The sequence below is a fragment of the Tangfeifania diversioriginum genome, assembly GCF_900141875.1.
GTDB lineage: Bacteria > Bacteroidota > Bacteroidia > Bacteroidales > Prolixibacteraceae > Tangfeifania > Tangfeifania diversioriginum.
Genome location: NZ_FQZE01000003.1, coordinates 115,343 through 173,013, shown reverse-complemented (window position 1 = coordinate 173,013; position 57,671 = coordinate 115,343). Strand labels below are relative to the sequence as shown.

The window sequence follows — 57,671 nt, the reverse complement described above, 5'->3', positions numbered from 1 at the left end:
CCTTTGGTAACAAAGTCGGTAGCTTTATATTGATCGCCAAACGCATGACGTCCGATGCAGATGGGTTTTTTCCAGCCGGGAACAAGGCGAGGGATGTTTTTGATCAGAATCGGCTCGCGGAAAACAGTTCCTCCTATTATATTCCGGATAGTTCCGTTGGGCGATTTCCACATGTATTTCAGTTTGAATTCATCTACACGGGCTTCGTCCGGCGTAATGGTGGCACATTTTACGCCCACGCCATATTTTTTTATGGCATGTGCTGCGTCCACTGTAACCTGGTCGCCGGTGGCATCGCGGTTTTCCATGCCCAGGTCGTAATATTTCAAATCAATATCGAGGTAGGGGAGAATCAGTTTTTGTTTAATAAAATCCCATATAACCCGCGTCATCTCATCGCCATCGAGTTCCACAACGGGATTTTGAACTTTAATTTTTTGCATGAATATCTTTTTTAATTTTTGTTTTGTTTTCTGATTAAATTTAATGCTGAGCCTGCTTTAAACCACTTGATTTGTTGTTCATTGTAAGTGTGATTTACCTTTACTGAATCCTTCGAGCCATCTGCGTGGACTACTTCCACGGAAAGTTGTTTGCCTGGTGCAAATTCATTCAAATCAACAAAGTTAAATGTATCGTCTTCCTGAATCAGGCCGTAATCGTTTTCGTTATCGAAAGTAAGTGCCAGCATTCCCTGTTTTTTCAGGTTGGTTTCGTGAATGCGTGCAAACGATTTTACAATTACAGCCCTCACTCCCAGGTGGCGGGGCTCCATGGCAGCATGTTCGCGCGATGAGCCTTCGCCATAGTTGTGGTCGCCAACAATAACCGTTGGAATATTTTTTTCTTTATAGTCACGTTGTACATCCGGAACTTTTCCGTATTCACCTGTCAACTGGTTTTTTACGTTGTTTGATTCATTGTTGTATGCATTTTCGGCACCTATCAGCAGGTTATTCGAAATATTATCGAGATGACCACGGAAACGCAGCCACGGACCAGCCATTGAAATATGGTCGGTGGTACATTTGCCTAATGCTTTAATGAGCAATTTTGCTCCGGTGATGTTTTTTCCGTCCCACGGATCGAAAGGTTCGAGCAGTTGCAACCGGTCGGAATCCGGAGCCACACTTACTTCCACTTTTGAGCCGTCTTCGGCCGGGTTTTGGTAGCCGGCATCTTTAACGTCGAATCCTTTCACCGGGAGTTCAAATCCGGTTGGGGCATCCAATTTCACTTCTTCGCCTTTTTCGTTGGTGAGGGTATCATTAATTGGATCAAAATCGAGCCGGCCGGAAATGGCTATTGCTGTAACCAACTCAGGTGATGTAACAAATGCGTGGGTGTTGGGGTTTCCGTCGTTTCGTTTCGAGAAGTTGCGGTTAAACGAATGGACGATGGTATTCTTTTCATTTTTATCGGCACCCGGGCGTGCCCACTGTCCGATGCACGGGCCACAGGCATTGGCAAAAACTTTTCCGCCCATCTGTTCAAAGATGCCGATGTATCCGTCGCGCTCAATGGTGTAGCGAACCTGTTCAGAACCCGGTGTAATTGTGAATTCCGATTTTGCTTTCAGTCCTTTGTCAACCGCCTGTTTGGCAATTGATGCTGCACGCGAAATATCTTCGTAAGACGAGTTGGTGCAGCTGCCAATTAACCCTACTGAAACATCGAGCGGCCAGCCATTTTCTTTTGCTGTTTCTTTCATTTTTGAAACAGGAGTGGCCAGGTCGGGGGTAAACGGCCCGTTAAGGTGTGGCTCGAGTTCAGAAAGATTGATTTCAATAAGCTGGTCGTAATATTTTTCGGGATTTTCGTAGATTTCCGGATCCGGCGAAAGTATATCTTTCATTTTGCCGGCCATTTCAGCCACTTTTTCTCTTCCGGTAGCTTTCAGGTAGCGTTGCATGCTTTCGTCGAACGCAAAAATACTGGTAGTTGCACCCACTTCTGCCCCCATGTTACAAATGGTCCCTTTCCCTGTGGCAGAAAGCGATTCGGCTCCTTCGCCAAAATATTCGATGATAGCGCCTGTTCCGCCTTTCACGGATAAAATTCCGGCTACTTTAAGAATGATATCCTTGGGAGCTGTCCATCCATTTAGTTTTCCGGTAAGTTTAACACCAATCAGTTTCGGCATTTTTAGCTCCCAGGGCATTCCGGCCATCACATCTACTGCATCAGCTCCTCCAACACCAATGGCTATCATACCAAGACCGCCGGCATTGGGCGTGTGCGAGTCGGTCCCGATCATCATTCCACCAGGGAAAGCATAATTTTCAAGCACTACCTGGTGGATGATGCCTGCTCCGGGTTTCCAGAAACCAATTCCGTACTTATTGGAAACTGATTCCAGAAAATCGAAAACTTCTTTGTTGGCATTTCGTGAGACACTGAGATCGGTTTTTCCTTCAACCTGCGCCTGAATGAGGTGATCGCAGTGCACAGTAGAAGGCACTGCTGTGGTATCTTTTCCCGAGTTCATAAATTGCAGCAATGCCATTTGCGCTGTGGCATCCTGCATGGCCACGCGGTCGGGTGCAAAATCCACATAATCGCCACCCCGCTTAAAAGTTTCAAGCGGTTGTGTTTCGTATAAATGCGAGTAAAGTATTTTTTCGGCGTAGGTGAGCGGGCGGTTGAGTTTTTGACGGGCTTTTTTTACCCTTTCGGACATTTGTCCATACACTTTTTCAATCAGGTCTGAATCAAACATATCTTTGTCTTTTAATTATTACAAATTAGTCACCAAAATGAACAATAAAATTCACGAAAAGTTGCGAAATTTTAAAGTATTTTCCTAAACGCGGTGCTAAATATATAGATAATTATATATGTTAAAAATTTCATTAACTAATTTAGAATCATTAAAAAAAAGCAATGATTTTTTTTAATCTTTTGTGCAATCAGGTAATATAGTTTCACATTCATTTTTTTGTAACTAATCAGTTCAAATTTATGTTGATTGTTGAAAATATAGAAAAAACAGAAAAGGTAAGCTGTTGACTGTTGACTTGAGATTTTTGAAAAACTTGTAAATTAAAAATACAAGTTTTTCAAAAATCTCAATCCTCTTCCGTATCATATTAATACCCCAACCTGAAGGTCGGGGCTGTTTTTTTGTTGCTTTTTCAAACCATCACCAGAAAAACAAAAACCAGACTGATTAGTTACATTTTTTTTAATGATTACCGGTTGAAAAATTATTTAATACGTTACATTTTAATTGTGAGTATTGTGTCGTAGTTTTCCTGTTTTTCTTTCGGAATGTTTAGCAAAATGCCATAATCGGTTTCCGAGTAATTAACCTTTTCGCCTCCCGTAAAATAGGTTGCCGAATTAATTTTTTCAGGAAGTGACGGGATTAACAGGTTTTCATCTTTTAATTCGAGCAGATGAATGTAAACGGTTCCGTCTTTTGCAATGGTTGTAGCTCCCCAGTCTTGTGGTGCGATGGGGCCTTTGCGGGTTTCGTAAATTGTTTCCCCGTATTTTTCGAGCCATTTTCCCATTTTTATTAGGGTATCCACATTTTCGGGCTGAATTTCGCCATTGGGCATTGGACCGGTGTTGAGCAAAAAATTGGCACCGTAGCCGGAAGCCTTTACCATGGTTTGGATGAGTCGTTTTACCGATTTGTAATTTTGATCCTGAAGGTTGAACCCCCATGTTCCGTTCATGGTTTCGCACATTTCCAGCGGCAAAGCCGAAATGGTATTGGTTTGATTGAACCCCATGGTGTTTTCGCCCGGCAAATCGCGTTCAAACATCTGAAAATCTTCTCCGGGGTAAGGTTTTACGTGATGGTTGCTGCCAATCATTGCCCCGGGTTGCAGTTCGTGAATAAGGGAGTAGGTTTCCGCAAGGCGCCAGTCGGCATTTTTTTTATCCCACATGCCATCGAACCAAATTCCGCCAATTTCGCCGTAGTTGGTCAGCAGTTCGGTTAACTGGGCATTCATGTAGTCGATGTAGTTGTCCCAGTTGCCGTTTTGCGGCCTGCCTGTGAAACCACTTCCTGTTCCTCCGCGTGGAAAATAGTCGGGGTGGTGCCAATCCAGTTGCGAATGGTAGAAAAACAGTTTGATTCCCTGTTTGTCGCACTCATCTTTCAGCATTTTTATAACATCTTTTCCGTAGGGTGTTTTGTCCACAATGTCGTATTCGCTCACATCGGAATCGAACATGGCAAACCCGTCGTGGTGCTTGCTGGTGATGGTGATGTATTTCATCCCGGCTTTTTTTACCATCGATACCCATTCGGCCGCATCAAAATCAATGGGATTGAAAAAGGAGGGCAGCCGCTCGTATTGTTTGACGGGAATTTTTTGGTTGTTCATTACCCATTCGCCATCGCCCAAAATGCTGTAAACACCCCAGTGGATGAATAATCCGTACTTGGCATCCTGAAACCATTCGCGGCTTTCAAGGTTTTCTTTTGAAGGTTGATAATTTTCCTGCGCAAAAATTAAACTTGAGACTGCAAAAAGTGAAATTGCTAACAGAATTACTCGTTTCATTTTTAATATATTTTATTGGTTATCAAATTATTCATTTGTCAGTTCTGTGATTTTACCTGCAATTTCTTTTAAATCGAGAATAAAGTGCGGATGGCTGATTTTTACAGCGGTTTCGGGCATGGTTTTGGCAAAAGCGGTTTCCGGGTTTTCCACAATGGTAGTGCCGCCGAGCTCCCTGATTGTTTTCAGTCCGTTGGCTCCGTCGTTATTTGAGCCAGTGAGCAATACCCCAATGAGTTCATTATGTAAACTCCACGCTGCCGTTTCAAAAAGCACATCGATTGAAGGGCGCGAGAAATTAACTTTTTCATCGGTTGAAAGACTGATTGTAAAATTGTCTTCAATCAGCACATGATAATTGGGCGGTGCAAAGTAGAAATTTCCGGGTTTGATTGATTCTTTTTCTTCGGCTTCTTTTACATTATAGTGGCTGTTTTTGTTCAGCATTGAAAGATAGGTGTCAATTGTATTGTTGCCAATATGTAAAACAGCAACAATAGGAATTGTGCACTGGGCAGGAAGCATGAAAAGCAGGTTCTTAATGGCTTCCATTCCGCCAAACGAAGCTCCTAATACTATGGCTTTAGTCATTTTGTTTCCGGTAATTTTTTATAAATTTTCATTTTGCTATCGATAACCGAATATTTATTGTCGAAATCGGTAAAACGGAGACTCTCTTTTGTTCCCAGACAAAGAACCCCCCTTTTGGTAAGGCTTTCGGAAAACAGGCGCAAAACTTTATTTTGCAGTTTCTTGTCGAAATATATTAATACGTTGCGGCAGAAAACAAGATTGACTTCAGCAAATACGCCGTCGGTTACCAGGTTGTGGTCGGCAAAAACTATATTTTTCGACAACGATTTATCGAACAAAACCGAACCGTATTTCGATGTGTAATAGTTTGAAAGTTTATGTTTGCCTCCGGCATGTTTGTAGTTTTGGTCGTAAAGGTCAATTTCTTTTTTGCTGTAAATTCCTTGTTTGGCAACCTCAAGCGCATTTTTATTGAAATCGGTGGCATAAATTTGCGTTTTTTCCAGCAGGTTTTCCTCTTTCAATAGTATGGCCAGCGAATAGACTTCCTCTCCGGTGGAGCAGCCGGCATGCCACACTTTAATGTGGGCGTAGGTCCGCAAGTCAGGAATTACTTTTTCGCGAAATGCGGCATAAAAATCCGGGTCGCGAAACATTTCGGTGACGTTAATGGAAAGGTCTTTCAGGAAAATTTTGTAAAAATCAGTATCCCAGAGAATTAATTTTTGCATCTCTGTAATTGTTTTTAATCCGCTCAGTTTTAACCTTTGGAGTATCCTCCTTTTCAGGTGGGCCTTGCTGTAGTTTCTGAAATCGTAGCCATATTTCATGTAAATGGCCTGTAGCAGCAGGTTGAGTTCAATGTCTTGTATTTCAGTTTTGTGGAGGCTCATCAATTGGTTTTATTTGTTTATTGGTTGCTGCGTTTTTGATTATTCTTTTCAGTTCTGCCTCCTTAAATGGTTTGCTGATAAAATCGTTCATGCCTGCATTGAAACATTTTTGTTTGTCTTCAGAAAAAGTGTTTGCCGTAACCGCCACAATAAAAACCGGATTTTCAACTCCGTTGTTTTGTTCGATTTTCCGGATCTGTTTTGCCGACTCAATGCCGTCAACTTCGGGCATCTGCATGTCCATTAAAATTAAGTCGAACGGGTTGGTTTTGTACATTTCAATGGCTTCCTGCCCGTTGCTTGCAATTTCGCATTCGATACCAATTTTTTGCAGTAAAAGTTGAGTAACGCGCTGATTTACCGGATTGTCTTCAGCGTATAAAATTTTAATGTCGGCAGGGATATTAATATCTTCTGTGGGCATATCTTTTTGTGTTTGTTGTTTGTAGCCAAATTTTAAACTGAACCAAAACTCAGAACCATTGCCCTCGGTACTTGTAACCCCAATTTCTCCGCCCATCAGCGAAGTGAGGTTACTGCAAATGGCCAGCCCCAGACCGGTGCCGCCGTATTTTCTGGATGTGGAACTTTCGGTTTGCGAAAACTCTTTGAAAAGTTTTTTCTGACCGTCTTCTGAAATTCCAATCCCGGTGTCGATTACTTTAAAAAGAAGCTCTGTTTCTTTTTCGTCTGTATTGACTGGTTCAACCCGTATTTCAATACTCCCTTTTTGGGTAAACTTAATGGCATTGTTTACCAGGTTGGTGAGGATTTGATTCAGCCTGTGGGGATCGCCGGTTAGTGTGTCCGGAACATTTTCATTGATTTTTACCGACAGGGTATTCCCTTTTTTGTCGGCATTTAGTTTCATTAATTTTACAATATTTTCAACAATTTTATTCAGGCTGAAATCAATTTTTTCCAGTTTAATTTGGCCCGAGTCAATTTTCGAGAAGTCGAGAATGTCATTTACAATATTGAGCAGGTTTTCGCCCGAGGTGGTAATTATTTCGGTCAACTCTTTCTGTTCCGGATCGAGTTTCGATTCTTCCAGAATTTTTGAAATTCCGATTATGCCGTTGAGGGGTGTGCGAATTTCATGCGACATATTGGCCAGGAACATGGATTTTTCCTGTGTGGCTTCTTCTGCTTTTTCTTTCTGTATTTCAAGCTCTTTGTTCTTTTCTTCCAACTTTTGCAGCAGGCTTTTCAACTCCTGTTGCTGCGAGAACAAATCGAGAAAATTTTTTACTTTCCCCACCAAAATTTCAGGTATTATGGGTTTGGGAATAAAATCGACAGCCCCGGTTTCAATACCTTTTATAATGTGCAAATCGCTTTGGTGAATGGCCGAAACAAATATTACAGGCAGAAACTTTGTACGTTGCCTTTTTCGCATCAACGATAAAGTTTCGTACCCGTCCATCCCGGGCATTTGAACGTCGAGAATGGCAAGTGCAAAATCGTCGTTAATGGTTTTGCGCAAGGCTTCTGGCCCCGATGTAGCTTTAATAAAAGAGACATCAAATCCTTTCAGGATCATTTCAAGACTTACCAGGTTTTCCTCCAGGTCGTCAACGAGTAATATTTTTGGCTTTTCCATTGTTCTATTTAAATAACCATATTTTTAACAACGACAACAACTTATCTACATCTACAGGTTTCGATATATAATCGTTTGCTCCACTGAAAATAGCTTTTTGGTAATCTTCTTTCATGGCTTTTGCCGTGAGTGTAATTATAGGTATTTTTTTAATAACCGGAGTTTTTCTGATTGCTTCCATGGCTTCGTAACCATCCATAACCGGCATCATTATGTCCATTAGCACCAGGTCAGTGTCCGGGTTTTCTTTTAAAACGTCAATGGCCACTTTCCCGTTCTCGGCTTCTATTACTTCCATTTCGCGTTCTTCCAGAATTTGTGCCAGGGCGAATACATTCCGGATATCGTCGTCAACTACCAGTATTTTTTTCCCCTTAAAACCAGCGTTGGTTGTTTCGTCAGCTGAAACTGTATGTTTTTTTGGCGAGGTGTTTTCAACCTGGTGTAAAAACAGGGTGACTTCATCCATTAATCTTTCTTCGGATTTCACTCCTTTAATAACTACTGAATCGGAATATTTGTGCAGCTCGCGCAATTCTTTTTGATCCAAATCGCGCGCTGTGTGAATAATTACGTTGGGTATTTCAATGTTTTCGGCTTTTAGTTTATTTAACAGTTCTTTTCCAGAATAATCGGGCAGGCCCAGGTCGAGAATAACACAGTCGAACGATTTGGCAGCAATTAAATCGTAAGCTTGCTGTGCTGTTTTCGCTTCGTGAATAATTATGTCTTTATCCTCGAAAAGCAGGTGTATCGATTCGCGGGTAATCTCGTCGTCTTCAACCACCAGCACTTGATTGAATTTTTTGCTGAACCGGCTTTCAATTCTGTTTGAGCTATTGCTGAAATGCCCCGACTCGGGCGTTTTTAGCTCTTCGATATTTTCCAGGACCGAGTCTTCAATTCTTGAAACGAAATGCACAGGGAGTTTTTTCGTAACGGGGTTGTTTTTTAAGTTTTCGAATTCTTTGGTTTCGTTAAGTTCAGCAGAAATGATAATGGCCTGCGGCGAATAGATTTCAGAAAGCTTAATTCCGTCGGAAATATTTTTGGCGGCAATAACATTGAAATTTCTTTTGTGGCTGAGTTCGGTTAAATCTTTTGCTTTTTCTTTTTGGTTGTGAATGATTAAAACGGTTAAGCGCTGCAAGTCAGAATCTCTGTCGTCGTCGATAAAGAATGGTGCCTCCTCATCTTTTATTTCGGAAGGAGCAGGCTCGTACTGCTCATTCTTCTGGGTTTCTTTTGTTGCTGTTTCAGTTGTCTGATTTTGTGAATTTTCCGGTGAGGCGGTTTTTGCAGTTTCTGCTTTGGCGCCAACCAGTTTTTTGTCGAGCGGCAGGAAAACTGTAAACAGCGATCCTTTTCCTTCGGTACTTTCCACCTGGATTTCGCCCCCGAGCACCTGCGCCAGTTGTTTTGAAATGGAAAGGCCCAGGCCGGTGCCACCAAATTTCCGTGAAATGCTGCCGTCGGCTTGCTGGAAAGCCTCAAAAATGGCTTTCAGCTTGTCGGCAGGAATTCCCACCCCGGTATCTTCCACTGAAACAAAGCAGGAATTTTCACGCATCAGGTTTTGGTTGGTAAACTGATCCGAAGTTGCAGGCAGTCCAAATTTTACTTTAATTTTCCCATCGCTTGTAAATTTAAAGGCATTGGAAAGCAGGTTTTTAATTATCTGCATCAGCCGCTGTTTGTCAGTATAAATTTTTTCCGGGAATTTGTCCGACAGGTCCAGTTCTAGTTCAAGTCCTTTGTTTTCGGCAACCGGTTTAAAATTCTGTTTGATTTCAGTAATTATTTCATTAACAGAAACTTCTCCGAATTCAAATTTCATTTTCCCGGCCTCGATTTTTGAAAGGTCGAGGATTTCGTTAATTATTTCCAGCAGATCTTTCCCGCTTTTGTTAATGATTTTAATGGATTTTACCTGTTCCCCGGTGAGGTTTTTTTCTTTGTTTGAGGACAGCAGGCTGGAAAGAATGAGTAAACTGTTTAGCGGAGTGCGCAGCTCGTGCGACATGTTGGCCAGAAATTCCGATTTGTACTGGCTGGTTTGCTGTAGTTCTTTGGCCTTTTTTCGGAGTTGATTCTGCACTTTCAGCAGGTTTTCGTTTTTTTCTGAAATCTCTTTTTTCTGCTGTTCCAGCTGTGTGGTTTTCGCCTCGAGCTCTTCGTTGGTAACACGCAGTTCTTCCTGTTGAACCTGCAGGTTTTTTTCGCTTTCGGTTAATATTTTGGTTTGCTCGGCAAGTTCTTCGTTGGCCACGCGGAGCTCTTCTTCCTGCGATTTTAATTCTTCGTTGGTTGTTTTGAGCTCCTCCTGTTGTTGCTTCAGCTGGTCGTTTATTGTCCTTAATTCTTCCCGTTGGGCATGGAGTTTTTCATTCCGTTCTTTAATTTCTATTTCAAGATTTTTGATTTCCGTAATGTTTTTGGTTATTCCCACACTACCAATGCATTTACCGGTGGAGTCGAACATGGGCAGTTTGGTTGTTGAGGTCCATATTTTTTCACCTTTTTCGTCAACTCCCTGCCTGATTTCATCAACAAACCCTTTTTCGTCTTTAATAATTTTTTGCTCTTCTTCGAAATATTTCTGTGCATCTTTGCGCGAATGGTAGTCGAAGTCGGTTTTTCCGATAACATCTTCGCTCGATTTTGCATTGAACAAATCAACCATCGATTCGCTGATGCGTAAAAACCTGCTTTCAATATCTTTAAAGTAAATATAATCGGGCAAAGTGGCCAGCATTGAATTGAGAAGTGCTGATTCGCGGGTGAGTTTTCCCTGGATTTTTCGATTCTCATCTAACTTGCGGCTTAGTTCTTCGTCGCGGGCTTGAAGAGTCTTGGCTTGTTCCAGTGTTTTTTCAAGCAGCTCTTTGCCTCTGAACCTGGTAACTGCTGCGCTTATGTTAACCGAGATGCGTTCGGCAGTGGATTGCAGGAATCTTAATTTGGCATCAGTTAGTTCATTTATTGGAGCCAGTTCAATTACTGCCTGAATTTTGTTGTTGGTGAAAAGCGGGAACAGATAAATTTTTTCAGGGATAATTTCACCGGTGGCGCTGAATATTTTATGATAGTTGCTTTTTGTCTCGATAATCTGCAGCGAAGTTTGTGTGGCCGCTTTTCCAACTAACCCCTCTCCTGGTAAAATTTTTTGAGGCACTTCGCTGGTTCTAATCCCAATAGAACCGGTAAGTTCCAGGTATTTTTCAATTTCGTCGTAAACGTAAACTGCACTCATTTCAACCGATAAGAAACGAGTCAGGAAATTAATGATTTTTTCGGAAAGTTCACGCACCGAAAAGTTGCCTCTCATTTGGTCCTCCAGCCCGCTAATTCCTTCTTGAAGCCATTTTTCTTCCTGGTTTTCAACTCGCGATTTTTCCAGTTTGGCCGCCATTTTATTCAGCGCTGTTGTTAACTCATCGTTTTCCGATTTTGGGGGCAGTTTACTACTGTAGTCGCCTTGGGCTACTTTTTTAGAATGCGAAATGACTTCCTGGAGACCAGTCTGGATTTCACCAAAAGCCTTGGATAAAACCCCGATTTCATTTTTTGAATCAATTTTAACTGAGGTATTCAGGTTGCCCGTGGCGATTTGTTTAAAGTTTTCAGCCAGCTTGCTTATGGGGACTGAAATTGATTTTGAAATACGTATGGAAATTAGAGTAACTCCTGTTATTAAAATGAGCACCAGTAGCACCAGGCTCAATCCAAGCGATTGAATTATGTAATCATTTAAAGCATAAATTTTTGTGGAAAAAGTTTGGTTTATTCTGTCAATTTCCCTGAAATGCGAGTTGATGTGTGCTAATATTTCAGGTGTTCTTTCAGTTGAGTAATTATCGATATCAGAAATAATTAAACTCCCGAGGTTATGGGCCTCGAATGCCGATGCCTGAATTTCATTTAGTTTTTGAGGATTAAGTTTGGTGAGCAGTTGAATTTGACGGCCCATTAGTTTGGCCCGTCTCATTTCATTGTCAAGCCCGTCGCTAAAAACTTTGTATATGTGAGGCAGCCATTCCTCTTCGGGCATGGCGTGTATTAAACTGTCCAGCGCTGAAAAAGTCCAGGCAATTTCGTTGGCTTTATTAAAATTTAATCTGGCTTGTTCCAGGTTTTCCGGGTTTTCGGTAATTTCATATTCTTTAAATTGCTCAATGCCTTTGTAAAATGTTTCAATAAAAACCCGCTGTTCGTTAACAATCATTGTCAGCGTTTGGCTCGAACGAAACAAAAAAATGGCAATTGTTCCCATAAAAACGAGACTAAGCATAAAAATGCCCACAACTATCGCCAGCTTGGTTTTTATATTAAAATCAGAAAAACGTGTTTTTAATTTCCTCATTAGTCAGTTGTATTTAACCCGGTTTTGTAATTGTGCAAAATAGTTAAAAATAGGGAGTTATTTAACAGGGTTCAAAATATAGTTTTGAAAAATAGTGTCAGCGCTTAATGAAGATTGGGTATTTTGCATTTCCCATTAAATGCTATATTTGAAATTAAATACCAGCTAAAACCAAAAAATATGTACAGACGATCATTCATTAAAAAAGCCTCCATCGGAACAGCCGGTTTGATAACAGCGTTTCATATTCCCGCATTTTCCCAAAATCGCAAAATTAAAATAGGCCTCATTGGTTGCGGCTGGTACGGGATGGTAATTACCACTGCTGCACTTAAAGTAGGCGGGGTAGAAGTTATTGCAGTTTGCGATGTGGATTCGGAACATCTTAAAAACAGTGCTGCTGAGATTGAATCGTTGCAGGGAAGCCGGCCAAAAACTTTTAAAGATTACAGGGAACTGCTCGGTTTGAAAGATCTTGAAGCCGTTATGATAGCTACTCCTCCGCATTGGCATGCTTTGCAGTTTGTGGCAGCCTGCAAAAAAGGGCTGGATATTTATTGTGAAAAACCACTGGCCTATGATGTGCGCGAAGGAAAAGCCATGATGAAAGCAGCTGAAAGAGCCGGGAATATTGTTCAGGTTGGTTTTCAGCGGCGGCAGAGTTCAGCCTTTCAAAAAGCAAAGGAATTGATTCAAAACGGAACTACCGGGAAAATACATCAGATTGGGGCACAAATTCATTATAATCCGGTGCTGGAAGACAATACAATTCAGGAACCACCCGCTTCGCTCGACTGGGATGCCTGGTGCGGACCGGCACCCAAACTGCCCTACCGGCCAAACATAGGGCACAAAGCCTGGCGACTCGAAAAGGAATACGGCAACGGGCACCTGGTGGACTGGGGCATTCACCATATTGACATCATCCGTACCATTATGGATTTTGAGATCCCTGAATCATTTCAGGCCACTGGCAACCTTGAAATGCTGAAAGGCAAAATCACTACCCCTGATACGTTGAATGCTTCCTTGTATTTTCACGAAATGCCTGTTTTTTGGCAGCACCGGTTGTGGGGCACCGGAGATTTGAATCCGCAGTTTAACAACGGCGTTTTCTTTTATGGCGAAAAAGCCACGCTGTTTGCATCCGATTATAAGCTGGTACTGATGCCCGCCGGAAGAAACCAGAGACAGCAGGAAATGGATATTCCAACGCCCGATATGCAGGAAAAACATGTGGCCGATTTTATCAAGGCGGTAAAAGCAAAAGATAAACGGCTGCTGAGCTGCACGGTGGAAGATGCCTGGAAATCGACTGCCACAGTGCAACTGGCCATGGCATCGTATTACTCTAATAAAGAAGTAAAATGGGATGCGGCAGCCAAAAAAGTTTCAAACAACCCGGCTGCTGCGGAACTGATGGCCCGAAAATACAGAACGGGATATGAAAGGCCATCGTAAAAATTTAATTGTCTGAGTGTAGTCTTTCACCGGAATAGCTTTGTGAGAAAACGTTGTGAAATACACTTTAACTTCATTAATAACGATAATGTTTTATAAGATATTAAATATGAATAAAATACAAATCCAGGCAATTCTGTCATTTCGACGACGCAGGAGGAGAAATCCCTTCCAAAAGGAACAGATTTCTCATTCGTACCTCATTCGAAATGACAGCATGGATTTACTGTTTTTTACTCATTTTGCCAATAAAAATTAATAGGATACTCAGCGTGACATTAGATTTCAAAATATAATTTTCGACGCCATAATTGGAATGTTTTTTAATTAATTTAAAATGAAAATATTAAGTATTGCTTTCTTCCTGCTGCTTTCATTTACAGGCTTTTCTCAAAATAGCCAAATTGTAGCAAAAAATGCCGAAATTGAAAAAGCCGGAACCGGCTATTCATTTACCGAAGGACCGGCAGTGGCCCCTGACGGGAAAGTTTATTTTACCGACCAGCCCAATGACCGGATTTATGTGTGGGATGAAAATGAAGGCGTTTCGCTGTGGCTGGAAGGCACCCGGCGTTCAAACGGAATGTATTTCAACGACAAAGGCCAGCTGGTGACCTGTGCCGATTTGTATAACCAACTTGGTTATTTCGATGAAAATAAGGAGTTTCATCTCATTCACGAAGGGTACAACGGGAAATTGCTTAACGCCCCCAACGACTTGTGGATTGCACCAAACGGAGGCATCTATTTTTCGGATCCGTATTACCACCGGAGCTGGTGGAATGAAAATCGTGGCGAAGAACAGGATGTGCGTGGTGTGTATTACCTGAGCCCCGAAGGAGAGATAATCCGGGTAATCGACGATTTCAAACAGCCCAACGGCTTGATTGGAACACCCGATGGAAAAACGCTTTACGTAGCTGATATCAACGACGACAAAATCTGGAAATACAACATTCAGCAGGATGGAACGCTCGCAAATAAAACTTTTTTTGCGCCCAAAGGAAGCGACGGAATGACCATCGACAAAAAGGGCAATGTTTACCTCACATCAGGAAAAGTGTGGGTTTACAACCCGGAGGGCGAACTGATTCAGAAAATTGAAGTGCCTGAAAGTCCTTCGAATGTTGTTTTTGGCGGAAAAAAACGAAAAACCCTTTTTATTACCGCACGCACATCGGTTTATACATTGAAAACAAAAATGAAAGGAGTTGATTAAATGATAAAAATTGTAGTAGTAGGATTTGGGTTCATGGGAAAAACCCACACCGGAAATATCCTGAAAAATCCGAATGCCCGGTTAGCGGCCATAGTGGATAAAAACACGGAAAACATTCACGAAAACCTGAAAGGGGAATCCGGAAATTTTGACACCGGCAGCATTGATGCCGAAGAGCTTTCGAAAGTGAATATTTACAGCGATTTTGCTGAATGTTTGAAAACAGAACAACCCGATGCCTGTGTGATTGCCGTGCATACCAACCTGCATTTTGAAATGGCCAAAACGGCACTTGAAGCCGGAACCCACGTTTTTCTGGAAAAACCTTTTACACTTGACGTTGAAAAGGGGGAGGAGCTTTTGAATCGGGCCCGGAAAATGAATAAAATTATGATGGTGGGCCACGTGGTGCGTTTTATGCCTCCGTATCAAACACTGAAAAACTGGATCGACAGCGGGGAACTTGGCCGGCTGGAATTTCTTTCGTTGTCGCGGTTTTCGGGTGTGCCCGCCTGGGGCCAGTGGAAAGACAAGCAAAAAGATTTTGGCTCATCGGGCGGCGCTTTGTTCGACCTGGTCATTCACGACATCGATTTTGCCCAGTGGGTTTGCGGTGTTCCCGTTAAAATCACGGCCAACTGTTTGCCGGGCAAACTTAGTAACTACGATTATGTTTCGGCAATGTGGAAATACGGCAATTCGGAATTAAATGTGAAAATTGAAGGTGGCAACACCTTCCATACCCGGTTTCCGTTTCAGGCCGGATTTTCTGCCCGCTTCGAAAATGCAAGTGTGCATTATTCAACAAATGATCCGGATAACATTGTTATTGCTACCGATACTGAAACCAAAACAGTTTCTGCAGGTGAGGGAAACGATGGATTCCTGTCCGAAATGAACTATTTCATTTCCTGTGCTGAAGAAAACAAGCAACCTGAAAAATGCATGCCGGAATCGGCGCTGGAAAGTATTAAGATTTGTTATTGGCATACCAACGAAATTTGAATTCGGTAAATAATTTCTCGCTTTACAGGATAGTTTTCTTTAACAGGAAATGATAATAAATTTCTTAAATTCTGAAATATATATTGTTTCGATAATTGGTTTTTCATATTTTGGAATTTATTTGTTATTTGTTATTTGAGATTTGCTATTTCGCTTATAACCATTAATATAAGGCTTTTATTTGCTTTTTCGGGCAGCAATCCCTAATTTAGCTCACCTTATTGTTTAACAAAAACTGAAAACCAAAACCTGTGCGAAATTCCAAATCCAACAAACCATCCCGGATTGCTTCCCTGCCCAACTTCTTTTTGCAACATGACAGGCAAACCGAGTTACTTTATAAAATAAGAAAGGTTGACACTATTTCCGGCGGGAAGAAATATTGTATAGCTGTGGATCACAGACAACATAGTTATCTTCAAGCTTAAAAGAGTACCATGCAAGAAGCAAAAGAGTTAAAAAATAGAATTGATACTTTTCTTAACAACAGAAAATATAAAGAGGCATTTGACGAATTAGAGTCTCAATTTTCTGAATTTTCGGAAAAGGAAAAAGATGATTTGTACTTGTTAGCTGAAATTGCAGGTTCATACATAAATCTTGGAAGTGAAGCATATAAAAGAGAAGCAGTTATTAAAGGGCTAAAATTATTCAATGATAATAAAGAAGTTCTTAAAAAATATATTAGAGAAGATAGCATTGATTATTGCTTAGGAAATGGTTATCATGCTCTTTATAAAATTTCAATTCACAACAATACTGAATTCTTTCCCAAACCAGATGCAGTTAGAGAGTATCTTTTCGATGCGAAACAAGCATATTTAAAATCTTTTAAAAAATTAGACTTAAAAAATCTTGACCAATATTCCATTCAGGTTCTAACAAACTTAGGGAACAATTTAAATCATTCTGGTAGGATAGTAGAAGCTTTACAGCTTTTTGACACAGTATTAAAATTCAATCCCAATTTTCCTCAGGCTCTAGTCTCAAAAGCAGATGGACTTTTATATATGCTTCGAGCTGCAAATACTGAAATAACAATTTCCTTGTTTTTGGAAGTTTATAACCTATTTACAAAAGCACTCAAAAATCCAATTCATTTGGATGTAATAAAGAATACCGTAGAATCTGGGTTGCAAAAAAGCAAAGAGTTTTTACAAGCGAATAATTTTGATTTCAAAAAAATTGGTGAGGAGAAAGAATTAAATAAGCTAGAATATCAAAAACATTCGAAAGAGACTAAATATTATCTCGATAACTTTTTGAATTTATCAGAGTACGGTTTATACTGTAAATGCAACGGAGCCAAAATTGACAATCTAGTGATTGGCTATCCGGGATTAATAACAAATGACAAAAAAATAATTCATTTAGAAATGCTCCATAATAGAATTAAGTCAGAATTTTCTTTATCTAGAAGTTTATACTTCGATTACTTGTTTAAAGAAAATAATGACAATGTACACTATGAGGACTTATCATTTGATATACACAATGGTGTTAAGCATGAAAAACTAAGAACAAGCTTTAGGCTCTGTTTTGGTATCCTTGACAAAATAGCAGAAGGAATTTGTTATCTTTTTGACCTTGATGTCGGAGTAAATGAAAACATTTATTTCGAAAGTTTTTGGCATCATTATAAAGAAAAATCTAACAGGTGGGAAAAAATAAATTCATTTAAAAATATTCATCTTACTGCTCTTTTTAGTATTGCCTGTGACTTAAATAAAAAAAATGGAGAATTTGGATTTTATAAAGTCTGGAGAAATAAAATTGAACATGGTATTTTCTCAATTACAGAATCAAACGACTCAAAATTGAGTTTAATATCAGATAAAAAATTTTCTGCACATACCTCAAAAGAAGTTTTTGAATTAAAAACAAAACATCTTCTACAATTAACTCGTTCAGCAATTTTTAGTTATGTTTTTTGTGCCAGAGAAGAAATGATAATTAAGAATGAAAAAGCCAGAAGATAATAAATAGGAATATGAGCGGTCGGCACGACCCAGCGATTATTCTGTGTTGAACTACAACCCGGTTTATTTTGCAGGATTTTTTTCTATGTACTTAACGAGGGTTTTAGGTTTGGTTGTTGTTGAAATTCAGGTGATTATTGAATTCTTAAACTACTCTGCAAGAAGTCGTAAACGATACAAAAATAAGAATTTCATTTGTTATATATTTAAAATTTTTGGGGCGATAGAAAATTGAAACAATTGAATTAAGATGAAATTCATTTTCAACGGAATAAATGAGTACTTTGTGAGTGTTTTTAATTCAGCTATCCCGCAGGGATTTAGTTCAACATTTTGTATAAGTAATGGCAGGGAAAGTGTTAAATATCAAGGTTTGTAGCCCGCTCAATCTACGTAGCGGTTTGACAGGTGATAAGCCCGCAATCTGCCACTACTCATACAATTTACCGTTAGTTGCCAATTTAACTCGACACTTCCCAAAATGAATAAATATATTGACATAACGAAAGAACAAATATTCTCTTTATTAAAAGGAAATGAAACTGACAGAATAAAAGCTGAAGAAATAAGAAAATTACGAAACAATAATTACAATCCGTATCCAAATGGTTGGAATAGACTTGATTTTTTCAAAGAAGTCTTTTCTGACATGTATATTGATGGTTTCATTATGACATATCCACATGGGACAGTAATAAGGCAAGCTCAAAGAAGTTATTATTATAGGGGAGAAAATCAACTATTTGACTCATCTCAAGCTTCGCTATATCGTAGGTTAAGTAAGATGAAGAATTCAAAGGAATTATTGATTGAGGAGTTTGTTGCTTACATGAGAATTGCAGATTTTCTTGAACTATTACTAAAATTAGACCATACTCAAAAGTTTATATCGCGCCAATATTCATTCAATAAAGCACCAGCCAAAATTTATATTGATTTGTTATACGAACAATTAGCTCAACATTATGGACTTGAAACATGCTGGTTGGATATTACAGCTGACTTCGAGGTTGCCCTATTTTTTGCTTGTTGTAAGTTTGATAATCAATCACATAAATGGGAACCTCTCAACAAGGAAGATTTCAAAAAAAGCTATAAAACTCAATTTGGCGTAATATTCCAAAAACAAACAAATCATATAAATAATCTAATACCATTGGAATCACAACCGGTTAAAATTTTACCTGTAGGATTCCAGCCTTTTATGAGATGTCATATGCAAAACAGCTATGTTGCTATGATGGATAAATCACATTGCTTGCAAAAAGAAAACACTTTTAAAAAATTTCGATTTAAACATGATGAGGAATTATGTAATTACATATTTAATCAAATGGACCTTGGAAAAAAGATATACCCTCATGAAGGATTAAATTTAATGGAGGCAGAAATTGACAAAATTAAAAGACGAAAAATATTTTCAATTGAAACATTCGAGTATGTATGTGAAGACCCTAAATTTAAATCACTTAATAAAGAGACATTGAAGCAATTTTTAATGGATTTTGGGTATGAATTAAAGAATTCTCAGAATGTCATTCCAAAAGAAGAAATTGAACAAATAAATAAATTATATGCAAATTTTAATATGGAGCAGACATACAAAATAAAGTTTAGGACAAGATTAACTGCTTCAAGATGAAAAATCGGCACCTAATAAATAGGACTCTGAGCAGCGTGCAGCGCCCAGTGATGAGTCCATGTTGAACCCGCCTGAATGACATAGTCGGGCAGGCTACAACCCGGTTTATTTTGCAGGAATTTTTTCTATGTACTTAACGACGATTTTATATTTGGTTGTTGTTGATATTCAAGTGATTATTGAATTCTTGAAATGCTCTGCAAGAAGTCGTGAACGATACAAAAATAAGAATTTTACTTGTTAACCTGCACTATTCATAAACTTTGTTTGCAATGAATAAAATGCAGGTCATTCAAGACGACTTGTAACAGAAGATGGGGAAGTATTAAAATCAGTAATCGAGAGAGCAGTAAATTTATTAGATACTTGTGAATGCTCTCCTTCTTGCTATCGTAGCTTACGTAATTATGAAAACCAAAAAATCCATGAAATTCTTGACAGAGAAAATGCACTGAATTTTTTAAAACAATTAGGATAATCTGAAAATAAATTTTAAAAATGATAACAGAACCAGCCCACACAGTCAAGCACATTTGGAATTTGATCAAAACCATGCAAAAGAGGTAATCAATTGAATGAATTTGTAACATCAGAAAGGGTATGTTTGTAACTTATGCAGGAGCAACAAAACATAGAGTGGAAAGAAAGTTGGCGCGATGAATACCTGAAATGGATTTGCGGTTTTGCAAATGCGCAAGGAGGCAAAATCTACATCGGCAAAAACGACAAAGGCGAGGTTGTTGGTATTGATAATGCCAAAAGATTGATGGACGACTTACCAAACAAAATTGCAACCAATTTGGGGATTATTTGCGATATTAATTTACTGGTCGAAAATGAAAAGCAATTCATTGAAATAATTATCGAACCCTATCCTAACCCTGTAAATTACAAAGGTCAATATCATTACAGAAGTGGCAGTACAAAACAGGAATTAAAAGGTGCTGCACTCGATAAATTTATGTTAGAACGCAAAGGGAAGCGGTGGGATGGTGTTCCTTTTCCAAACATTTCAATTGCCGATTTAAAGAAAGAAACCTTTGATTTTTTTAGAAAAAAAGCTGTTAAAGCGCAACGGATTGAAGACGATGTATTGACAGATACAGATGAAGATTTAGCTGACAATTTGCAGTTGATTGAAAATAGTTACTTAAAAAGAGCAGCAATTCTTCTATTTCATCCAAAACCCACAAAATATGTTACCGGTGCATTTGTCAAAATTGGATATTTTGAGACTGACGATGAATTGAAATTTCAGGATGAAATTACGGGAAACATCTTTGAACAGGTTGAAAAAACAATGGACTTGCTTTTTACCAAATACATCAAATCATCAATAAGTTATGAAGGTTTAAACAGGATTGAAAAATATGAATATCCAAAAAATGCTGTTCGTGAGGCACTTTTAAATGCTGTTTGTCACAAAGATTATTCTGGTGGTGTCCCAATCCAAATTAGCGTGTATGACGATAAATTGATTTTTTGGAATGAAGGACAGTTGCCTGAAAACTGGACAATTGAAAAGCTATTGACTAAACACCCTTCAAAACCTTTCAATCCTGATATTGCAAATGCTCTTTTCAGAAGTGGGTATATTGAATCTTGGGGAAGAGGAACGATAAAAATAATTAACGAATGCATTCAATTTGGTATTCCCCAACCCAAATATTATTACGACATGTCAGGCTTTTGGGTGGAGTTTAGAAAAGATAGTTTTAGCGTTGAATATTTTGAATCTCTTGGATTAAATCAGAGACAAATTGAAGCTTTGAAATACGTAAAAGAAAATGGCAAAATTACGAATAGTGAGTATCAAAATATAAATGGTTGCTCAAGAAACACAGCAAGTAATGACCTTACTGAGTTAGTGAATAAAGAATTGTTGGAAAGTAGTGGACAAAAGGGAGCTGGATCTTATTACATTTTAAAAAATGTGTAATTGCACAATAATTGCACAAATTGCACATTGACAAATTAAACCAGCCCACACAGTCAAGCACATTTGCAATTCACACATGCCAACATACACTCCAAAATTGCAAAATAACTTGTCTGGCTGGCCCCTCTTTTTTGCCGTCCCTAAAAATTAATTTTTTGGGGACAGCAGTTCTCCGATTGGAAGATTTGATTTTTTTAAATGCTTGGTAAGCAGCTGATGATGAGCAAAGGTCAGCAAGAAATATTGTGTATAGTGCATTTGGGGTATAGTGCTAATTTCATCGGCTACAAATATTATTTCCTACATTCAAAAAAATAACCATGCAACGAATAATTTGATTATTTGTCGCAATAAATGCGACGATTAATTTTTTGTGCAGCAAATAAACCATATATTTGATGCAAATCATGCAGCGAATGAAAGCATTTATTTATCAACAGGTCAATTGGCCAAATTTCACCTGGAAAAATGATGAGATAGTTTCCTTGCTGAGTGAAGCGAGGAATTTACAGGGCAGACTCATGGGGAAAATGGAATCGTTGGGATTCGACCTGAAGAATGATGCCCTGCTTGAAACGCTGACACTCGATGTCGTAAAATCGTCAGAAATTGAAGGCGAATATTTAAACCCCGACCAGGTTCGCTCCTCAATTGCCCGCAGGTTGGGAATGGAAATAGCCGGTTCAGTTGAGTCGGACAGAAATGTTGACGGTGTTGTTGAAATGATGCTGGATGCCACACAAAATTGTTTTAACCCGTTAACAACCGACAGACTTTTTGATTGGCATGCGGCACTGTTCCCGACAGGACGAAGCGGAATGTACAAGATAACAGTTGCTGACTGGCGAAAGGATACCACCGGACCCATGCAGGTTGTATCGGGCGCTATGGGTAAAGAAAAGGTGCATTTTCAGGCACCGGATTCATCACTGGTTGAAAAGGAAATGATGCTGTTTCTGAATTGGTTTAACAAAACTTCAAAAATTGATTTGGTCCTTAAAGCAGCAGTAGCTCATATATGGTTTGTTACCATACATCCGTTTGAAGACGGGAATGGCAGAATTGCAAGAGCATTGACGGATATGCTACTGGCTCAGTCAGACAGAAGCAATCAGCGTTTTTACAGTATGTCGGCACAGATACGAACAGAAAGAAAAGCGTACTATGAAATACTGGAAAAGACACAAAAAGGGAATCTCGATATTACGGATTGGATGATATGGTTTTTAAAGTGTCTGATAAATGCTTTGCAATCGACTGACGCTGTGTTGGGCAGAGTTTTGTTTAAAGCGGATTTTTGGTCAAAGCATTTAAAAACATCGATAAATGTAAGGCAGAAGAAACTGTTGAATATGTTACTGGATGGATTTGACGGGAAACTGACTTCCTCAAAATGGGCAAAGATTGCAAAATGCTCGAAAGATACTGCGATACGGGACATCAATGATTTGATAGACAAAAACATTTTGCAAAAAGATGCAGCAGGAGGACGGAGTACAAATTATGAATTAGTTAAATGAATCAGTACAGACAGGCAACCACAATAGGCATATTGCAATCCCGGGATTAAACAAGTTCCACACAAATTTTGGCAGCATGTGGTTAAAAAGAAACTGAGCCGGGAAAAATGGTAAAAAAGAAATAAATATGGCAGATTCAGAAATGCTACTTTATCAAACCAAAATTGATGTTCAACTGCATTTCGCCAGAGCGATGGATAAAATATTTTTACAAAACCTTATCGAAAAAAGCCAGTCTGTTCATTTAAAGATTCATTAATTTTGAGAAATAACAGAAATGAATAAATCGGAAATTCAAATATTTACAACAATAGATGGAACAACAGAAATTGAGGTTCAACTTGATAATGAAACTGTTTGGCTAAATCAGTATCAGCTTGAATCTTTGTTTGAAACAAACAGGACTTCGATAAACCGGCACATTTCAAACATATACAAATCTGAGGAATTAGAAGAAAATTCAACTTGTGCAAAAATTGCACAAGTTCAAAAAGAAGGCGGACGGAAAATTAAACGAAACATCAAATATTACAATCTTGATTTAATAATTGCAGTAAGTAAAACAGAAGAAAAGGGAACAATTATAAAGATTATCGTAAATCTGATAAACAAAAGAAATAACACAAGGTGAAGTTGGGAAAACAGTAAAAGAAGAAAATACATAATGTCAGATTCAGAAATACTACTCTATCAAACCGAAGACGGGCAAACGCGAATTGATGTTCGATTAAAAGATGAAACCGGTTGGCTTTCGCAGGCACAAATGGGCGAACTTTTTCAACCCACAAAACTAAATGGGAGCCTGCACATTCGGAACATTTTTAAGGAAGACGAGCTAAACGAAATTTCAGTTGTCAAGGAATCCTTGACAGCTCAACCCGAGGGCAAACGCGAGGTTCAGCGAAATATGAAAAATACTTTAACCAGGATTAGAACCGAAGATGCTCAGATAATGAAGGAGTTGGAAGAGGGATTAAAAAATCTGGAAAACAAAAAGCAAAACAATTAAAATCAGTTATAAATTACAGACAATGATGAAAAATCTTTCGGTACTACTTTTAATTTTTGCGATGGCATGCAAATCCCCCGACGCTTCCAAACCGGAATTGATGAATGAAGCCGTGCCTGTTTGGGCCGAAGGTCGCGAAACAGAAATGAACCTGACACTGGGGTTTCAGGGCGTTTTTCAGGCTGAAAAAAACAGCGGATTTACATTGCGGTTAACCGGCTCCACACTTTACCGTGTTTTTTTGAACGGCGAGTTTCTGGGATACGGTCCGGCACGGACAGCCCACGGTTTTTTCCGGGTAGATGAATACGACATCGGAGATGTGTCGAAAGCCGGCGAAAATGTTTTGGCTATTGAAGTGGCCGGTTACAATGTGAACACCTTCTACACCCTCGACCAGCCTTCGTTTTTGCAGGCAGAACTGGAATCGGACGGGAAAATTGTTCTGGCCACCGGAAGTGACCCGGGATTTAAAGCATTTGAATTGAAAGAACGCCTGCAGAAAGTGGAACGGTACAGTTTTCAACGCCCGTTTACCGAATACTACCGGTTAGGCGAAGGTTTTGATGACTGGAAAACGTCGGCAGATGTACCGCTCACTCCCGTGAAACTTGCGGAACAGCCCGGAGGACAACTGATTCCGCGAAACCTGTTAATGCCCGGATTTGAAACTTTACAGCCTGATGAAATTTATGCCAAAGGAACTGTTGATTTTCAAAAACCTGAACGGTATTACAAGGACCGGTCGCTGGTGAACATCAGCGAGCAATTTAAAGGATACCCGGAATCGGAAATCGAAGTCTTGCCCTCGCAACGGATGCAGGAAATGACAACCCAAAATATGACGCAGGTTTCAGAAAAATATTTGGAAAATCCGGTTGCTCTTTCTGAAAATGAGTTTGCTACCTTCGATTTTGGCACCAACCTGTCGGGATTTATCGGAAGCCGCATTAGCTGTTCTGAGCCTTCCACCATCATTTTCCATTTCGATGAAATACTGACCGACGGCGATGTGAATTCCAAAAAGCGGATGCCCGACGTGAACAACCAGGTGGTTTACGAACTGGAACCGGGAACTTACAACCTGGAGACCTTTGAATCGTACACATTCAAATATTTGAAAGCGGTTGTAACGAAGGGAAGCTGTACCATTCACGATGTTTACATCCGGGAGTATGCCTATCCTGACAATCCCCGGGCAACTTTTGCCAGCAGCAATCCAAAACTGAACGCCATTTACGATGCTGCCAGGCAAACCTTCCGGCAAAATGCAGTGGATATTTTCATGGACTGTCCCTCGCGCGAACGGGCCGGCTGGCTGTGCGATAGTTATTTTATGGCCATCATGGAAAAAGGGTTTACCGGCAAATCGGACGTAGCCCACAATTTTTATGAGAACTACGCGCTGGCCGATAGTTTTCAGTTTCTGCCCGACGGCATGCTGCCCATGTGCTATCCGGCCGACCACAACGACGGGGTATTTATTCCTAACTGGGCCATGTGGTTTATCGTTCAGGTTGAAGATTATGCCAGCAGGGGTGGAGACCCTGAGTTGGTTGCAAAGCTGGAGCCCCGGATTGCGGCGTTGCTCGATTATTTCGAAGCCTTTGAAAACAAATCCGGCCTGCTGGAAAAACTGGATAGCTGGATTTTTGTGGAATGGTCGCGCGCCAACGATTTTGTGCAGGATGTGAATTATCCCACCAACATGCTTTATAGTGCCGCCCTGGAAAAAGCCGGCAAATTGTATCAGAACGAAACGTGGTCAAATAAAGCCGGCAAGGTGAAACAAGCCATTCTGGAACAATCGTTTAACGGCGATTTTTTTGTGGATAACGTCGTGCGCGGTGAAGACAAAGAGCTTATTGTTACCGAAAATACAACCGAGGTGTGCCAGTATTACGCTTTCTTTTTTAACATAGCCTCACCCAAAACCCATCCGGATTTGTGGAAAAAACTAACCACCGAATTTGGTCCCAACCGCGACGACACGAAAACGTATCCAAATGTTTTTCGCGCCAATGCGTTTATCGGCAATTACCTGCGCATGGATATTCTTTCAAAGTACGGATTGCAAAGTCAGTTGCTTAACGAAATCCAGGATTATTTTTATTCCATGGCGGAAATCACCGGAACCTTGTGGGAAAATATGAGTGCGCATGCCAGTTGCAATCATGGGTTTGCCTCCTATCTGGGGCATGTTCTGTACCGCGATGTGTTGGGAATCAGTAATATCGATTACCTCGAAAAAGAAGTAACCATCCGGTTTGCCGACATCGGCCTGGACGAATGTTCCGGCTCCGTTCCGGTTGACAACGGGGTGATTGAGCTGAAGTGGAAACACGCCGATAATCAGGTTCACTATTCGCTGAATGTGCCGGAGGATTTTACGGTGAAAGTGGAGAATTTAACGCCATTTGAACTGGTGAAGAATGAAAGTCACAGATAACAGGAACTGCCCTCTTTTCAAATAAATCACTAACTTTGATACTATCATATGATACTATCAGGTATTGAAAGAAATGAAAGCATCATATAAAAACAAAATTGCAGCTAAGGGCCGAATCAAATAAAACATCGAAAAAACATGAAAAAAACTTACTTCCTTTTCCTAATAGCAATTATTATAATCTCGTGCGTTCAAAACCATAAAACCAATATTTCGGAGTTAACCGTCGAGTACCTCACCAATCCACTGGGCGTGGATGTGGAACAGCCTCGTTTTTCGTGGAAGATTTTTTCTGAAGAGCGCGATGAAAAACAAACTGCATATCAGATAATTGTTGGTGAATCAGCAAAAGAAACGGAAAATGAAACCGGTTCCGTTTGGGATTCCGGGAAAATTTCCGGAGACGAAACCGTGAATGTTGAATTCAGCGGCAAACCGCTGCAAAGTAACACTAAATATTTCTGGCGGGTGCGTGTGTGGCTGGATGACAAAACTTCAGTTTGGAGCGAACCGGCTTTTTTCCATACCGGCATCCTGAATAAAAACGAATGGGCGGCAAAGTGGATTACAACTCAAAATGAGATTATCGATGCCAGTCCGCTACTTCGCAAACAATTTAAGGTTGAAAAAGAAATTGAACAGGCAGTTGCCTATGTTACGGCTGCCGGTTTTTACGAATTCTACCTGAATGGCCAAAAAGTTGGCAACCACGTGCTCGATCCCGGCGTAACCGATTACCGCGAAACCATTTTGTATTCTACTTACGATGTTACCGATTTGCTGAAAAACGGGACTAACACAGCCGGAGCCATGCTGGGCAACGGCGCCTGGAATTTTCGGAAAACAGAAGGCCGCTGGAGCTGGGGAGGTGGCGGCGCTTCGTTTGGCAATCCGGCCCTCTGGATGCAACTGATGATCGATTATGCCGACGGCTGCAGCGAGGTGATAGTTTCTGATAACAGCTGGAAAACCACAGATGGCCCGGTTACATTCAATAATTTATACGGCGGTGAAGATTACGATGCTCAAAAAGAAGTCCCTGGCTGGGCCGATGCAGATTTTGATGATGCTGGCTGGAACCCGGTAATTGTTGCAAATGAACCCGGCGGCAATTTGAAATCGCAACTGACGCCCGCCATTGAGGTTACCCAAACGTTGGAACCGGTAAAAGAAACCAACCCGGAACCGGGCGTTTTCCTGTTTGATTTGGGACAGAATATTGCGGGTTGGTGGAAGCTGGAAGTAAAAGGCTCCCCCGGACAGGTCATCCGCATTCGCGGTTCCGAAACACTGAACGACTCGCTGTTTCCCAAACCGCTGGAAGAAGGCGATAAAATGAGTACTAAATTCGATTACCATGCCCAAACCTGGACAGATTACACCCTCAAAAGCAATGAAACAGAAGTGTATGAACCACGGTTTTTTTACACCGGATTCCGCTACATTGAAGTAACCACAAGCGATGATAAAAACCCAGAATATCTGAAAGTTGAAGGTCGGGTAGTGCGTTCGGCCAACAAGCGAAACGGTACGTTTGAATCATCCGATTCGCTGCTGAATCAAATTCACCGGGCCGGCGTGTGGTCGCAAATGGGGAACATGCAAAGTTACCCCACCGACTGTCCCCACCGCGAAAAAGGGGCCTACAACGGCGACGGACAGGTGATTGCCGAAGCATCGATGCACGATTTCCACATGGCGCCGTTTTACACCAAATGGTTGAACGACATGCGCGATTCGCAGGAGGAAAACGGCCGTATTCCCAACACTTCACCAGTTTTGGTGGGTGGCATGGGCGGCGGCGTGGCCTGGGGCAGTGCCTACATTCTCATTCCCTGGTGGATGCACCACTATTACGACGATACCCGGATTCTGGAAGAACATTACCCGGTGATGAAAGAATACCTGCAATACCTGAAAAACCTGGGCTCCAAAGACGAAGACCCGTCTGAACCTTTCATCATCGATAATTTCGATGGCTACTGGTATTCGCTGGGCGAGTGGTGTGCGCCGGGAGAAAGCGATTGCCCAAACCACCCGGTGGTAAACACTTTTTATTACTACTACAACAGCCTGCTGCTTTCCCAAATTGCGGATGAACTGGGTTTTGAAACAGATGCTGAAACTTTTCGTGCTCTTTCCGACACCATTAAACAACATTTTAACCGGAAGTTTTTCAACCCGGAAACTGCGTTGTACGGAACAGAGGAAACTTACCAGACCTACCAGTTGCTGGCGCTTGTGGGTGATGTGGTGCCGGAAGGTTACCGCGATAAAGTATTCCAAACCATTGTGGATGATATCAAAATGCGGGATGACCACCTGAATACCGGAATCATTGGTACCAAATACCTGTGGCCGGTATTGGTTGAGGGAGGCGAAAACGAACTGGCTTACAGCGTGGCCACCCAAACAACCTGGCCCAGCTTTGGCTATTGGATTGAAAACAATTCCACCACGTTGCTTGAAAAATGGTCGGGCGAAAATTCGCATAACCACCAGATGTTTGGTTCCATTACGGAATATTTTTACAAGTTTCTGGCCGGCATTCAATCGCCCATGGAAGGAAACACCACAAAAGGGTACCGGCAAATCCACATCGAACCGCATGTTCCGCAAGACCTCGGTTTTGTGAATGCATCAGTGGAAACTGTGGCGGGGAAAGTGGTTTCAAACTGGAAAAAGGAAGACGGTTCATTTGCACATGAGGTTGTGGTTCCAATGAATACCGCCGCAACGGTTGCCTTGCCGGTTTCAGATATTGAAAACGTTACGGTTTTTGAGGGAAGTGAAAAAATCTGGGAGAACAATGCATACTTGGAAGGCGTTTCCGGAATTCATAAAATAACAAAAGAGAATGACCGGTTGGTAGTAGAAACCGGTTCGGGAAATTACAGGTTCAGGGTCGAGTGAAAATAGGGGGCTCTGGAGTTTTTATAATAGTTTTAGCTTCCATGGCTGAAGGTGCCTTATGCCTTCATAATCAGAAAAACGTACATCGTCTAGCGAAATGACTACCTTTTCATGATTATCCTTAACCGATAATAAATTGCCAAATTCGCGTTCGATAACTTTTGGGCTGTTTAGCAGGTAAGCTACCTGTACATAAACCGTTTTATCAGGTTTTTGAGCAACAAAATCAATTTCCAGGTTATCCAATTTTCCTACAGATACTTGAAACCCCATTTGTTTTAGTTGAATATAAATTTGATTTTCAAGATTATATCCTACATCGGAAGGGAAAAAACCGAACAGGTAATTTTTAAAGGCCAAATCGTTCAGATAATATTTGTATTCGCCACCAAGACTCTGTTTCCCGCGAATTTGAAAACGTTCAACCTGATGTAAAATGAAAGTATCTCTTAAATACCCGACATAAGAAGAAATAGTTTCGTAATTTGTTTTTTTCTGTTTGCTTTTGAAATATTTTACAATACTGCTAAATGAAGTCAGGTTGCCGATATTTACAATTAAAAATTTAAAGATTTCCTCTAAAAGTGGCAAATCCTTTATGGTATGTCGTCCTGCAATATCCCTAAGTATTATTGTGTTTTTTAAACTATCGACATAATGCCGGTGTACTTCCTCTTTTTCAATAAAAAACAACTCCGGTAAACCACCGGTTTTTAAATATTCCAGGTAACTTGATTTATTTGCATCACTATTTTTAAACGAAATAAATTCAGTGTAACTGAACGGAAAAATTTCAATTTCAACAAATCGTCCTGAAAGTAAAGTTGAAAGTTCTCCCGAGAGAATATTTGAGTTTGAACCTGTTACGAATAACTCAAATTCTGAAGTGTAATCCTGGGAATACGAATTTACGAACTTTTCCCATCCATCAATATTCTGAACTTCGTCTAAAAAAATATACATTTTCCCCTGATGTGCATATTTTTTTTTGAACAGGGTGAACAGGTGTTCCAAATCAATGGATGATTTTATTTCATCAAAAATCAGATATTCTTTATTCAAATAAAAAATGTTTTGAGGTGGAACTTTTTTTTCCAAAAACAGGTAATTTATAATTTGCCTGAGGATGTAACTTTTTCCAACACGGCGCTGACCAACTAAAACTTTTATGAGTTTGGTTTCCAGGTAGTCTCTGATTTTTGTAAGATAAAAATGTCGTTTAAATCCTTCGGAAAAAGGCTTTCCATCCCAAATATTATAAGTACTGGCATTATTTAAAATCGTCGAATATTTTTCAGTCATAATTGAAAGTTTGTAATTTTTACCATATTTTTCAAATGTAACTGAAAAAATACATAAAAACAAAATGCTATTTTTTATCTTCAAATAGGAAATCTTCCATAAATAAACTTTCTGTGTGATTCGCCCTGACTTTTTTATGTTTTTGCTGTAAATTCGCCCTGACTTTTTTAAAATCATGTTATGAACAAACTATTTCTGCCCATTTTATTTTTGCTGGGACTATTAAATTTTCAGAGTTCAGCACAAATCCAAGTAACAAACCTTAAATGTGAACACCTCCAAAACCCCATCGGTATCGATGAAACCCACCCGCGGTTTATCTGGCAGGTTCAGTCGGAACAACCGGGTTATTTGCAGGAGGCTTTTCAGTTGGTTGTGGGAACTGAAGAAGCCGAAGTTGCATCAGGAGATGGCAATGTCTGGGAATCAGGAACTGTCCATTCTTCAGTTATTCCTGCGGTTTACAACGGACCGAAATTGCAACCGTTTGCCCGCTATTTCTGGAGTGTCCGGGTACAGGACGAAACCGGCAGTTGGACCGACTGGTCGCCGGTTGCTTTTTTTGAAACCGGCATGATAGAACAGACCAATTGGAAAGGGAAATGGATTACCGATACGCACGACTACAATGTGAAACCGGCGCCGTATTTCCGGAAAGAATTCAGCACGAACAAAAAAATTGAATCAGCACGGGCATACATTGCAGTGGCCGGTTTGTACGAACTTTCCATAAACGGACAACGTATTGGCGACCACCGGCTCGACCCGACTTATACCCGTTTCGACCGCCGTAATCTTTACGTTACTTACGATGTTACCGAAAACTTGCAGCAGGGCGAAAATGCCGTTGGTGTATTGCTGGGCAACGGCTGGTACAACCATCAGTCAACTGCTGTGTGGTTTTTCGATAAAGCACCGTGGCGCGCCCGCCCCAAATTTTGTATGGATTTGCGCATTACCTATTCCGATGGTTCGGTGGAAACCATCAGTACCGGTCAGGATTGGCAAACAGCCCTCAGTCCGTTAATTTTTAACAGTATTTACACCGCTGAACATTATGATGCCCGGCTCGAACAACTCGGCTGGGATTTACCCGGTTTTGAGGCCGAAGGTTGGCGAAACGCCACAAATACCGGCGCTCCGTCGAAAAACATTACAGCGCAGGTACTGCACCCAGTCCGCAATGTAACCGAAATTCCGGCAGTGGAGATGAAAAAGCAGGGTGAAAACAAATGGTTGTTCGATTTTGGCCGGAACATGGCCGGTGTAACCCGAATGAAAGTTTCGGGACCAGAGGGAACCACTATTCGCCTGAAACACGTGGAACGCCTTGATTCTGCTGGTCGTGCCGACATGTCGAACATCGATGTACACTACCGACCCATCGACGATTCCGACCCGTTTCAAACTGATATTTTTATTCTCAGTGGAAAAGGAGAGGACGAATTTATGCCGCGGTTTAATTACAAAGGTTTTCAGTATGTGGAAGTCACAGCCGACCAACCGCTGGAACTGACAAAAGAAAACCTGACCGCATATTTTATGCACAGTGATGTGCCGCCGGTGGGGAAAATCCATTCGTCGAACAACACGCTGAATAAAATATGGGAAGCGGCCAATGCGTCTTATCTCTCCAATTTGTTTGGTTATCCAACTGATTGTCCGCAGCGGGAGAAAAACGGCTGGACCGGCGATGCGCACATTGCCATTGAAACCGGTTTGTACAATTACGATGGAATTACGGTGTATGAAAAATGGTTAGATGACCACCGCGACGAGCAACAACCCAACGGCGTGCTTCCTGCAATTATCCCCACCGATGGCTGGGGCTACCACTGGGCTAATGGTCCCGACTGGACCAGTACCATTGCCATCATTCCCTGGAACATTTACCTGTTTTATGGCGATACCCGAATTTTGGAGCAGAATTACGACAACATCAAACGGTACGTGGATTACATCGACGAAAATTATCCATCGGGAATAACCGACTGGGGTTTGGGCGATTGGGTGCCGGTGAAATCGGTTTCGCCCAAAGAACTTACTTCTTCTGCCTACTATTTTGTGGATGCCACTATTCTCTCGAAGGCCGCAAAATTGCTCGGAAAACCCGCGGATGCTGCTAAATATGCTACACTGGCCAATAAAATAAAAACGGCGGTCAATGAAAAGTTTCTCAACCGGGAAGCCGGAATGTATGGCAGCGGCCTGCAAACCGAGCTGAGCGTGGCGTTGCACTGGGGGCTTGTACCTGATGAGTTGCGGGGAAAAGTGGCTAAAAACCTGGCAGAACGAGTCATTGAAGACGACAAACACATTGACGTGGGACTGCTGGGAACCAAAACCATTTTAAATGCTCTAAGCGAAAACGGCTACCACGAACTGGCGTACGAAGTGGCCGCGCAGGAAACGTTTCCCTCCTGGGGCTGGTGGATTGTGAACGGCGCAACCACCTTCTTCGAAAACTGGCCGCTGGATGCCGAAAGCGATATTTCGATGAACCACATTATGTTTGGCGAAATAAATGCCTGGTACTACAAGGCGCTGGGTGGAATTTTTCCCGATGAAGAGCAGCCGGGTTTTAAAAATATCATTCTGAAACCCAATTTTGTGCCGGACCTCGAACAATTTGAAGCCAAACATAAAAGTCCGTACGGGGAGATTGTTTCTTCGTGGGAAAAACAACGAAGAGGAGTGGAGTACAATGTTGAAATTCCGGCCAACAGCACGGCTACTTTGACTTTGAAAACGAATGATTTACGGGAAAACAATCAGAAACTTTCTGAAAATCAAAATATCGAAGTAATCCAGAATGACGGAAAACAGATCATTCTTCAACTGGCATCGGGTTCCTATTCTTTTCAGATAAAACAGTAACGGAGCCTGAATTCTTGAAAAATCAATTGAACGCAAATTTTTATCAAAACAACAATGAAATCAGTACCAACTTTTATAAGCTTTCTTTTACCATTCTTTTTTCTTTTTTCATGTTCGGCACCAAAACAAAAGGAAGCAAAACCGGCGCAGGAAAATGAAGAACCAAAGATTGTGAACATCATTAATTTTATTCGGCTATTGGAACCGCGGAGTAAAGATATTACTGAGGATGTGCTTTATCAAACAGTTGTAAAACAAATTGAAATGATGAAGCAATATGATTTGGGGGGAACATTTCTTTTGCAATATGATGCATTGATGGATTCACGCTATCAAAATCTGCTGAAAAGTTTACCCGACAGTGTTTTTGAAATCGGGGGCTGGTTTGAAATTCCGCAGCCACTGGTTGAAAATGCCGGGCTTGAGTGGCGTGGCCGCTACCCGTGGGACTGGCATGCCGATGTGGGTTTTGCCACCGGATATACCCCTGAAGAACGTGAAAAGTTGGTGGATGTTTATATGACCGATTTTAAAGCAATTTTCGGATATTATCCAAAATCGGTGGGCTGTTGGTTTATCGATGCGCATTCATTGAATTACATGTATGAAAAATACGGGATTGTGGCCTCCTGTAATTGCAAAGACCAGGTGGGCACCGATGGTTACAGCTTGTGGGGCGGCTACTGGAACCAGGCCTATTATGCAAGCAAAAAAAATGCATACATGCCCGCCCAAAACAGCGAAAATCAAATTCCTGTTCCCATTTTCAGGATGCTTGGCAGCGACCCGATCCATCAGTATGATAACGGTTTGGGAACCAACCGGCAGGGGGTGGTTTCGCTTGAACCGGTGTATAAAAAAGGAGGAGGCGACTCAACCTGGGTAAACGGGTATTTTAACCATTTTGTTGAAGGTGAAAGTCTTGAATTTGCTTACGTGCAGGCCGGGCAGGAAAATTCGTTTACATGGGAGGCCATGCAAAAAGGATTTGAAATTCAACTTCCGTTAATTGCAAAATTGCGCGATGAAAATAAAATACAAGTGGAAACACTGGCCCAATCGGGAAAATGGTTTTCTGAAAATTACAAAACCACGCCGGCCACTTCGGTGACTGTTTTGAACGATTTGCCGGCGAGCCATAAAAAAACCGTTTGGTTTAACAGCCGGTTTTACCGTGCCAATCTGCTTTCCGACAACGGCGTTCTTTGGTTCCGCGATATTCATCTGTTTGACGAAAACATGGCATCTTCCTATTTAACCGAAAAAGGAACTTCCAACCAGTGCCTTTATTTTACACTTCCGTTTGTTGATGGTTATTTCTGGAGTTCTGCAGAAAAAACAGGAGGGCTTTATTTTAAAGCAACCAAAAACGGGCAGGAAGTTGTATTGAACGGGGAGAAGCTTACAACCACTGAACCGGAAAACGGAACACTAAAAGTTTTTTGGGAATTGAATGACAGACAAGGAATTTTCCATATTCTTCTGGATGAAAATACTATGGAAATTACTTTGGAAAGCAGTGAAAACCTGGATTGGTTTCTGGAGTTAAATACCATCGAAAATGCAGAGCTTCCGTTTATTCTGATTCAGCCTGGAAAAGCGGATATGCAGTTTCGTGGGGTAAATTACAATGTGGAAGCTTCATCCGGTTATTTTACTGTACCTGAAAACGAGAAAATATTTCGTTTAATGCCTGAACAGAATAAAATTACACTGAATTTTACGGGGAAAAGTGCGATGTAACAATTACAGTCTTAGCTATTTGAAAAAAAATGAACAATTGCGTCTCTTTACACAAATCGGGAATGAGAGGATTAGTTCTGTTATTTTTCAAGCGTTTCAAGTACTTCCTTTTTGTAACTCCGGCTAATTGGAATTTGCTTTTTTCCGATTTCCATCAATTCGCAGGTAAATGAATCGATTTTATCGATGGAAACAATAAAAGAGCGGTGGGTACGGATGAATTCATTCTTTGGAAGTTTTGCCTCAATGCTTGTAATGGTTTCGCGTGTGACAACGGTTTTATCGGTTAAGTGAATTTTAATATAATCGGACAGGCTTTCGATGAAAAGTATTTCGGAGTGGCAAATTTTTATCATTTTCCGGTCGGCACGCACAAAAAAGGAATCACTTTTTTCGGGTACCAGTTCGTTTGATTCAGAGATTTGGAGCGGGGTATTTTCATCCAGGTATTTATTGATGGCCTGCAACAATCGTTCAAAAGAAATCGGTTTCAGCAAATAATCGACCGCTTGAAGGTCGAATCCGTCCACGGCATATTCGCGATAGGCAGTGGTGAAAATAATTTTAACATCCCGGTTTATCGACTTTGCCAGCGACAATCCTGAAATCTCCGGCATGTTGATGTCCAAAAAAATAAGATCGATTTTCTGTCTGCTCAAAATATTAAATGCTTCCACCGCATTTTTGCAACTGCCGGCAATTTCTACGGCTTCAATTTTCGAGAGGTGGCTTTCGAGAATTTCACGTGCCACCCGCTCATCGTCAACTATCAGACTTTGAATTTTTTTCTGCATCATTCAGTTTTAATTAGCTAATAGTAACATTATTGAACGTTATCATTCCTTAATCTTCATTTGAGTTACCAAAAGTAATTTATTGCCTTTTTAAAGTTTTTTTTGACCCCCTAAATCCCCCGGAGGGGGACAGTTCCTCCCCTTTGGGGAGGTTAGGTGGGGTCAGAAAATTATATATTAAAATTCTGTTCTTCAATTTCAAAAATTGTCAGTTTGACCAAATACCAGTTCTCTTTTTTTTCAGTTTTCAGTTCATAGTTATTCCTGTAATTCAAATCCATTCTTTTACGGATATTTTCCAGTCCGATTCCTCCATTTTGTGATTTGTCATCTGACTGGCGAAATGAATTTCCAATCGAAAATGACAAGTTATTATCCGAGACTGAGATTTGGATTTTTATGGTTAAAAAACCTTCTTCCAGCGTGCCGTGTTTAAATGCATTTTCCACAAATGGAATTAAAAGCATGGGTGCCACCTGGAGTTTTTCATCAATTTCACCCGACGAAAATTCAACCTTCAGTGTATCCTGAAACCGGATTTTTTCCAGTTCAATGTATTCCTTAATATGCAGCACTTCTTCCTTCAGACTCACTTTTGGTTTATTCACCTGGTACAATATATAATCGAGTAGATTCGACAATTTCAAAATAATTTCAGGCGTTTGTTTCGATTGCCGGATAGCGAAACCATAAATGGTGTTGAGCGTGTTAAACAAAAAATGCGGATGAATCTGGCGCTTCAGGTAATGCAATTCCTGCTCCTTTAACTGAAGCTGGGTTGCCAGTATTTTGTTTTGCAATTCCTTGTTCACCGAGGCCGTTTTAAAATTATGATTGAGTATGGTAATAAAGCTCACTACGCCTGCAACCAGATAAACCAGAAGCAGTATAAAAAGGAAATTCTTGCTCATGGGTGGCATCATCGAAATATTAAACCCAAGCAGAAAAATGAGGCAACCGTAAATGACGAGTACAATGATGTAGGCGGAAAAAACAAAGGTATAGAAACTGTAAAGCGCAAGCTTTCCGTACTTTTTGGTCAGCAGGTAACGCGGAATCAGAAAATAAACCACAAAATAAGTTACCATCATTGTAACTGGCAGCAAACAGCTCGAAAACCAGGTGATGTAAACATTATCGTTTGAATTGTAGCTGAAAAAATAAAAGTAGAAAAACCACACTCCTGTCCAAAATAAAAGATGGAAAAGAACAATTTTCGGTTTTATTTCTTTGATACGATTCATAGTAACAATATTACAGAAAATACACTTGTCTGCCTTTTTTTATCGATGAAATACGTGTTTAATAAACGTTTTTACGAAATGAAGACTTTTCCTTGTTAAGAGTTTTATTAACTTTATTCCACGCAAAGCTCGCTAAATTAAAATCGCTAAATCCGCAAAATAAAAATTGATGAACGAGAACGATATATCATACAAGATTATAGGTGCAGCAATTGAGCTACATAAAAGCATTGGCCCAGGTTTGCTGGAGTCTGCGTATGAAAACGCTCTTACTTATGATTTAAAAGAATTAGGATTTTCTGTTCGGCAACAAGTTCCAATGCCTTTTATATATAAGGAAGTAAAACAAGAAGTTGGTTATAGAATTGATCTTCTGGTTAATAATAAAGTAATAATTGAGGTAAAAGCTGTAGAATCCGTTGCCCCTGTTCATTATGCACAACTACTTACATATCTGAAATTATCGGGTTTAAAATTAGGCTTGCTAATAAATTTCAATTCAAAAACGTTAAAAAATAATATTCACCGTGTAGTCAATAATTTGTAAAAAAACTTAGCGGGGTTTGCGTCAAAATATTTTGCGGGTTTTGCGTGGAATATTTCACTGGCGTTTCAAAATAAAGGTTAGCCGATAATTAAAACTAAAACACCTTATTCAAAATGATAGCATTTTTCGTCTCATCGTTATATATTTGTTGAAAAGCGGATAAATTCATTCAGCCGTCTCATAAAAAATAATGGGAACTGAATCTGCCCTATTTTTGATTCAGTACAAATTTAAAAATCAAATCTCATGAATGGATTAGTTGGAAAATTTATCGACGGAGGTCTTGTTTTTACAGTTCCCATTTTTATGCTGCTTCTTGTAATCATTGGCCTCTTTATTTGGGCATTTCTAAAAAAAGCAAATCACGAAAAGGCAGTAAGCCTGATTAATCACATTGGTTGGTTTGCAGTGGCATGGGGATTTTTGGGGAGAACTTTTGGATTAATTCACGCTTTTGACCAGGTGGAGGCTGCCGGCGAACTAACACCACATCTACTGGCCAGCGGACTGAAAATGTCGCTGGTCGATCCGCTTTTCGGAATTTTTGTGTTCATCGTTGCCCGTGCCGGAATAATTCTTCTCATTGCCCTGAAAAAGAAAAACAACTCAAATCAATAAAATTTAAACAATGAAACTACTAACAATTTTCGCATTTCTTTTTTGCGGTTTTTTTAATGCGCAGGAAAAAGCCGGTTCAAATCCTGTTGAAGGCAAATGGGTAAGGATGACCCAAACCGGACCAGTTGCTTTGGAGTTCCGGGATGATGGAAAAGTTGAAGTTGATTTTGGAATCGACCAAAACACTGATGTGGTAACAGATTATCAAATCAATGGAAAAACCATCTCATTCAACGATAAAGAAGGTGCGATGTGTCCGGAGCCGGGTGTTTATAAATTTGAAAATAATGATTATTATCTTTCCTTCGATTTGGTTGATGATATGTGCAACGGCCGCATTAAAATGACCATGGGCTTTTGGACAAAACCCAATTTTGAGGAGTTGCTCGGTGAACTGTCTCAAAAAATTTGGGAAAAAGAACAACCCGAATTGATTTTAAAAAGGGCAAGGATTTATTTGGCCCTGGGGAAATCTGCTGAAGCCAAAACTGATTTGGATGTTTACCTTCAGCAAAACCCTGATGATGCGCGGGCTTTGATTAACCGGGCCGGAACCCGTTTCCCAAATGACATGCAAGGAGTTGTTTCCGATTGCAACAAAACTATTGAACTGGAACCGGGAAATAAAAATGCCTGGTTTCTGCGCGGTCTGGCCAACTGGGAACTGGGATTTAAAGAAAAAGCCTGCGATGATTTTACACGGGCAATAGATTTGGGATTTTCTATTTTAAGAATTGCAGAAGAGCAAAGGTGCAGTGAGTACTGGAACGGCAGTAAAGAATAATTCATGTTCCTTTTTAACCAAAAAATAATTCTTTGCCAAAATGCCACGCCATCAGGCCGGAGGCAATCAGTTTGATGAGTGTCCCCAAAAGGAAGCCCATGAACGATCCAAAGCCGGATTTCAGGGCAGAACCTGAATCTTTGCCCGCGACAAGTTCTCCGGCAACGGCACCAAGAAACGGACCAATAATAATTCCGAAGGGCGGAAAAAAGAACAGCCCGATGACGAGCCCGATGATGCTGCCCCAGATTCCCTGTTTGCTGCCTCCGTACCGCTTGGTTCCCCAAACCGGAATAAAATAATCGGCTACGGTAACTACAGCAGCCACAATAAGCCAGATAATTAAAAAGCGGGTTTCGAACTGGTATTTTTCAGTAAAATGAAGAAGCAGTAATCCAACGTAACTCAGTGGCGGGCCGGGCAAAACAGGTAAAATGCCTCCTAAAATCCCGGCTATAATAAACAGCGCGCCCAAAACAATTAACAGATAATCCATTTAAATTTTTATTTTTGCCGCTAAAATAGTGAGAGTTTTGAAATGATGTGCATTTTGGCATACTTCTTCATTTCGTAAATACTGTCAAAAGCATGATGTTTACAATTTAATGTTAAATGTTTGTGGAAAAACTTGCACTACAACTTGATTATTTATTAAAAAAGTACTTTCTTTGCAAGCCGTTAAAATAACGTGTTTGTTTGTACATCAAGAAATTATATAAAAATGTCACGAGTTTGTCAGATAACAGGTAAAAGAGCAATGGTGGGCAACACAGTTTCCCACTCGAAACGCAGGGTTAAAAGGAAATTTAATGTTAACCTGTTTAAAAAGAAATTTTACTATCCTGAAGAAAATCGTTGGATTGAACTTACAGTTTCGGCTGCAGGAATCCGCACAATTAATAAAAAAGGTGTAAAAGCCGCACTTCAGGAAGCACAGGAAAAAGGTTTTATTGAAAAAATTTAAAGACTTTGGGAAATGGCAAAAAAAGGTAAAGGCAACAGGATTCAGGTTATATTGGAGTGCACCGAGCATAAAAATAGCGGTATGCCGGGAACCTCACGTTACATTACAACCAAAAACAGGAAAAATACAACCGAAAGGCTCGAGTTGAAAAAGTATAATCCTGTATTGAAAAAAGTTACAGTTCATAAAGAAATAAAATAGTAAGTTATGGCAAAGAAAGCGGTTGCAACATTACAAAAAGGTGCCGGTAAAGGCCATTCAAAAGTGATTAAAATGATTAAATCACCCGAAACCGGCGGATACATGTTTAAAGAAGAAGTTATTACCAACGACGAGGTAAAAGACTATTTTAAGAAATAGTGTGACGGGTTTTTACACACAAAAAAAGCTTTCATCAACTGGTGGAAGCTTTTTTTTATTCTGATGCCTCACTCCCCCAAAAAAGAATTATTTACTATTTTTAGCCCTTTCAAATAAAATAATCATGGGAATATTCGGAAGTTTTACCAGAAATAAAAAAGAAAACCTCGATAAAGGCCTTTCAAAAACCAAGGAGAGTGTTTTTAAAAAACTCGGACGGGCAGTCGTTGGAAAATCAAAAGTGGACGATGAGGTGCTCGATAACCTTGAGGAAGTATTGATTACCTCGGATGTGGGCGTTGATACCACACTGAAAATTATTGAACGGATTGAAGCACGTGTGGCCCGCGATAAATACATGGGCATTGATGAATTGAATTCCATTTTAAAAGAAGAAATTGTCGCATTGCTCGATGAGAACAATTCCGGGGATGTGTCGGATTTTGATATTCCTGAAACGGAGAAACCTTATGTGATTATGGTTGTGGGGGTAAACGGAGTAGGTAAAACCACTACCATTGGCAAACTGGCCTACCAGTTCAAACAAGCCGGTAAGTCAGTTGTTTTGGGAGCTTCCGATACTTTCAGGGCAGCAGCTATTGAGCAGCTCGAAATATGGGCACAACGCGTTGATGTTCCACTTGTGAAACAAAAAATGGGCTCCGACCCGGCATCCGTAGCTTACGATGCACTTTCATCAGCAAAAGCTCAAAATGCCGATGTGGTAATTATCGACACTGCCGGGAGATTACACAATAAGGTAAACCTGATGAACGAGCTCTCGAAAATTAAAAAGGTGATGGCTCGTATTGTTCCCGGAGCACCACATGAGGTGCTGCTGATCCTCGATGGCTCAACCGGGCAGAATGCCTTTGAGCAGGCCAAACAGTTTACCAAAGCTACCGAAGTTACTGCACTGGCATTGACCAAACTCGACGGTACCGCCAAAGGTGGCGTGGTTATCGGAATTTCAGATCAGTTTAAAATCCCGGTAAAATACATCGGGATTGGTGAGAAAATGGAGCACCTGCAAATTTTCAGAAGACGGGAATTTGTTGAATCGCTTTTCTCAGAAGATTGATTCAGAATTTTATTGAAAGCCAAAATTTTCCGGGCATAATCCTGCATAAAATGCAGTCGTTAATCCGATAATTTTCTTTTTTCTTCCGGCCGCGGGAGTTTGATTTCTTCGGTTTCGAGTGACCAGCCAACCGAATCGATTAACTGGTGAATAACGCCCATTGTATCGGTAGCCTGGTTTCGGGCGATGTCAAAAAGATAACTTTGTTCAATTTTCTCCCGGATGAACTCTTTCGATTTTTTATTCACTTTATTCAAATCGAGTTCCGAAAATTTATTGATCATTCCCTTTTGCACATCGTAATATTCCAAATCGGTTTCCATACCTAATATTTCCGGATCGGGAAAGTGCGAAATGACAACCTTTTTCTGTTCGGGTTTCATTTCAATATTAATTTTTGCCAGGTCGAAGCCAATCAGCACTTTGGCTTTTACAACCAGCAACGCTTTTTTCTCGAGTTGCAGCAATTTGAAAAACACACTCTTCCCGTCGCGGTGGGCAAATACTTCCGAAAATTCACCTTCGATAGTGATGAGTTTGCATACCTGTTTTATTTTGTTGAGCAATAGTGTGGATTGATCCTGTACTTCGTTGGTTTTCCGGCTTCTGAAATAGTAAGCGGTGGCACCAATTCCCCCGGCCAGTCCAATTAAAACTCCCAATAAAACAAGGGTTTCCATATCAGTCTTTTGTTTAATTAACTAAGATAGAATTTTTTATGCAAACCCCCAGTTTTCGCACTTATTTTTGAGATGTTGAATCTGCCCTGGCCGGTTCGCTTTCTTCCTCCCCGGTATTTTGTGCACCGTCTTCCGGTTCATGTAAAAATGGTTGGGCCATGTCGAAAACAGGCATCTGATTGGTTAACCCTGTAAGGTTTACAACAGCTGCCACAACCAGTTTTTCGTCAGGATAAACCAGCATTGCAGCAGTGCCTCCGGTAACTGTTCCGCTTTTGCCGTAAATGGTACGCCCGCTGGTGTCGGTCATCAACATCCAGCCGTTGGCCATTTGCGAGGGTATATTGTTGTAAAGTGGAATTGATTCAAAAAAATTATCATCAATAATTTCCGTAAAATAGTCGGAAAAGAGCATTGCATTGCCAAACTTCACAAGATCTTCCGCATTGGAGAGGATTCCCTGCGATGGTGCACGAAAACGTAAATCTTTGGAAGTGGCATTAACTACCTGCGAAATATAGTTGTAGTCGTAAAAATTGGTGCGGCCTTTTATGGTAATAAATGGATTATCAGTAACGGTGTTCTGAAGATGAAGCGTGTCGGTAACATACGTTTTCAGAAGATTGTGGAATCTTTTGCCGGAAACTTCTTCCATGGCGGCTCCCAGCAGGTTGTAGTTGAATATGTTGGGCGACTGGTACCACCCGGGTTGGGCAGCTAGTGAGTCGTTGCGGAATAATTCAATCCCTCTTTTCAGGCTCACATTCAAAGCCATTTGATCGCGTTCGTTAACTTTGGGGTTACGTAAACCCGATGTTTGCTGAACAAGGTGATGCAAAGGGAGCGGGTATTGTTTTTCGGGGAAAGCGGGATAATAATTTTGAATAGTGGAATCGGGATGCAGCAGGCCCTCTTTTACCATGCGGTGAAAAATAAGATTGGTAAACAGCTCGGAAAGTTCACCAATTCTGAATTTGGTATTCCGGGTAACGGGTACTTCAAGATCTTTCGAGGCCAGTCCAATTCCTTCGGAGTATATCATTTCACCGTCTTTGGCAATGGCAAATGTTCCTCCCGGTACAAAATTCGTTCTTATAAAGAAAACTAGTTTTTCCCGGGCTGGTTTAATTTCGTCGATGTAACTCCGGTTGTAAAGAATGTCGTCGTTGTTTTTTTTACACTGTGTGGAAATAAACAGAATGACAAGTAGAAATACTAGTTTAAATAAATTTTTCACGCTCATTATTTTTTGTTTTTCCGTTTGCTGAAATTTTCGCAAAAATAAATATTTCGGGAATTCGGAAATCTTAAAAAAGTTAAATTTTTTTGTTAACCTGCGATTTCCTTCAAACGGCAACGCTGGTTTCCTCATTTTCCGACCGTGCAATGGTTACTGCGCCGCAGCTGTCGCTCCAAACATTAACTGAAGTACGCAGCATATCGAGGATTCGATCAACTGCCAGAATCAGGCCGATGCCTTCAAGCGGAAGGCCGACTGCCGACAGTACCACAGTAATCATTACCAGCCCGGCCATTGGAATTCCGGCTGCACCTATTGATGCCAGCAGTGCAGTAATAACAACCAGTATTTGCTGTCCGAAAGTTAAATCGACACCATAAGCCTGGGCGATGAACATGGCAGCCACACATTCATAAAGGGCCGTCCCGTCCATGTTGATGGTGGCTCCAAGGGGTAAAGTAAAACTTGTAACTTTATTGGAAACGCCGCTGTTGTGTTCCAGCGCATCCATTGTTAACGGAAGCGTGGCACTCGACGAAGAGGTTGAAAATGCGGTGAGCAGCGGTGTTGCCATATTTTTTAAATGCCTGAAAGGATGTGCTTTTCCAACCACGCGCACAATAACGGGAAGTGTTACAAATGCATGAAAAAGCAGTGCAGAAACCACGCAGAGGCTGTAAATGGCCAGGCTGCCGGCAACGCTGGCCAGGTCTTCGGAGTTGCGTGCGACTTCGGCCGAAACAATTCCGAAAATTCCAAGCGGGGTAAAACGGATAATGAACATAGTTAATTTCATCATCACTTCAAACATGGCATCGAAAAATGTGGAGAGTGATTCTTTGTATTTTTTTCCAACCTGAGTTATGAAATAGCCAAAAAGGATGGCAAAAAAGATAACAGGAAGTATTTCCCCGCGTGCCATCACATCAATCACATTGTCGGGAATCAGTCTGTAAAAAATATCTCTGACCGAACCGGCATGTTCTTCCAGTCCTTCAACTGATTTGGAAAATCCCAAATCGACGCCCACGCCGGGCTTAACCAGGTTCACTACTGCTAATCCTGTAACAATGGCCAACGTGCTGGTTGATAAATAGTAGAAAAGAGTTTTAATGCCGAGCCTTCCAAGGTTTTTTCCGCCTCCAATACTGGAAACACCACTAATAATAGAACTGAAAACCAGCGGGATAATTATCATTTTTAAGGCACGCAGAAAAATATCGCCCACCCATGAAACATATTTTACTCCCTGGGGAATATAATATCCAAATAAAACTGCTAAAACGAGGGCGATAAGAATTTGCCAGTGAAGTTTGATCTTAACTATTTTCACACCAGTAGGTTTTACAGATTTTTTTGAGGGTGGCTAAATTAGCTTTTTTAACAGATTTGGCAAACTCTGGCCCACATTTACTTCTGCCACGGTATTTTCCCGGCTTCACGAATGTGTTGCGACAAGCGGTACCTCAGCTCTGTAAATTTTTCGGATGACGGCAGCAATGGTATTTGTTCCCTGGAATCCGTATCCAGATTGAAAAGTTGAAAAGGCTCAAAAGGTGTATTTTGAACCAGTTTATACTGCCCTTGTCTGACGGCATAATAACACAGACCTCCATATTTGCCGCCCTCTCTCCGCATAAAATAAACCACGCGGTTGTCGGTTACCTGCGAATTTCCCATTAATGTGCGGTATAGGCTTATGCCGTTTGTTTCATGGTTGATTTTGCTTCCTGTAATTTCACAAAGAGTTGGAAAAATGTCCATGGTCAGTCCCAGGTTTTCGGTTTTCGTTCCCGGTTTGATGCCATCTTTCCAAACAAAGCAGGTGGGCACTTTAATGCCTCCTTCGTACATATCCTGTTTGCCGCCCCGCAAGTTTCCGTTTGACGCTCCGCTGGGGAGGTGTCCTCCGTTATCGGACGTGAAAATAATGAGAGTGTTTTTCGTAAGCTTGAACTCATCGAGGGCTTTCACTACCCGGCCGATTCCATCATCGAGATGTTCCACAAAAGCTACATTTTTAGCCCGCAGATCAGAAAGTTCAGGTTCGCGGTTCTTGACCTTTTCTACCCACTCTTCGGGAGGTTGAATGGGGAAATGCGGGGCGTTGTAGGCCAGGTACAGAAAAAAGGGTGTATTGCTGCTTTGTTGTAATTTGATATAATCGATGGCCCAGTCGGAAAAGAGATCGGTGGCATGGCCTTCCGGTTCAATCTCTTTTTCGTTCATGCGCATGTAATTTATGCCGTGCCTGAGGTGGGTTTCATAATCGTCCATCATATCACCCAGAAAACCATGAAAAAAATCGAATCCCCGCTCGTTGGGCAGGTTAGGCGATTCCAGCCCCAGGTGCCATTTGCCCACCATGGCTGTCCGGTAGCCGGCTTTTTTCATCATTTGCGGAAGGGTGGGGAGGTTTTCGTTAAAATATCCCCAGCTGTTGTTTTCATGTGTCCTGATTACTCCCGGCACTCCTGCCAAATCGGGATACCGGCCGGTCAGCAGGCTGGCCCGGGTGGGGGAGCAAACTGTGGAATTGGCGTAAAAGTTGGTAAAAGTCATGCCGTTTTCAAACAGCTCATCAATGTGCGGTGTGTGAATATCTTCGCCACCGGTAACTGATAAATCGCCGTACCCCAGGTCATCAACCATAATTAAAACGATATTGGGTTGCGGTGTGCTTTTTCCCGACAAAGGGGGATTGCCGTACAACAGCGAAAAAGAGCTTATACAGGTTAATAACAATAAAATTTTAAAAGTCTTCAGCATAATTTAATGGTTCGATTTTCTCCCCCTAAAATTAAATAAAATGTCGTTGAAAGGGATACTTCCTGAAAAAAAATCAGTCAATTTTTTTCAGTAGTAAAGTTGGAAATGTTTTGCTATACGATTCTTGTTTATTTGTTGACTTGGTTTTTTTAAACAAAAAACTGCAATAGCTGTTTGGGAAATCATGAGTAATTGAAAAAGCAATGAATTAAAATTCTGGAAAAAATGAAAAACGAAATGATACTTCAAGGTGTTAACGGAAATGGAAAAGCCAAACTCAACGGAAACGGCCATTCAAAAGGAAAGTTGAATGGCTATGAAATACTGGGTGAAAATCATGTTGGCACCTCTGCTGAAACACCATTGCGCCCCGATGCATTCGAAAAATCTGATGTTGAGAAGATGACTGTTATTGAAGATAAATTCCGGGATATAATGGCGACTATGGGGCTCGATTTAACCGATGACAGCCTGCAGGGAACCCCGCACCGCGTGGCCAAAATGTTTGTGCAGGAAATTTTTTATGGCCTCAATCCGGATAATAAACCAGCCATTTCGGTTTTCGACAATAAATTTAAGTACAACGAAATGCTGGTGGAAAAAGATATTAACCTGAACTCGTTTTGCGAGCATCATTTTTTACCGATTGTTGGAAAGGCGCATGTTGGGTATATTTCCAGTGGACAGGTCATTGGGCTGAGCAAAATTAACCGGATTGTGGATTATTTTGCACGTCGCCCGCAGGTTCAGGAACGGCTGACCGTTCAAATTGCCAATGAACTCAAAAAGGTACTGAAAACCGAAGATGTGGCTGTGGTAATCGATGCCAAACACATGTGTGTATCGTGCCGCGGCATACAAGACGAAAGCAGCACAACGGTAACTGCAGAATACGGGGGCAGGTTTAAAGAAAAATCGGTTCGCGAAGAGTTCCTCAGATATTCCGGCTTATAAACCGGTCAGTCGCCCGTCCATATCCGGTTTGTTTTCAGGTTTCAATGGAAATTTCACAGGCCGGTTATCGCGCGTTGAACGGTAAATGGCTGTGAAAAGTTCCACGGTTTTGCGGCCATCTTCGCCGGTTACCATTGGCTGCGTTTCTGATTCAATGGCATGCAAAAAGTCTTCAATCTGTTTTTCCATGTAAAAAATTGTGGGATCGATGGAATTGAAATGATCTGAATCTTCTTTTACCCATTTTTCAAGCAATCTTTCTTCGCCCGGAACAGTCCACAAGTCGTTTACCGGCGGCTCCAGCACGTTGGACATGCCGGCCACGAACATAGCGCCACCATCTGTCTGAACGCCAACCGAGGCTCCGTTTTCGCCATGCACTTGCACTTTTCCGTAAATTCCGGGTTTTTGCGAATTGCTGACAATGATGTTTCCGATGCCGCCATTTTTGAACTTTACAATTGCTACAGCTGTGTCTTCCACTTCAATGTAGGGATGGTTCAGGTTTTTCCACAATCCATACACTTCGTCAATTTCGCCCATGTACCAAAGCAGTATATCTAATTGGTGGGGCGCCTGGTTAACCAGCACACCGCCGCCTTCCATCTTCCAGGTGCCGCGCCAGGCATCGGCATCGTAGTAGTTTTTATCGCGCCAGCCCAGCATATTAATGGTGCCGAAAACCGGGTTGCCAATTTTACCGGCATCGATGGCCTCTTTCACCCGCATTACAGGGGCGTACCAGCGCCGCTGGCTGATGACCCCGAGTTTTACACCTGCTACATTACAGGCATTTATCATTTCATCGCTGTCTTCGAGTGTTGAAGCCAGCGGTTTTTCAACCAGTACATGCGCACCGGCTTTTGCGGCTTCAATGGTTGGCTCGCGATGAAACGGATGCGGGGTGCAAACAATTGCCAAATCGACCGAAGCTTTTTTAATCATTTCTGAAATGGATACAAAGGCTGTTGTATTGTATTGCTCCGCAAATTTTTGAGCTGTTTCGGTTGTGCGGCTCCAAACAGCCGCCAGATTTGCATTTGGCAGGTTTTTTATGGCTTTGGCATGAAGGTGGGCTACTTTCCCGCAGCCCAGAATAGCGATATTGAATTTTGGTTTCATTGGTATGAATTTCTGGTTTTAATTAACTCAACCAAAATAGTCAAATTCTCCGGGAAGTAAAAAAGGTTTGGGTGGTTTTGAATTGTTCTTTGGAATTAATCTTCTACCATTTTTTCAATGTCCTCGTCTGAGTCGGGCACCACCATATTATCTGAGTCAGCACGGACTTTATCGAAGTTGAGTTTTTTACGGGCTGCCTTTACCACCATGCCGATAACAAAACGAAAGGCAAATTTTTCGGCAAACTCGGGTATGTAAGGAATGTCGATTCTTTTATTGGCTGACTTCGAAAGCCGCCTCACCAAGCGTTTGGCCTCTTTATCGTCAATTCCGCGGTCGGTACTTCGTATCAAATCGTAAAATTCATTTGGCAGATTGTCATACAGAAAGGTATCAATCTTCAGAATAATTTTGATGAGGATTTTTTCTTCTTTGGTTTCTTTAACGAGCGGAACATCAATTTTCCGGTTCAGGCGTTCTGCCAGATCTTTTATCTCATCGAATGTCATTTTATACCGCTTGACCGGCTCTGCGAAATAATCGTTTAGCAGTATTTGAAATTCTGAAACGGTTAATTCAGCTACTTTTTTTCCCATAATTTAATGCTTTTGATTTTACTTCAGAAAAATTTTATGAATTGTCAGGCCTGAAAAAGCGATTCCAGCAAATCACGTGTTTTGTTGTTATATACGCCATCAATTTCCAGTTCTGTTTTCCGGGTTTGCAATTCTTTAACGCCACCTTCGGTTTTTGGGCCAAAAGCGCCATCAGAGGTTCCCACGTTAATGTTCAGCAGTTTTAGCGCATCCTGCAGGGCAACAACTGCTTTTCCGCGGCTGCCAATTTGCAGAACCGGACCAGGTATCTCGAGTTTGTCGGCCGGAGCAAGCCGCTGATAGGAGAGTACTGTGCTAAGCCGGTAGGCCGAAACCGAAACGCGGTTGCCCTGATTACCACCGATGCAATACACCCGTTTGCGGTCGGGCGAAAGACCCAGAAAAAATCCCACATGGCCTTTCCACGATTGTGGGCTTTCGCGCCAGAAAACCACCACATCGCCCGGTTCGGGGCTGGTGACTTTCGTGCCCACATTTAACCACGAACGTGCATTGGGTTTTCCCGAATGTTTCAGGCCGGCTTTCCAGGCCACCCAGTTTACAAACGTGCTGCACCAGGGAATTTCATCGCGGGTAATTCCTTTAATACCGGTTTCTGTGGCGTATTTCAATACTTCAGGATTATGGTTTTCTCCTGCTATTTCTTCGGTGCCTAATTCATTAAAGGCAATTTTTAGCAATTTTTCCATCTTTTAAAAAATTGAATTTTCTTCAATTTAGTGAATCAGAAGCTGAAAGGCAAGAAGTAATCCAATTAAAATACTAAAATGTGTTTTTTTTAAGATTGATCGAGAAATCCCGAAAGGAAATTTTTTACACATTCGCCAATAACATTCAGATTATACCCGCCTTCCTGGCAAATTAAGGTGGGCAACCCGAGCGATTTGAACTGCCTTCCGATTTGGGTGTAATCATCCGTTTTTAGCTTAAAGCTGCCTATGGGATCGGTTTCATGGGTGTCGAACCCTGCTGATATGATGAGGTAGGAAGGAGAAAAACTTTGAATTTGATGCAGGATTCGTTCCAGCGCCTGGCTGTATGCTTTAAGTTGTGTCCCCGCAGGTAGCGGTTCGTTATGGTTAGTGCCAATGGCCTGACCTTTTCCTTTTTCTTCGGAATAACCCCAGAAATAGGGATACTCAAATTCAGGATTACCGTGTATTGATGAGGTGAACACCGATTTAATTTCATCGAAAAATTCCTGGGTTCCGTTTCCGTGATGATAATCGATATCCACAATGGCAACTTTGCCTGATGACAGCAGGTATTCGGCAGCGGTGGCGGCATTGTTGAAATAGCAGTACCCGCCAAAAACACGTGGCCCTGCATGGTGCCCGGACGGCCGGCATAAAGCATAAACAGCCTGCTCTTTGCCTTCGCGCAACAATTTGGCGCCGGTTAATGCCGTTTCTGCCGAAGCGCGTGCTACTTCGTAAGTTTTCTTTTTGATGGGAGTAACTGCATCGGTACACCAAATGCCGCCCCAAAGCGGCGAGTCAGCCTTTTTTTTGAGATGCGCCCCCTCGCCCGGGAAGAGGTCCGGATAAAATTCTTCCTTGTCATCTTTCAGCGATTGGGAGGTGTTGAAAATATAGTCGTGGTAAGGGTGCAGCTTTGCAATTAACCGTTCGGGGAACGTTTGTGCGGTAATAAATTCAAAACGTCCATCGGTGCGCAAAACTTTTTTTATTTCTTCCACCCGCTGCGGCGTGTCTTTTACTTCGTAGGCTTCTGGTCCAAGCTGGTATTTCCAGTACGGATTGTGCAGACTGTCGTTGTATTTCTCAATTACTTTCATTTGCAGTCAATTATTATTTTGGTGAAGCAGGTATTTTTCATTTTGAAATTTTATTTGTGCCTCTTTTTCTGAATCGTTTTCCCTTTATTCAGCAACTCAATTACACGGTCGTGTGGTATTGGCGGACACCAACGCTGTTCGCGTCCACTCATTCCGCCGGAACAGAAAATGGCATTGATTACAGCCTCTTCGGTGGCTTCCATAACGGTTTCGTACACCGGATTAATATAGACGTCGGAAATACTTTTTAATGTGATAAACCGGCTGTTGTCACTTGCCTGTCTGGGTTTCCGGTTGCCAGTGCTGAAAGCGATAATAATTTCACCGCTGGTTGATGCAGCATACGAACCGGTCCGGCCAAGCCCGAGCGCTGCCCGTTTGGAAATCCGGTTCAGCTGGCTGCTGATGAGCGGAATATCAGTGGCAATTACCACAATTACCGACCCGTCGGATGAAACCCTGCGCCCCTGTTGTTCAAACTCCTTGTCGAGCTGACGGCCAATAACGCCCCCGTCGATAGTTAAATTGCGCATCTTACCGAAATTGGAAAGTACAAGCACACCCAAAGTGTAGGTCTTTCCTTCCGGAAAATCTAAAATACGCGATGCAGTGCCGATGCCGCCTGCAAAATCGAAACTTGTCATGCCTGTTCCTGCGCCAACCGAACCCTGAACAACTGCTCCTGAAGTGGCCGCTTCAATGGCCCTGACTACATCCTGAGACGAGCAGTTTCCCACCCGTACATCGTTCAGGAAGGAGTCGTCGGCTTCTCCAACCACAGGTAAAACCACATCGGTTTCGGTACCAAGTTTGGGGTATTTTTTTATCATGTGATTGATTACCCCTGCATGCACACGGCCTACAGAGTGAGAATTGGTAAGGAGCACAGGCGTTTCGAGCCAGCCGGTTTCCAACACCTGGGTGAGCCCGGCCATTTCGCCCACTCCGTTCAGGATAAAACCACCGGCAGCCAGCCGGTTGGCATAGGTTTGTCCGGCCGGCATAATTGCCGTGACTCCTGTGCGTACAACCCCGGTTTCGGTTCCCGAAGGAATTTGAACATTATCTTCTATTCGTGAGAAATGCCCCACGCGAACGCCTTTTACATCGGTAATGGCATTTTGCACACCCGGTCGCATCCGGCCAATCTGAATGCCCAGTTCACGGGCTGTTGGCCGCGATGTATCTGTTTTTAGATCCTCTTTTTTCAATTGTCTGGGAGATCTTAATGGAATACCGTACCGTCGTGCGGCAGAACGAATGATTAACCGCATAACCTCCCGATATCCGAGACCGCGTGAACCAGCTGCTTTCATGAGTGAAGCATCGGGGTGGAGACTGGGCAGCGGGTTGAGTTCTATAAAATAGGGCTCTCCGCTGGTATGCAGCCGTATGTCCACCCTGCCCATGTCGGGGCATGACATGATGTCGAAAACCTGGCGGGCCATGTTTATCACTGCCTTCTCTTCGTGGTGGCTGATGTGGGCCGGGCAAACCACTTTTACTGATTTGGCGGCTTCGCCACCCTGTTTCATATCGTAATCGTAGATGTTGTATTTCCCGCCGATTTTTTTCAGGTCGAAAGTGTGTTCCACGATATCGAGTAGTTTCCCGGGAAAACTTTCAATAAAAGGAACACTCAATTCCCGTCCTTCAATAAATTCTTCAACAACCAAACCGGCAGGATAATGGTTTAGCAGATTGTTGATTCGTTCGGCTGCCTGTTCCGCATTCTCAACCACCGAGTCTTGTTGTATTCCTTTGCTCGAGCCTTCGGAGTTGGGTTTTATAATGAGCGGATAGCGTAAATCAGCAGGAATATTTCGCTCTTTTTCAGTAATGAGCGCACCTTTTGGAACGTTTATTCCCCGCGATGCCAGCACCGTTTTTGCAAGATGTTTGTCGAGGTTGAGGTGGAGCAGCGAAGCATTTCCACCTGTGAACGGAATCCCCAGTTGTTCGTACAGCCCGGGATAAAAAGCTTCCCGCGAACTGCCGATGGTTCCTTCGGCCAGGTTAAAAACCAGGTCGGGTTCGCTTTCAATGAGGTGTTCCACTACAGCATTTGGTTTGCCCGAAACCTCCACCACGGTTACGGTGTGCTGAAGGCTGCTGATGGAATTGGAAATTCGGTTGATGTCCTCTTCGGTAAGGAGTTCTGCGGTGGCTTCGGTGTCGTCGGTGCGGAGATTGTATGCAATTGTAATTCTCATAAACAGGCCTCCTGATTAAGTTTTATGGTTGAAAATTAGCCCACTGTTTCTGAATTGTGCCTGTTTAAATTTACAATTTTTTTGAATAGGATTGAATAGATTAGCTAATGCTTTCTGATAAGAAATTTTATGAAAATCAGGATGGGTGAATTAATCTGCAGCTTAATTTTCTAAAAAATTCAATAATGGCTGAATAAACCGTTCGAAACTTTCGATGTGTGGCAGGTGGCCGATTTCATCCAGTTCAACTAATTTTGAATTCGGTATTTTTTGATGTGTTGTTTTTCCCAGTTCATCGTAAAGTCCCATCGTCTGGCGAACTTCCTCGTTTACTAGCGGTTTGCCCAGTGCAGTCCGGTCGCGGGTGCCAATGATTAAAAGTGTTTCAGCTTCAATATTCTGAAATTCATAAACTACAGGTTGTGTAAAAATCATATCGTAGGTAAGAGCAGCATTCCATGCAATTCTTTCATAATCGGAGTTCAGCGTCCAGCCTGCCAAAAGGTTTACCCAACGGTCGTATTCCGGTTTCCATTTCCCGTCGTAATAACTGGATTTTTGATATGATTTTATGCCTTCATACGTTTTATTCAATTCGTTTTGGTACCACCAGTCAATGGGTTGGTATGGCACCTTTAATTTCCAGTCTTCGAGGCCAATCGGATTTACAAGGATCAGTTTATCTGTTACTTCCGGAAACATCAGGGCAAAACGGGTGGCGAGCATTCCTCCCATAGAATGCCCCAAAACAGCAGTTTTGGAGATATCCAGTGAGTCGAGCAATTGTTTGGTATTTTTAGCAAGCTGCTGAAAAGTATAGTGAAAATAAGCAGGTTTCGACGATTTGCCAAAACCTATCTGATCCGGAATAATAACACGATATCCTTTTTCAATTAATTTTTTGGCTGTACTTTCCCAGTAGGCACCATTAAAATTCTTGCCATGCAGCAACATTACATTCTTTCCGTTATGGTTTTCCGGTTTCACATCCATATACGCCATTTTTAAATCCTGCTGCTGAACATTCAGATCCAGGTGATTGGCAGGAAAAGGATAGTCGTAATTGGCCAGCATAATATCCAGCCATTTTAAATCATCTTTCTGTGCAAATAGCGAAAAACTGAGTGCAATTAACAAAAAGGAAAAAACTGTTTTCATATCGATAAATTGTATTTAATGTTTTTGTATTTCAGTAAAACGTAATACTCGGGTCGTGTCATTCTATCATGGTCTATGGAACATACAGAGGCAATTTATTCATGCACTTTTATGTTCGCCGGACTTTGCTCGTTTTCATAATGCATCTTTTTGTTTGTAACGGCACCCGAAAATTTCAAACCGGCTTTTTCATAAAACACTTTAGCGGAAAATTAGTTTTTAGAACAGAGGACTACATGTATAGTATTGCTGCTGATTATGCAGGGGAAAAGGTATGTTGGATATAATAGTAATAGAATAAATTGAACACGGATTGCGCGAATGCATCCTTCTTTTCTGAAATTAAACCCTCTTTAAAAAAGACAAAAAGGTGTTTCATTATTAAAATATTCGTTTATATTTGCATCAGTGTTATGTGACATAGGTCACGCAAGTAATTTAAAAATGAGAATTAAGTCTTCTGAAATAAAAATGAACCGGGTAGCATGTATGATGTGTATGTGTTGTAAAGTTATTTTTATGCAGAAGGATCGGTATGTTTAAATAGCGTAATAATTTTAAATAAGGTCGGAGGCCCTTCTGCGAAAGTAGAAGGGCCTTTTTGATTAAAAAAAGATGAAGAAGAATTTTTTACCCATAGCCATCAATATTTCAGGCGAAAAAATCCTGATAGTGGGAGGCGACCAAAGCGCCTGGAAGAAGCTGCAGATTTTGCAGCGGTATGGAGCCGAGGTGGAAGTTTTGGCAAAAAAAGTTTGTTCCGGAATTAAACAAAGCGGGGTAACTTTTTTCGAGGAAGCCTATCACAGTAAATTTCTGAAAGGTTACCTGATGCTTTATTCGTGCACCAACAACGAAACGCTCGACCGGCAAATTGAATCCGATTGCCGCGCGGCCGGCGTGCTGGTCAATATTCACGATAACCCTGCCCTTTGCCAGTTTGTTTCGCCGGCCATTTACCGCAACGGAAACATTTCGGTGGCCGTGAGTTCCAATGGCGAAGATGTGTATGAATCCATCCGGCTAAGAAATGAAATAAGAGAATTTTTTAACTGAAAAATAGCATAACAATTAAAATGAGTAGTCAATCAAATCCATTAACTGAAAAGCAGAAGCTTGCTTTAAATGAATTGGTGAAAGAGATCACAACCGAACAAATTACCTGGTTGAACGGATTTTTGGAAGGCAGGCTGGCCGGAATGAACGGGGGAACCATGAAGGCAGAACCAGCTGTAGTTGAGGCTCCTGCAAGCAATTCAGTTGCCAGCCTTACCATTTTGTATGGCTCCGAAACCGGTAATGCGCGTGAACTGGCCAACAAGTTAAAAGAAAAGGCCGTGTTCAAAAATGTTGCGGTGAACCTGCTGAGTATGTACGATTACAACCCCAGGAAACTAAAGGATGAAGAAAATGTGGCGATTTTGGTAAGTACCCACGGCGAGGGCGAACCGCCTGATATGGCTGAAGATTTCCACAAGTTTGTAACCGGGAAACGGCTCCCGAAGCTTGAAAAGGTACGTTTTTCGGTACTTGCGCTTGGCGATAAATCGTACCGGAATTTTTGCCAGACCGGCGAAGAAATTTTTAACGCCATTAAAAAAAGCGGCGCATTCCCGGTAATACCGTTGGCAAAGTGTGATGTGGATTATGAAGCTACTGCCGAAATCTGGATGAACAATTTTCTGCTGAATTTAGCTCCGACAGAAACTGGAGCCGGTTCCGAAGTAAAAGAGAACTTAAATTCGGTGGCCACTACCATCGGATCGCCGGTAGAAAAGTTTTCAAAAAAGAATCCTTTCCTGGCGACTGTGCTCGATAAAGTCAGAATTACCGGCCGCGATTCGGATAAAGAAGTTTATCACCTGGAACTTTCCCTCGAAGGTTCTGGACTGACCTACGAACCGGGAGATTCACTCGGAATTTTCACAAAAAATCCGGACGGACTGGTTGAACAGATTATTCAGAAAACAGGTTTCGACCCTGACAAAAAGGTGCTTCTCAGCGGAGAAGAGGGAGTTTCTGTACTTGACGCGCTCACACATCATTTTGAGATTACAGTGGTAACTTTCGATATGTTGCAGAAGTATTACGAACAAACCAAAAACGAGGAGCTTAAAAAGTTGTTGGAAGACGACGAAAAACTGGATGAATACCTTTATGGCAGCGATTTGCTCGATTTGCTTGAGGATTTTCCTTACGATTGGAATGTGAACAAACTGCTGGAAATTTTGCGGCCCCTGCCCCCGCGGTTGTATTCCATTTCTTCGAGCATGGAGCGTGTGGGTGAAGAGGTTCACCTTACTGTTTCTGTTGTTAATTTCGAAAGGAAAAAGCGGAAGCGCTCAGGAGCATGCTCTTCAAACCTGTCGGGCTCAATAAATATAGATGATGAGATTCCGGTTTACATTGAAAAGAATCCCGGCTTCAGGTTACCGGCAAACGGCGCTAAAATGATTATGGTGGGAGCGGGGACAGGTATTGCACCTTACCGGGCATTTATGCAGCACCGCGAAAGCCTGGGAATTACCGGAAATACCTGGCTTTTCTTTGGCGACCGCAGGTTCAATTCCGACTTTTTGTACCAGGCCGAATGGTTGAAAATGAAGGAGAAGAAGTTTTTGGAGAGAATGGAAGTTGCTTTTTCACGCGATCAGCAGGAAAAGGTATATGTTCAGCACAAACTCATTGAAAAACAAAAGGAAATTTTTGAATGGATTGAAAACGGGGCCTTTGTTTATCTGTGTGGAGACAGGCGGCATCTGGCAAAGGATGTGAACAAAACCCTGCTGGATATTATCCGCACCCAGGGTGGAATTAGTGAAGAACAGGCTGAAAAATACCTGAAAAACCTGAAGCGCGAAAAACGGTTCCAGGTGGATGTGTATTAAATCAAAATTAGAATAAAATGAACGAAACAATTGATTGGCAAACACTCTCGGAGGTAGAAAAAATAAAGCACGACAGCAATTATTTGCACGGAACTTTAACGGAAAGTCTGGCCGATCCGATTACCGGAGCCATTGCATCTGACGATACGCAAATTTCAAAGTTCCACGGCATTTACCAGCAGACAAACCGCGATTTGGACAAGGAACGGAAGGAACAAAAGCTGGAACCTGCGTATTCATTTTTAATCAGGGTTCGTATGCCCGGCGGAATGGTAACCCCGGAACAATGGATAAATATGGATTCGCTGGCTGATAAATACGCCAACGGATCGTTGAAACTGACCACACGCCAGACTTTTCAGTTGCATGGGGTGTTGAAGAAAAACCTGAAATCCACCATTCAAAAAATAAACGAAAGTCTGCTCGACACCATTTCAGCGTGTGGCGATGTAAACCGAAATGTGATGTGCCATGCCAATCCGGCCGAATCGCCGTTGTATCCGGAGGTGATCGAACTGGCTGAAAAAGTTGGATACCACCTGCTACCCGAAACAAAAGCCTACCACGAAATATGGCTCGACAAAAAACTGGTGGCTGGCAGTAAAACGGTGGAGCCTTTTTACGGCGACCGCTACCTGCCACGCAAGTTTAAAATCGGAATAATTATTCCGCCCAACAACGATTGTGATGTTTTTTCGCAGGATTTGGGGCTTATCGCTATTGTTGAAAAACAGAAAATTATAGGCTACAACGTGGTAGTTGGCGGCGGAATGGGTTCCACGTTCGGCATTTCAGAAACATACCCGCGTGCAGGAGATGTAATCGGGTTCTGCACTCCGGAACAGGTGATTGATGTGGCAGAAAAA

46 protein-coding genes (2 of these 46 running past the window's edge) are annotated in these 57,671 nt (G+C 41.6%); 25 read left to right on the top strand and 21 right to left on the bottom strand.

Translation table 11 applies throughout. The features are described 5' to 3' along the window. From BUC07_RS03045 to BUC07_RS03015, 7 genes are all read right to left on the bottom strand, one after another. Positions 1-443 carry the start of an isocitrate dehydrogenase (NADP(+)) gene (locus BUC07_RS03045; protein WP_073165343.1) on the bottom strand. 784 nt of this gene lie to the left of the window's left edge, so 443 of the gene's 1,227 nt are visible here — the first part of the coding sequence; the start codon lies at positions 441-443; the stop codon falls past the left edge of the window. 11 nt (positions 444-454) lie between these two features. Continuing rightward, the gene (locus BUC07_RS03040; protein ID WP_073165340.1) at positions 455-2,719 is read right to left on the bottom strand and encodes an aconitate hydratase; all 2,265 of its coding nucleotides are present in this window, start codon (positions 2,717-2,719) and stop codon (positions 455-457) included. A 499-nt stretch (positions 2,720-3,218) separates the two neighbouring features. After that, positions 3,219-4,523, bottom strand: coding sequence for an alpha-L-fucosidase (locus BUC07_RS03035; protein ID WP_073165337.1), 1,305 nt, complete (start codon positions 4,521-4,523; stop codon positions 3,219-3,221). Between the two features lie 27 nt (positions 4,524-4,550). Continuing rightward, on the bottom strand, positions 4,551-5,114 hold the full coding sequence (locus tag BUC07_RS03030; protein WP_073165334.1) for a chemotaxis protein CheB: 564 nt from the start codon (positions 5,112-5,114) through the stop codon (positions 4,551-4,553). Further along, positions 5,111-5,950, bottom strand: coding sequence for a CheR family methyltransferase (locus tag BUC07_RS03025; protein ID WP_073165331.1), 840 nt, complete (start codon positions 5,948-5,950; stop codon positions 5,111-5,113). Before BUC07_RS03025 ends, BUC07_RS03030 begins: the two co-directional genes overlap by 4 nt. After that, positions 5,931-7,553: a response regulator gene (locus BUC07_RS03020; protein ID WP_073165328.1), complete on the bottom strand. Its 1,623-nt coding sequence runs from the start codon at positions 7,551-7,553 to the stop codon at positions 5,931-5,933. The genes BUC07_RS03025 and BUC07_RS03020 overlap by 20 nt, the downstream gene beginning before the upstream one ends. Before the next feature lie 4 nt (positions 7,554-7,557). Beyond that, on the bottom strand, positions 7,558-11,916 hold the full coding sequence (locus tag BUC07_RS03015; protein ID WP_073165325.1) for a response regulator: 4,359 nt from the start codon (positions 11,914-11,916) through the stop codon (positions 7,558-7,560). A gap of 180 nt (positions 11,917-12,096) precedes the next feature. Here BUC07_RS03015 and BUC07_RS03010 point away from each other — a divergent pair, with 180 nt between their 5' ends. The 12 genes from BUC07_RS03010 to BUC07_RS02955 all read left to right on the top strand — a co-directional run bounded on the left by BUC07_RS03010 (position 12,097) and on the right by BUC07_RS02955 (position 29,052). Next, positions 12,097-13,377 (top strand): Gfo/Idh/MocA family protein, encoded by a 1,281-nt coding sequence (locus BUC07_RS03010; protein ID WP_139279451.1) that lies wholly within the window; start codon positions 12,097-12,099, stop codon positions 13,375-13,377. A 337-nt stretch (positions 13,378-13,714) separates the two neighbouring features. After that, positions 13,715-14,596 (top strand): SMP-30/gluconolactonase/LRE family protein, encoded by an 882-nt coding sequence (locus BUC07_RS03005; protein ID WP_073165318.1) that lies wholly within the window; start codon positions 13,715-13,717, stop codon positions 14,594-14,596. After that, entirely contained in the window at positions 14,597-15,601 is a 1,005-nt protein-coding gene (locus tag BUC07_RS03000) for a Gfo/Idh/MocA family protein (RefSeq protein WP_073165315.1), read from the top strand. It begins immediately after the preceding gene. Between the two features lie 437 nt (positions 15,602-16,038). After that, entirely contained in the window at positions 16,039-17,580 is a 1,542-nt protein-coding gene (locus BUC07_RS02995) for an LA2681 family HEPN domain-containing protein (protein ID WP_073165312.1), read from the top strand. 481 nt (positions 17,581-18,061) lie between these two features. After that, positions 18,062-19,222: an FRG domain-containing protein gene (locus BUC07_RS02990; RefSeq protein WP_073165310.1), complete on the top strand. Its 1,161-nt coding sequence runs from the start codon at positions 18,062-18,064 to the stop codon at positions 19,220-19,222. A gap of 613 nt (positions 19,223-19,835) precedes the next feature. Next, positions 19,836-21,161 (top strand): ATP-binding protein, encoded by a 1,326-nt coding sequence (locus BUC07_RS02980; protein WP_073165304.1) that lies wholly within the window; start codon positions 19,836-19,838, stop codon positions 21,159-21,161. A gap of 416 nt (positions 21,162-21,577) precedes the next feature. After that, positions 21,578-22,681, top strand: coding sequence for a Fic family protein (locus BUC07_RS02975; RefSeq protein WP_073165554.1), 1,104 nt, complete (start codon positions 21,578-21,580; stop codon positions 22,679-22,681). Positions 22,682-22,808: 127 nt separating this feature from the next. Then, on the top strand, positions 22,809-22,940 hold the full coding sequence (locus BUC07_RS21410) for a hypothetical protein (RefSeq protein WP_262509485.1): 132 nt from the start codon (positions 22,809-22,811) through the stop codon (positions 22,938-22,940). Between the two features lie 18 nt (positions 22,941-22,958). After that, positions 22,959-23,312: a virulence RhuM family protein gene (locus BUC07_RS02970; RefSeq protein WP_073165301.1), complete on the top strand. Its 354-nt coding sequence runs from the start codon at positions 22,959-22,961 to the stop codon at positions 23,310-23,312. Between the two features lie 33 nt (positions 23,313-23,345). Next, positions 23,346-23,690 carry a virulence RhuM family protein gene (locus tag BUC07_RS02965; RefSeq protein WP_073165298.1) on the top strand — a complete coding sequence of 115 codons (345 nt, stop codon included), beginning with the start codon at positions 23,346-23,348 and terminating at the stop codon, positions 23,688-23,690. 22 nt (positions 23,691-23,712) lie between these two features. Then, on the top strand, positions 23,713-26,139 hold the full coding sequence (locus BUC07_RS02960; RefSeq protein WP_083578065.1) for an alpha-L-rhamnosidase-related protein: 2,427 nt from the start codon (positions 23,713-23,715) through the stop codon (positions 26,137-26,139). A 138-nt stretch (positions 26,140-26,277) separates the two neighbouring features. Continuing rightward, positions 26,278-29,052: a family 78 glycoside hydrolase catalytic domain gene (locus tag BUC07_RS02955; protein ID WP_083578064.1), complete on the top strand. Its 2,775-nt coding sequence runs from the start codon at positions 26,278-26,280 to the stop codon at positions 29,050-29,052. 21 nt (positions 29,053-29,073) lie between these two features. On the opposite strand, the gene BUC07_RS02950 is transcribed toward BUC07_RS02955, so the two are convergent. Next, positions 29,074-30,354: an ATP-binding protein gene (locus BUC07_RS02950; RefSeq protein ID WP_073165548.1), complete on the bottom strand. Its 1,281-nt coding sequence runs from the start codon at positions 30,352-30,354 to the stop codon at positions 29,074-29,076. Positions 30,355-30,534: 180 nt separating this feature from the next. Here BUC07_RS02950 and BUC07_RS02945 point away from each other — a divergent pair, with 180 nt between their 5' ends. Both BUC07_RS02945 and BUC07_RS02940 read left to right on the top strand, forming a co-directional pair. Further along, entirely contained in the window at positions 30,535-33,231 is a 2,697-nt protein-coding gene (locus BUC07_RS02945; RefSeq protein ID WP_073165292.1) for an alpha-L-rhamnosidase, read from the top strand. Positions 33,232-33,495: 264 nt separating this feature from the next. Next, the gene (locus BUC07_RS02940; RefSeq protein WP_139279450.1) at positions 33,496-34,974 is read left to right on the top strand and encodes a hypothetical protein; all 1,479 of its coding nucleotides are present in this window, start codon (positions 33,496-33,498) and stop codon (positions 34,972-34,974) included. An 80-nt stretch (positions 34,975-35,054) separates the two neighbouring features. On the opposite strand, the gene BUC07_RS02935 is transcribed toward BUC07_RS02940, so the two are convergent. After that, complete coding sequence (locus BUC07_RS02935) at positions 35,055-35,771, bottom strand: LytR/AlgR family response regulator transcription factor (RefSeq protein ID WP_217652632.1); 717 nt, start codon at positions 35,769-35,771, stop codon at positions 35,055-35,057. A 167-nt stretch (positions 35,772-35,938) separates the two neighbouring features. Continuing rightward, positions 35,939-37,012, bottom strand: a complete 1,074-nt coding sequence (locus BUC07_RS02930) for a sensor histidine kinase (protein WP_073165281.1) — start codon at positions 37,010-37,012, stop codon at positions 35,939-35,941. A gap of 169 nt (positions 37,013-37,181) precedes the next feature. Between BUC07_RS02930 and BUC07_RS02925 the strand changes: the two genes are divergently transcribed. The 3 genes from BUC07_RS02925 (at position 37,182) to BUC07_RS02915 (ending at position 38,961) form a co-directional block, all read left to right on the top strand. Beyond that, positions 37,182-37,559, top strand: a complete 378-nt coding sequence (locus tag BUC07_RS02925; RefSeq protein WP_073165278.1) for a GxxExxY protein — start codon at positions 37,182-37,184, stop codon at positions 37,557-37,559. A gap of 246 nt (positions 37,560-37,805) precedes the next feature. Next, positions 37,806-38,177 (top strand): MotA/TolQ/ExbB proton channel family protein, encoded by a 372-nt coding sequence (locus BUC07_RS02920; protein WP_073165276.1) that lies wholly within the window; start codon positions 37,806-37,808, stop codon positions 38,175-38,177. A gap of 10 nt (positions 38,178-38,187) precedes the next feature. Further along, on the top strand, positions 38,188-38,961 hold the full coding sequence (locus BUC07_RS02915; protein WP_073165273.1) for a tetratricopeptide repeat protein: 774 nt from the start codon (positions 38,188-38,190) through the stop codon (positions 38,959-38,961). A 13-nt stretch (positions 38,962-38,974) separates the two neighbouring features. On the opposite strand, the gene BUC07_RS02910 is transcribed toward BUC07_RS02915, so the two are convergent. Next, positions 38,975-39,457: a DUF456 domain-containing protein gene (locus BUC07_RS02910; RefSeq protein ID WP_073165270.1), complete on the bottom strand. Its 483-nt coding sequence runs from the start codon at positions 39,455-39,457 to the stop codon at positions 38,975-38,977. Positions 39,458-39,682: 225 nt separating this feature from the next. Between BUC07_RS02910 and rpmB the strand changes: the two genes are divergently transcribed. From rpmB to ftsY, 4 genes are all read left to right on the top strand, one after another. Then, entirely contained in the window at positions 39,683-39,925 is a 243-nt protein-coding gene (gene rpmB, locus BUC07_RS02905) for a 50S ribosomal protein L28 (RefSeq protein ID WP_073165267.1), read from the top strand. Between the two features lie 12 nt (positions 39,926-39,937). After that, positions 39,938-40,126, top strand: a complete 189-nt coding sequence (rpmG, locus tag BUC07_RS02900; RefSeq protein WP_073165265.1) for a 50S ribosomal protein L33 — start codon at positions 39,938-39,940, stop codon at positions 40,124-40,126. A 6-nt stretch (positions 40,127-40,132) separates the two neighbouring features. After that, positions 40,133-40,285: a DUF4295 domain-containing protein gene (locus tag BUC07_RS02895; protein ID WP_073165262.1), complete on the top strand. Its 153-nt coding sequence runs from the start codon at positions 40,133-40,135 to the stop codon at positions 40,283-40,285. A 124-nt stretch (positions 40,286-40,409) separates the two neighbouring features. Beyond that, positions 40,410-41,366 (top strand): signal recognition particle-docking protein FtsY, encoded by a 957-nt coding sequence (gene ftsY / locus BUC07_RS02890; protein WP_073165259.1) that lies wholly within the window; start codon positions 40,410-40,412, stop codon positions 41,364-41,366. A 59-nt stretch (positions 41,367-41,425) separates the two neighbouring features. Here the strand turns inward: ftsY and BUC07_RS02885 are convergent, their stop codons facing one another. From BUC07_RS02885 to BUC07_RS02870, 4 genes are all read right to left on the bottom strand, one after another. Further along, positions 41,426-42,046 carry a DUF4230 domain-containing protein gene (locus BUC07_RS02885; protein ID WP_073165256.1) on the bottom strand — a complete coding sequence of 207 codons (621 nt, stop codon included), beginning with the start codon at positions 42,044-42,046 and terminating at the stop codon, positions 41,426-41,428. Positions 42,047-42,107: 61 nt separating this feature from the next. Continuing rightward, the gene (locus BUC07_RS02880; protein WP_175552450.1) at positions 42,108-43,283 is read right to left on the bottom strand and encodes a serine hydrolase domain-containing protein; all 1,176 of its coding nucleotides are present in this window, start codon (positions 43,281-43,283) and stop codon (positions 42,108-42,110) included. Between the two features lie 109 nt (positions 43,284-43,392). Further along, positions 43,393-44,619, bottom strand: coding sequence for a dicarboxylate/amino acid:cation symporter (locus BUC07_RS02875; protein ID WP_073165250.1), 1,227 nt, complete (start codon positions 44,617-44,619; stop codon positions 43,393-43,395). A 77-nt stretch (positions 44,620-44,696) separates the two neighbouring features. Continuing rightward, complete coding sequence (locus BUC07_RS02870; RefSeq protein ID WP_073165247.1) at positions 44,697-46,055, bottom strand: sulfatase family protein; 1,359 nt, start codon at positions 46,053-46,055, stop codon at positions 44,697-44,699. Between the two features lie 225 nt (positions 46,056-46,280). Between BUC07_RS02870 and folE the strand changes: the two genes are divergently transcribed. Continuing rightward, complete coding sequence (gene folE / locus BUC07_RS02865; RefSeq protein WP_245792614.1) at positions 46,281-47,009, top strand: GTP cyclohydrolase I FolE; 729 nt, start codon at positions 46,281-46,283, stop codon at positions 47,007-47,009. On the opposite strand, the gene BUC07_RS02860 is transcribed toward folE, so the two are convergent. From BUC07_RS02860 to BUC07_RS02830, 6 genes are all read right to left on the bottom strand, one after another. Beyond that, positions 47,004-48,131: a Gfo/Idh/MocA family protein gene (locus BUC07_RS02860; protein WP_073165245.1), complete on the bottom strand. Its 1,128-nt coding sequence runs from the start codon at positions 48,129-48,131 to the stop codon at positions 47,004-47,006. The two genes, folE and BUC07_RS02860, sit on opposite strands and share 6 nt — an antisense overlap. Positions 48,132-48,226: 95 nt before the next feature. After that, positions 48,227-48,727, bottom strand: coding sequence for a hypothetical protein (locus BUC07_RS02855; protein ID WP_073165242.1), 501 nt, complete (start codon positions 48,725-48,727; stop codon positions 48,227-48,229). 44 nt (positions 48,728-48,771) lie between these two features. Next, positions 48,772-49,437 (bottom strand): C40 family peptidase, encoded by a 666-nt coding sequence (locus BUC07_RS02850; protein ID WP_073165240.1) that lies wholly within the window; start codon positions 49,435-49,437, stop codon positions 48,772-48,774. Between the two features lie 89 nt (positions 49,438-49,526). Beyond that, on the bottom strand, positions 49,527-50,546 hold the full coding sequence (locus BUC07_RS02845; protein WP_073165237.1) for a histone deacetylase family protein: 1,020 nt from the start codon (positions 50,544-50,546) through the stop codon (positions 49,527-49,529). Positions 50,547-50,596: 50 nt separating this feature from the next. Then, entirely contained in the window at positions 50,597-52,759 is a 2,163-nt protein-coding gene (locus tag BUC07_RS20490; RefSeq protein ID WP_083578061.1) for a P1 family peptidase, read from the bottom strand. 162 nt (positions 52,760-52,921) lie between these two features. Next, positions 52,922-53,917, bottom strand: coding sequence for an alpha/beta fold hydrolase (locus BUC07_RS02830; RefSeq protein WP_073165235.1), 996 nt, complete (start codon positions 53,915-53,917; stop codon positions 52,922-52,924). Between the two features lie 615 nt (positions 53,918-54,532). On the opposite strand from BUC07_RS02830, the gene BUC07_RS02825 reads away from it, so the two are divergent. The 3 genes in view from BUC07_RS02825 to cysI are tightly spaced (at most 20 nt apart) and all read left to right on the top strand, a layout consistent with a single transcriptional unit that may run on beyond the window. Then, complete coding sequence (locus BUC07_RS02825; protein WP_073165232.1) at positions 54,533-54,973, top strand: precorrin-2 dehydrogenase/sirohydrochlorin ferrochelatase family protein; 441 nt, start codon at positions 54,533-54,535, stop codon at positions 54,971-54,973. A gap of 20 nt (positions 54,974-54,993) precedes the next feature. Further along, entirely contained in the window at positions 54,994-56,805 is a 1,812-nt protein-coding gene (locus BUC07_RS02820; protein WP_083578060.1) for an assimilatory sulfite reductase (NADPH) flavoprotein subunit, read from the top strand. Between the two features lie 17 nt (positions 56,806-56,822). Beyond that, positions 56,823-57,671, top strand: the start of a protein-coding gene (gene cysI, locus BUC07_RS02815; RefSeq protein WP_073165227.1) for an assimilatory sulfite reductase (NADPH) hemoprotein subunit. 849 nt of this gene lie beyond the right edge of the window; only the first 849 of its 1,698 coding nucleotides appear in the window; its start codon is at positions 56,823-56,825; its stop codon lies off the right edge, out of view.

Excerpts from the sequence above, each read along its gene's own strand:
- BUC07_RS03040 (WP_073165340.1), bottom strand. The coding sequence starts at position 2,719 with ATGTTTGATTCAGACCTGATTGAAAAAGTGTATGGACAAATGTCCGAA.
- BUC07_RS03035 (WP_073165337.1), bottom strand. The coding sequence starts at position 4,523 with ATGAAACGAGTAATTCTGTTAGCAATTTCACTTTTTGCAGTCTCAAGT.
- BUC07_RS03030 (WP_073165334.1), bottom strand. The coding sequence starts at position 5,114 with ATGACTAAAGCCATAGTATTAGGAGCTTCGTTTGGCGGAATGGAAGCC.
- BUC07_RS03025 (WP_073165331.1), bottom strand. The coding sequence starts at position 5,950 with ATGAGCCTCCACAAAACTGAAATACAAGACATTGAACTCAACCTGCTG.
- BUC07_RS03020 (WP_073165328.1), bottom strand. The coding sequence starts at position 7,553 with ATGGAAAAGCCAAAAATATTACTCGTTGACGACCTGGAGGAAAACCTG.
- BUC07_RS03015 (WP_073165325.1), bottom strand. The coding sequence starts at position 11,916 with ATGAGGAAATTAAAAACACGTTTTTCTGATTTTAATATAAAAACCAAG.
- BUC07_RS03010 (WP_139279451.1), top strand. The coding sequence starts at position 12,097 with ATGTACAGACGATCATTCATTAAAAAAGCCTCCATCGGAACAGCCGGT.
- BUC07_RS03005 (WP_073165318.1), top strand. The coding sequence starts at position 13,715 with ATGAAAATATTAAGTATTGCTTTCTTCCTGCTGCTTTCATTTACAGGC.
- BUC07_RS03000 (WP_073165315.1), top strand. The coding sequence starts at position 14,597 with ATGATAAAAATTGTAGTAGTAGGATTTGGGTTCATGGGAAAAACCCAC.
- BUC07_RS02995 (WP_073165312.1), top strand. The coding sequence starts at position 16,039 with ATGCAAGAAGCAAAAGAGTTAAAAAATAGAATTGATACTTTTCTTAAC.
- BUC07_RS02990 (WP_073165310.1), top strand. The coding sequence starts at position 18,062 with ATGAATAAATATATTGACATAACGAAAGAACAAATATTCTCTTTATTA.
- BUC07_RS02980 (WP_073165304.1), top strand. The coding sequence starts at position 19,836 with ATGCAGGAGCAACAAAACATAGAGTGGAAAGAAAGTTGGCGCGATGAA.
- BUC07_RS02975 (WP_073165554.1), top strand. The coding sequence starts at position 21,578 with ATGAAAGCATTTATTTATCAACAGGTCAATTGGCCAAATTTCACCTGG.
- BUC07_RS21410 (WP_262509485.1), top strand. The coding sequence starts at position 22,809 with ATGGCAGATTCAGAAATGCTACTTTATCAAACCAAAATTGATGTTCAA.
- BUC07_RS02970 (WP_073165301.1), top strand. The coding sequence starts at position 22,959 with ATGAATAAATCGGAAATTCAAATATTTACAACAATAGATGGAACAACA.
- BUC07_RS02965 (WP_073165298.1), top strand. The coding sequence starts at position 23,346 with ATGTCAGATTCAGAAATACTACTCTATCAAACCGAAGACGGGCAAACG.
- BUC07_RS02960 (WP_083578065.1), top strand. The coding sequence starts at position 23,713 with ATGATGAAAAATCTTTCGGTACTACTTTTAATTTTTGCGATGGCATGC.
- BUC07_RS02955 (WP_083578064.1), top strand. The coding sequence starts at position 26,278 with ATGAAAAAAACTTACTTCCTTTTCCTAATAGCAATTATTATAATCTCG.
- BUC07_RS02950 (WP_073165548.1), bottom strand. The coding sequence starts at position 30,354 with ATGACTGAAAAATATTCGACGATTTTAAATAATGCCAGTACTTATAAT.
- BUC07_RS02945 (WP_073165292.1), top strand. The coding sequence starts at position 30,535 with ATGAACAAACTATTTCTGCCCATTTTATTTTTGCTGGGACTATTAAAT.
- BUC07_RS02940 (WP_139279450.1), top strand. The coding sequence starts at position 33,496 with ATGATGAAGCAATATGATTTGGGGGGAACATTTCTTTTGCAATATGAT.
- BUC07_RS02935 (WP_217652632.1), bottom strand. The coding sequence starts at position 35,771 with ATGATGCAGAAAAAAATTCAAAGTCTGATAGTTGACGATGAGCGGGTG.
- BUC07_RS02930 (WP_073165281.1), bottom strand. The coding sequence starts at position 37,012 with ATGAATCGTATCAAAGAAATAAAACCGAAAATTGTTCTTTTCCATCTT.
- BUC07_RS02925 (WP_073165278.1), top strand. The coding sequence starts at position 37,182 with ATGAACGAGAACGATATATCATACAAGATTATAGGTGCAGCAATTGAG.
- BUC07_RS02920 (WP_073165276.1), top strand. The coding sequence starts at position 37,806 with ATGAATGGATTAGTTGGAAAATTTATCGACGGAGGTCTTGTTTTTACA.
- BUC07_RS02915 (WP_073165273.1), top strand. The coding sequence starts at position 38,188 with ATGAAACTACTAACAATTTTCGCATTTCTTTTTTGCGGTTTTTTTAAT.
- BUC07_RS02910 (WP_073165270.1), bottom strand. The coding sequence starts at position 39,457 with ATGGATTATCTGTTAATTGTTTTGGGCGCGCTGTTTATTATAGCCGGG.
- rpmB (WP_073165267.1), top strand. The coding sequence starts at position 39,683 with ATGTCACGAGTTTGTCAGATAACAGGTAAAAGAGCAATGGTGGGCAAC.
- rpmG (WP_073165265.1), top strand. The coding sequence starts at position 39,938 with ATGGCAAAAAAAGGTAAAGGCAACAGGATTCAGGTTATATTGGAGTGC.
- BUC07_RS02895 (WP_073165262.1), top strand. The coding sequence starts at position 40,133 with ATGGCAAAGAAAGCGGTTGCAACATTACAAAAAGGTGCCGGTAAAGGC.
- ftsY (WP_073165259.1), top strand. The coding sequence starts at position 40,410 with ATGGGAATATTCGGAAGTTTTACCAGAAATAAAAAAGAAAACCTCGAT.
- BUC07_RS02885 (WP_073165256.1), bottom strand. The coding sequence starts at position 42,046 with ATGGAAACCCTTGTTTTATTGGGAGTTTTAATTGGACTGGCCGGGGGA.
- BUC07_RS02870 (WP_073165247.1), bottom strand. The coding sequence starts at position 46,055 with ATGCTGAAGACTTTTAAAATTTTATTGTTATTAACCTGTATAAGCTCT.
- folE (WP_245792614.1), top strand. The coding sequence starts at position 46,281 with ATGAAAAACGAAATGATACTTCAAGGTGTTAACGGAAATGGAAAAGCC.
- BUC07_RS02860 (WP_073165245.1), bottom strand. The coding sequence starts at position 48,131 with ATGAAACCAAAATTCAATATCGCTATTCTGGGCTGCGGGAAAGTAGCC.
- BUC07_RS02855 (WP_073165242.1), bottom strand. The coding sequence starts at position 48,727 with ATGGGAAAAAAAGTAGCTGAATTAACCGTTTCAGAATTTCAAATACTG.
- BUC07_RS02850 (WP_073165240.1), bottom strand. The coding sequence starts at position 49,437 with ATGGAAAAATTGCTAAAAATTGCCTTTAATGAATTAGGCACCGAAGAA.
- BUC07_RS02845 (WP_073165237.1), bottom strand. The coding sequence starts at position 50,546 with ATGAAAGTAATTGAGAAATACAACGACAGTCTGCACAATCCGTACTGG.
- BUC07_RS20490 (WP_083578061.1), bottom strand. The coding sequence starts at position 52,759 with ATGAGAATTACAATTGCATACAATCTCCGCACCGACGACACCGAAGCC.
- BUC07_RS02830 (WP_073165235.1), bottom strand. The coding sequence starts at position 53,917 with ATGAAAACAGTTTTTTCCTTTTTGTTAATTGCACTCAGTTTTTCGCTA.
- BUC07_RS02825 (WP_073165232.1), top strand. The coding sequence starts at position 54,533 with ATGAAGAAGAATTTTTTACCCATAGCCATCAATATTTCAGGCGAAAAA.
- BUC07_RS02820 (WP_083578060.1), top strand. The coding sequence starts at position 54,994 with ATGAGTAGTCAATCAAATCCATTAACTGAAAAGCAGAAGCTTGCTTTA.